This window comes from Kitasatospora sp. NPDC001261 (assembly GCF_042896795.1).
Lineage (GTDB): Bacteria > Actinomycetota > Actinomycetes > Streptomycetales > Streptomycetaceae > Kitasatospora.
On record NZ_JBIAXP010000001.1, the window covers coordinates 504,491 to 547,806 of the forward strand.

A 43,316-nucleotide genomic window follows, 5' to 3' on the forward strand; every position below is an offset into this window, starting at 1 on the left:
CTCGCCGCTGCACGTGGTGCAGGTGACGGCGGTGTCGACCTGGAGCTCCTTGGTGGTGCCGAAAGCGGCCTCCTCCAGGGTGATCTCCAGCCGGATCATGGCGTCCTGGCCCCGGCGGGTGCGCGAGCGCGGGCCTCGCTGGCCGGCCGCGGCGCCGAAGAAGGCGTCCATGATGTCGGAGAAGCCGAAGCCCGCCGCGCCGGCGCCGAAGCCGCCCGCGCCGCCGCCCGGGGACAGCGGGTCCCCGCCGAGGTCGTAGACCTGGCGCTTCTGCGGATCGGAGAGCACCTCGTAAGCGGCGTTGATCTCCTTGAACCGCTCCTGCGTCTTCGGGTCCGGGTTGACGTCCGGGTGCAGTTCGCGCGCCAGGCGCCGGAACGCCTTCTTGATCTCGTCCTGCCCCGCATCCCGTCGGACGCCGAGTACCGCGTAGTAGTCCGTGGCCACCAAATGCTCCGCTTGTTCCGCCTGTAGTAGTGCTGCGACTGGTCACCGCCGCCGGATTTCCGACGGCGGCCTTTGCTAGGACTCGGCCAGGATCTGGCCCACGTACCGCGCCACCGCTCGCACCGCCCCCATTGTGCCCGGGTAGTCCATCCGGGTCGGACCGATCACACCCAGTTTCGCCACGCTCTCGTCGCCCGAACCGTAGCCGACCGAGACGATGGACGTGGAAGTCAGCCCCTCGTAGGTGTTCTCCCGCCCGATCCGGACCGTCATCGCGGCGTCCGCGGTCTCACCCAGGAGGCGGAGCAGGACGACCTGCTCCTCCAGGGCCTCCAGCACCGGCTGGATGCTGAGCGGGAAGTCGTGCCCGAAGCGGGTCAGGTTGGCCGTGCCGGCCAGCATGATCCGCTCCTCGTTCTGCTCGGCGAGCGTCTCGAACAGGGTCGCCAGGACCGTGCTGACGGTCGGCCGCTCGGCCGGTTCGAACTGCGCCGGCAGCTCCTCCAGCAGCCCCGGGACCTCCGGGAGGCGCCGGCCGGCGGCCCTCGCGTTGATCCGGGCCCGCAGGTCCGCCAGCACCGTCTCGCCGACCGGGCCCGGGCAGTCGACCATCCGCTGCTCGACCCGGCCGGTGTTGGTGATCAGCACCAGCATCACCTTGGCCGGGGCCAGCGCCACCAGCTCGATGTGCCGGACGGTGGAGCGCGTCAGCGAGGGGTACTGCACCACCGCGACCTGCCGGGTCAGCTGGGCGAGCAGCCGCACGGTGCGCGCGACCACGTCGTCCAGGTCGACCGCGCCGTCCAGGAAGTGCCGGATGGCCCGGCGCTCGGGGGCGCTCATCGGCTTGATCTCGGCGAGCTTGTCGACGAAGAGGCGGTACCCCTTGTCGGTCGGGATGCGGCCGGCGCTGGTGTGCGGCTGGTGGATGTAGCCCTCCTCCTCCAGCGCCGCCATGTCGTTGCGGACGGTCGCCGGCGAGACCCCGAGGTTGTGCCGTTCCACCAGGGCCTTGGAGCCGACCGGCTCCTCGGTGCCCACGTAGTCCTGCACGATCGCGCGGAGCACGGCGAGCTTGCGTTCGTCCAGCTGGCGGACCTCACCGGCCATGGGGCACGCACCTCCGTCTTCGCACGTTGTCCGACTGTGTCCCTTGCTGCTGCGGGCCGCTCCGAAGACCCTTGCCCTGGCACTCTGAACACGCGAGTGCCAAAACCGTACCTGCCAGTGTAAGGCCCGGGTCCTACGGCAGGAACGGCCGGACCGGGGTGATCCTCCCCGCAGTTCCGCTCACGGCCCGCGGGGCCCCGGCGGTTCGATCCTCCCGGCGCCGGGGTGGTGCCGGGAGGCCGTCCGGGTGGCAGCATCGAAAGCGACGGCGAATGGAGGAGCAAGCGATGTCGAGCTCGGGCCAGCACACCCGTTTCGCGCCGGACCGCGGCCTGACCGGCCGCATGGTCGCGACGATGTTCGTGATCGGGCTGCTGTACGTCGGTTTCACCGGCCTGCTGATCGCGCTGCTGCGCGGCGCCTGGCCACTGATCGTCCTGATCTCAGGCGGGCTGTTCGTGGCCCAGTTCTGGTTCAGCGACAAGATCACCGAACGGGCGATGGGCGCCCGCCAGGTGTCCCCGGAGCAGTTCCCCCAGCTGCACGGCACCATCGACCGGCTCTGCGCCCTGGCCGACATGCCCAAACCCCGCGTGGCGGTCGCCGACAACGACATGCCGAACGCCTTCGCCACCGGCCGCAACCCGCAGAACGCGGTGGTCTGCGTGACCACCGGGCTGCTGCGCCGACTGGAGCCCGAGGAACTGGAGGGCGTCCTCGCCCACGAGCTGTCGCACGTCGCCCACCGGGACGTCGCGGTGATGACGATCGCCGGCTTCCTCGGCGTCCTCGCCGGGGCGATGACCCGGATCGCGATGTACGGCGGGTTCATGGGCGGCGGGCGCAACAACAACGACCAGAACGCGGCCGTCCTGGCGCTGATCATCCCGCTGGTGTCGGTCGTCGTCTACGCGATCAGCTTCCTGCTCACCCGGCTGCTGTCCCGCTACCGCGAACTCGCCGCCGACCGGGCCGCCGCCCAGCTCACCGGGCACCCCAGCGCCCTCGCCTCGGCGCTCACCAAGGTGACCGGGCAGATCGCGGCCATCCCCAGCAAGGACCTGCGCCAGGCCCAGCCGTACAACGCCTTCTACTTCGCCCCCGCGCTGAGCGCCCGGGAGGCCGCCTCGCAGCTGTTCTCCACCCACCCGAGCCTGGAGAAGCGGCTGGAGCAGCTGGCGAAGATCTCCGAGCAGCTCGGCCGCTGAGCCTCAGTTTTCGACCCGAGAGGACCGCCGTGGGAATCCTGGACGCCCTGTTCGGCCGCACCAAGCCCGTCAAGCCCGACCTCGACCAGCTGTTCGGCGTGCCGTCCGCCGCGCTCACCCTGGAGGCCGGGGCCGGGTTCACCCCCACCGGGCTCGGCTCGGTCTGCTTCGCGGCCGTCGAGGGCGCGGCCTTCGTCCAGGTCCAGCAGCAGGTCCGGGCGCTGCTGGACGCCGACACCGAGCGCGGCGGCGTCCCCGTGGAGGCCTCCAAGGACGGCTACGGCTACTCCTGGCTGCTCGCCCGGCACCGCCCCGAGGAACTGCCCGAACTGGTCAACGACCTGCACGCGGTCAACAGCGAACTGGAGGCGAACGGCTTCGGGCCGCAGCTGCTCTGCTCGCTCGTCGGCTTCCGCGACCCGGACGGGCGGTCGCTGGCCCTCGTCTACCTCTACAAGCGGGGGACGTTCTACCCCTTCGCCCCGATGCCCGGCGGCGGGGAGCGGCGCGACAGCCCGCTGGAACTGCAGGTCAACGCGATGCTGGGGAACGACCTGCGGCTGGAGAAGGACCTGAGCCGCTGGTTCCCGGTCTGGGGCGCGCCGGGCCTCTGACGCGCCGTCCGCCCTCCCTATGATCACCCGTATGCGCAGCCGCCAGTACGGACCCGACCTGACCCCGCCGTGGAAGAAGCAGGCCCCCGCCCCGGAGGTGCCCGCCGAGCGGGACCTGGTGGTCGAGGAGGCGGCGACCGGCTACTGCGGGGCCGTGGTGCGCTGCGAGAAGACCGCCGAAGGCTTCACCGTCACCCTGGAGGACCGGTTCGGCAAGCACCGGGTGTTCCCCCTGGTGCCGCGCGGCTTCCTGCTGGAGGGCCGGGTCGTCACCCTGGTCCGCCCGGCCGGCCCGGCCCCCGCCCGCACCCCGGGCCGCACCGCCTCCGGCTCCGTCGCCGTCCCCGGCGCCCGCGCCCGGGTCGCCCGCGAGTCCCGCATCTACGTCGAGGGCCGGCACGACGCGGAGCTGGTCGAACGGGTCTGGGGCGACGACCTGCGGATCGAGGGCGTGGTCGTCGAGTACCTGCGCGGCATCGACGACCTGCCCGCGATCGTCGCCGACTTCGCCCCCGGCCCCGGCCGCCGCCTCGGCGTCCTGGTCGACCACCTGCTCCCGGGCACGAAGGAGCACCGCATCGCCGCCCGGGTCACCGGCGACTCGGTGCTGGTCGTCGGCCACCCCTACATCGACATCTGGCAGGCCGTGAAGCCCTCCTCCGTCGGCATCCCCGCCTGGCCCGCCGTCCCCAGGGGCGAGGACTGGAAGGAGGGCACCTGCCGCCGCCTCGGCTGGCCGGTGGACACCCCCGCGGCCTGGAAGCACATCCTCTCGAAGGTCGACTCCTACAAGGACCTGGAGCCCGAACTCCTGGGCCGGGTCGAGGAACTGATCGACTTCACGGCCCTGCCGGAGTGACGGCGGGGAAAGTCGGCAGTCACCAGACTCACACCCATCGGATCCACAGGAACGGCCTCGCCGAAGAGGCTGGTCCGCTCGGAGAGGTGCGCACACGGTAAGCCCTCGGTCAGTCCACCAGGTCACGTACGACGGCGTCGGCCAGGAGGCGGCCCTGGAGGGTGAGGGTGGCGCGGCCCCGGGCGTAGGGGCCGGGGGCGAGGAGGCCGTCGGCGAGGTGGCGGTCGGCGGCCTCGCGGCCGGTGTCGGTGAGGAGGTCGAGGGGGATGCCGTCGACCAGGCGCAGCTCCAGCAGGATGCGTTCGACGCGGCGGTCCTCGTCGGCCAGCACCTCGCGGGCCAGGGCCGGGGTGCGGTGCTCGGCGAGGGCTTGGGCGTAGGCGGCGGGGTGCTTGGCGTTCCACCAGCGGACGCCGCCGACGTGGCTGTGGGCGCCGGGGCCGGCGCCCCACCAGTCGCCGCCGGTCCAGTAGAGCTCGTTGTGGCGGCAGCGGCCCTCGGGGGTGGTGGCCCAGTTGGAGACCTCGTACCAGGAGTAGCCGGCGGCGGCGAGCGCCTCCTCGGCGATCAGGTAGCGGTCGGCGTGCACGTCGTCGTCGATCATCGGCAGTTCGCCGCGCTTGACGCGGGCGGCGAGCCGGGTGCCCTCCTCGACGATCAGCGAGTACGCGGAGACGTGGTCGGGCCCGGCGCCGATGGCGGCGTCCAGGGAGGCCCGCCAGTCGTCGTCGGACTCGCCCGGGGTGCCGTAGATGAGGTCGAGGTTGACGTGTTCGAAGCCGGCCGCGCGGGCCTCGGCCACGCAGGCCTCGGGGCGGCCCGGGGTGTGGTGGCGGTCGAGCAGCTTCAGGACGTGCGGGCGGGCGCTCTGCATGCCGAAGGAGAGCCGGTTGTAGCCGCCCTCGCGCAGTTCGGCCAGGTACGCCGGGTCGACGGACTCCGGGTTGGCCTCGGTGGTGACCTCGGCGCCGTCGGCGAGCCCGAACTCCTCGCGGATCGCGGCGAGCATCTTGACCAGGTCGCGGGCGGGCAGCAGGGTCGGGGTGCCGCCGCCGAGGAAGACGGTGTGCACCGGCAGGTCGGCGGAGCCCAGCACCTTCCGGGCGTGGCGGATCTCGGCGACCACGTTGTCCGCGTAGGTCTCCTGGGAGGCGACGGCCCCGGAGGAGCGCAGCTCGGTGGCGGTGTAGGTGTTGAAGTCGCAGTAGCCGCAGCGGCTGGCGCAGTACGGCACGTGCAGGTAGAAGCCGAACGGCCGGTCGCCCAGCCCGTCGAGGGCGTGTGCGGGCAGGGAACCGTCGGACGGCACCGGATCGCCGTCGGGGAGTGCGGAGGGCATGAGCCCATTGTCCCGTACGGCCCGACCGAACCCGGCGGGCCGTACGGGGGCGGGGCCGGTCAGGCCTCGTTGGCGCCCGCGTACATGGCGGTGACCGCGTCGGCGTAGGTCCGCTCGACCACCGGGCGCTTGATCTTCAGGCTCGGGGTGAGCTCGCCGTGCTCGATGTCGAGGTCGCGCGGCAGCAGGTGGAACTTCTTGATCGTCTGCCAGCGCTGGAGGTCGCCGTTGACCCGCTTGACGAAGCCCTCGATCAGCTCGTGGACGGCCGGCTCGACGGCCAGCTCGGCGTAGGACTTCCCGGCCAGGCCGTGCTCGGCGGCCCACGGCAGCAGGACGGCCTCGTCCAGGCCGATCAGCGCGGTGCAGTAGTTGCGGCCGTTGCCGATCACCAGGATGTTGCTGACGAACGGGCAGACCGCCTTGAACTTGCCCTCGACCTCGCTGGGCGCCACGTACTTGCCGCCGGAGGTCTTGAACAGGTCCTTCTTGCGGTCGGTGATCCGCAGGAAGCCGTCCGGGCTGAGCTCGCCGATGTCCTCGGTGTGGAACCAGCCGTCCGGCTCCAGCACCTCGGCGGTCTTCTCCGGCAGGTTGTGGTAGCCGCGCATGACGCCGGGGCCGCGCAGCAGGATCTCGCCGTCCTCGGCGATCCGCACCTCGGTGCCGGGCAGCGGGCGGCCCACGGTGCCGATCCGCACGTCCTCGGCCCGGTTGACGCAGGAGCCGGCGCTGGTCTCGCTCAGGCCGTAGCCCTCCAGGATCGGCACCCCGGCGCCGATGAAGAAGTAGCCGATCTCCGGGGCGAGCGCGGCGCTGCCGGAGACCGCGCCGCGCAGCCGGCCGCCGAAGGCCGCCCGGATCTTCGCGTACACCAGTTTGTCGGCCAGCGCGTGCTGCACCCGCAGGCCGAGCGGGGCGCTCTCGGTGCCGGTGGCGATGCGGCTCTGCTGGACCGCCCGGGCGTGCTCGCGGGCGACCTTGGCCGCCCACAGGAAGATCTTGTACTTGGCGCCGCCCTCGGCCCGGGCCCGGCCCGCGATGCCGTTGTAGACCTTCTCGAAGATGCGCGGCGCGGAGGCCATGATGGTCGGCCGGATCGCGGGCAGGTTGTGGATGATCCGGTCCACCCGGCCGTCCACCGCCATCACGTGCCCGGTGGCGATCTGCCCGGAGATCAGCGTCTTGCCGAACACGTGGGACAGCGGCAGCCACATGAACTGCACGTCGTCGGGGCCCAGCAGGCCGCTGGCCTCCTGCGCCCGGCCCTCGTACGCCCAGCAGTCGTGCACCAGGCGCACGCCCTTGGGGCGGCCGGTGGTGCCGGAGGTGTAGATGAGGGTGGCCAGCTGCTCCTTGCCGAGCCCGTCGACGGCCTTCTCCACGGCGTCCGGGTGCTCCGCCAGGTACCGGGTGCCGCGCTCCTCCAGTTCGGTGAGGGTGAGCAGGTCCAGGCCGCCGGTCTCGGGGGCCTCGGCGGGCGCGTCGAAGAGGATCACGGTGCGCAGTTCGGGCAGCTGGTCGAGCTGCCCGACGGCCTTCGCCAGTTGGGCCTCGTTCTCGGCGAACAGCGCCCGGGAGCCGGAGTCGGAGAGGATGAACGCGGTCTCGTCCGCGTTGGTGCTGGGGTAGACGGTGGTGATCGCGGCGCCCGCGCACATGGCGCCGAGGTCGGCGACGATCCACTCCAGGCGGGTCGAGGAGGCCAGGGCCACCCGGTCCTCGGGCCGGATGCCGAGTGCCATCAGGCCTGCGGCCACCGCCTTGACCCGGACCGCGGTCTGCGCCCAGGTGAGCGAGCGCCACTGCTCGGCGCCGGGCGCGCCGTCGGCGGCCTGCTCGTCCACCGGCGAGGGGTAGCGGTAGGCCTCGGCGTTCGGGGTCAGGGCGACCCGCTCCAGGAACAGGTGGGCGACGGAGGCGGGGCGCCCGGCGACGAGGTCGGGCCTGCCGGAGTCGATCAGGGACTGCGCGGAACTCAACGAGGACCTCCGGTGGCGGGTGGCCGTCTGAGGGATTGTCGCGGCGTCCGTGGGGGCGGTCGCCGGGCCCCCGGTTCACCTGAGCGGTACCGGTCAGTAACAAAGGGGCAATCAGCAGCCTAGGGGGAAACCGGTCATTCCGTAAGGGGGCGGCGCCCGACGGCACGGCCCCGCGCGACCGGTGCCGCACCCCGCCGTTCGGCAAAGGCCCGGCAAACCTCCGGCTCCCGGACGCCGAATGACCTGTACGACGCTACAGAACACCGAGAATTGGGGTGCGAACCCGACCGGCGACGACAAGAGTGTGCTAGTGCTGATCAGACTGCTGAGGGCGTACCTGCGCCCGTACTCCCGACCGATCACCCTGCTGGTGCTGCTCCAGCTGGTGTCCACCCTCGCGGCGCTCTACCTGCCGACGCTCAACGCCGACATCATCGACGACGGCGTGGTCAAGGGCGACACCGGCTACATCCTGCGCGTCGGCGGGGTGATGATCGCGGTCACCGTCCTCCAGGCCCTCTGCTCCATCGGCGCGGTCTACTACGGCGCCCGCACCGCGATGGCCTTCGGCCGGGACGTCCGCGCCGCCGTCTTCGACCGGGTGCAGAGCTTCTCCGCCCGCGAGGTCGGCCAGTTCGGCGCCCCCTCGCTGATCACCCGCACCACCAACGACGTCCAGCAGGTCCAGATGCTCGCCCTGATGAGCTTCACGCTCATGGTCGCCGCGCCGATCATGTGCGTCGGCGGCATCATCATGGCGCTCAACCAGGACGTCCCGCTGTCCGGCCTGCTGCTCGCCGTCATCCCCGTGCTCGGCGTCGTCGTGGTCCTGCTGGTCCGCGCGCTGCGCCCCAGGTTCCGCAGCATGCAGGTACGGATCGACACCGTGAACCGGGTCCTGCGCGAGCAGATCACCGGCATCCGGGTCATCCGCGCCTTCGTCAAGGACGACCAGGAGCAGGCCCGCTTCGCCGACGCCAACGAGGACCTCACCCAGGTCTCCCGCCAGGTCGGCCGGCTGATGTCCATCATGTTCCCCGCCGTCATGCTGGTGGTGAACGTCTCCAGCGTCGCCGTGCTCTGGTTCGGCGCCCACCGCATCGACAGCGGCGCCATGCAGATCGGCGCGCTCACCGCGTTCCTCTCCTACCTGATGCAGATCCTGATGAGCGTCATGATGGCCACCTTCATGTTCATGATGGTGCCGCGCGCCGAGGTCTGCGCCGAGCGCATCCAGGAGGTCCTCGGCACCGACAGCAGCGTCGTCCCGCCCGCCGCCCCCGTCACCGAGGTCCCGCACCGCGGCACCCTGGAACTGCGCGGCGTCGACTTCCGCTACCCCGGCGCCGAGGCCTCGGTGCTGCGCGGCATCGACCTCACCGCCGGCCCCGGCCAGACCACCGCCATCATCGGCTCCACCGGCAGCGGCAAGTCCACCCTGCTCGGCCTCGTCCCCCGGCTCTTCGACGTCACCTCCGGCCGGGTCCTGCTCGACGGCGTGGACGTCCGCGAACTCGCCCCCGCCGCGATCGCCGAGAGCGTCGGCATCGTCCCGCAGAAGCCCTACCTCTTCTCCGGGACCGTCGCCAGCAACCTCCGCTACGGCCGGCCCGACGCCACCGACGAGGAGCTCTGGCACGCCCTGGAGATCGCCCAGGCCAAGGAGTTCGTCGAGAAGCTGCCCGAAGGCCTGGACGCCCCCATCGCCCAGGGCGGCGGCAACGTCTCCGGCGGCCAGCGCCAACGCCTGGCCATCGCCCGGACCCTGGTGCGCCGGCCCTCCGTCTACCTCTTCGACGACTCCTTCTCCGCGCTCGACTACGCCACCGACGCCCGGCTCCGCAAGGCCCTCGCCCGCGAGACCTCCGACGCCACCGTCCTGATCGTCGCCCAGCGGGTGTCCACCATCCGCGACGCCGACCGGATCATCGTCCTCGACGAGGGCGCCGTCGTCGGCAGTGGGACCCACCACGAGCTGATGGCCGACAACCCGACGTACCGGGAGATCGTGCTCTCCCAGCTCACCGAGCAGGAGGCGGCGTGACCACGCCCGGCAACAAGCCCGACCTGACCAAGGGGCCCGCCCCGAGAGGCGCCGCTCCCGAGGACGCCCCGGTGGACGGCGCCCCGAAGGACGCCGCCAAGGACGCCGAACTGCCCAGCGACTCCCAGGCCGCCGCCGCCCGCCGCGGCCCGGCCGGCCCCGGCCGCTTCATGGGCGGCCAGGGCACCGAGAAGTCCATGGACTTCAAGGGCTCCGGCAAGCGCGTCCTCGGCCTGCTGCGCCCCGAACGCAACACCCTGATCGGCGTCCTGGTCCTCGGCGTGCTCGGCATCGGCTGCGCCGTCATCGGCCCCAAGATCCTCGGCGACGCCACCGACCTGATCTTCGCCGGTGTCGTCGGCGCCCGCTTCCAGGCCGGCATGTCCAAGGACCAGGTCATCGACGGGCTGCGCGCCCACGGCGAGGGCGGCGTCGCCGACCTGCTCTCCGCCGTCCACTTCACCCCTGGCCAGGGCATGGACTTCGGCGCCATCGGCACCGTCCTGCTCTGGGTGCTCGGCATCTACCTCGCCTCCGCCGTCTTCGGCATCTTCCAGGGCCGGCTCGCCACCCGGGCCATCCAGGCCGCGAGCTACCGGCTGCGCCAGGACGTCGAGGCCAAGCTCGCCCGGCTGCCGCTCAGCTACTTCGACAAGCAGCCGCGCGGCGAGGTGCTCAGCCGGGTCACCAACGACATCGACAACATCGGCCAGTCCATGCAGCAGACCATGGGACAGGTCGTCAACTCGCTGCTCACCGTGGTCGGCGTGCTCGCGATGATGTTCTGGATCTCCCCGCTGCTCGCCGTGATCGCCCTGGTCTCGGTGCCCGTCTCGGTCGTCGTCGCCACCAGGGTCGGCAAGCGGGCCCAGCCGCAGTTCGTCCAGCAGTGGAAGTCCACCGGCCAACTGAACGCCCACATCGAGGAGATGTACACCGGCCACACCCTGGTCAAGGTGTTCGGGCGCCAGCACGAGTCCGCGGAGACCTTCCGCGAGCACAACGAGGCGCTCTACCACGCCAGCTTCAAGGCCCAGTTCATCTCCGGCATCATCCAGCCCGCGATGATGCTGATCGGCAACCTCCAGTACGTGCTGGTCGCCGTCGTCGGCGGTCTGCGGGTCGCCAGCGGCGCGCTGTCCATCGGTGACGTCCAGGCGTTCATCCAGTACTCGCGGCAGTTCAGCCAGCCGCTCACCCAGGTCGCCAGCATGGCCAACCTGGTGCAGTCCGGCGTCGCCTCCGCCGAGCGCGTCTTCGAGCTGCTGGACGCCCCCGAGCAGAGCGCCGAACCGGCCATGCCGGAACGGCCCGACGTGGTGCGCGGCCGGGTCGCCTTCCAGGACGTGTCCTTCCGCTACGACCCCGAGAAGCCGCTCATCGACGACCTCTCGCTCAAGGTCGAGCCCGGCCAGACCGTCGCCATCGTCGGCCCCACCGGCGCCGGCAAGACCACCCTCGTCAACCTGCTGATGCGGTTCTACGAGGTCAGCTCCGGACGGATCACCCTCGACGGCGTGGACATCGCCGCGATGTCCCGCGAGGAACTGCGCTCCGGCATCGGCATGGTGCTCCAGGACACCTGGCTGTTCGGCGGCAGCATCGCCGACAACATCGCCTACGGCGCCGAGTCGGCCACCCGCGACCAGGTCGTCGAGGCCGCCAGGGCCGCCCACGTCGACCGCTTCGTGCGCACCCTGCCGGACGGCTACGACACCGTCATCGACGACGAGGGCACCAACGTCAGCGCCGGCGAGAAGCAGCTGATCACCATCGCCCGGGCGTTCCTCGCCCAGCCGTCCATCCTGGTCCTGGACGAGGCGACCAGCTCCGTCGACACCCGCACCGAGGTGCTGATCCAGCGGGCCATGGCCCGGCTGCGCACCGGCCGCACCAGCTTCGTCATCGCCCACCGGCTCTCCACCATCCGGGACGCCGACGTGATCCTGGTGATGGAGAACGGCTCGATCGTCGAGCAGGGCTCGCACGACCACCTGATCGCCGCCGACGGCGCCTACGCCCGGCTCTACCAGGCGCAGTTCGCCGAGGCCGTGGCCGAGGTGGACTGACACTCCCCCGAAGACCGTCGGAGAACGCGGGAAGGGCCCGGGCTGATGCCCGGGCCCTTCCCGCGTGTCCGAACGCCTGCCGCCGTTACTTCTTCTCCTTCGGCGCCTCGGCGTCGGTGGACAGCGCGGCGATGAAGGCCTCCTGCGGGACCTCCACGCGGCCGACCATCTTCATCCGCTTCTTGCCTTCCTTCTGCTTCTCCAGCAGCTTCCGCTTACGGGAGATGTCACCGCCGTAGCACTTGGCGAGGACGTCCTTGCGGATCGCGCGGACCGTCTCACGGGCGATCACCCGGGAGCCGATGGCCGCCTGGATCGGCACCTCGAACTGCTGGCGGGGGATGAGCTTCTGGAGCTTGCCCGCCATCATCACGCCGTAGCCGTAGGCCTTGTCCTTGTGGACGATCGCGGAGAAGGCGTCCACCGCGTCGCCGTGCAGCAGGATGTCGACCTTCACCAGCTGGGCGGACTGCTCGCCGATGGGCTCGTAGTCCAGCGAGGCGTAGCCGCGGGTCTTGGACTTCAGCTGGTCGAAGAAGTCGAAGACGATCTCCGCGAGCGGCAGGGTGTAGCGCAGCTCGACCCGGTCCTCGGACAGGTAGTCCATGCCCTGGAGGTTGCCGCGGCGGGACTGGCAGAGCTCCATGATCGCGCCGACGAACTCGTTGGGCGCGAGGATGGTGCCGCGCACCACCGGCTCGAACACCTCGGCGATCTTGCCGGTGGGGAACTCGCTCGGGTTGGTGACGGTGTGCTCGGTGCCGTCCTCCATGACCACCCGGTAGACCACGTTCGGGGCGGTGGAGATCAGGTCGAGGTTGAACTCGCGCTCCAGGCGCTCCCGGATGATCTCCAGGTGCAGCAGGCCGAGGAAGCCGCAGCGGTAGCCGAAGCCGAGCGCGACCGAGGTCTCCGGCTCGTACACCAGCGCGGCGTCGTTGAGCCGCAGCTTGTCGAGGGCGTCGCGCAGCAGCGGGTAGTCCGAGCCGTCCAGCGGGTAGAGGCCGGAGAACACCATCGGGCGCGGGTCCTTGTAGCCGCCGAGCGCCTCGGTGGCGCCCTTGTGCATCGAGGTGATCGTGTCACCGACCTTGGACTGCCGGACGTCCTTCACACCGGTGATGATGTAGCCCACCTCGCCGACGCCGAGGCCGTCGGCGACCTTCGGCTCGGGCGAGATGACGCCGATCTCCAGCAGCTCGTGGGTCGCGCCGGTGGACATCATCGAGATCCGCTCGCGCTTGGTGAGCTGCCCGTCCACCACACGGACGTAGGTGACCACGCCGCGGTAGGAGTCGTACACCGAGTCGAAGATCATCGCGCGGGCCGGGGCGTCCTTGACGCCGACCGGGGCCGGGACGGTGTTGACGATGTGGTCCAGCAGGTCCTCGACGCCCAGGCCGGTCTTGGCGCTGACCTGGAGCACGTCGGAGGGGTCGCAGCCGATGATGTGGGCGATCTCGGCCGCGTACTTCTCCGGCTGGGCGGCCGGCAGGTCGATCTTGTTGAGGACCGGGACGATCGTGAGGTCGTTCTCCAGCGCCAGGTACAGGTTGGCGAGGGTCTGCGCCTCGATGCCCTGGGCCGCGTCGACCACCAGGATGGTGCCCTCGCACGCGGCGAGGGAGCGGGACACCTCGTACGTGAAGTCCACGTGGCCGGGGGTGTCGATCATGTTGAGGATGTGCGTCGTCCCGGCGTTCGGACCGGTCTTCGGCGCCCACGGAAGGCGGACCGCCTGCGACTTGATGGTGATGCCGCGCTCACGCTCGATGTCCATGCGGTCGAGGTACTGGGCACGCATCTGCCGGGGGTCGACGACGCCGGTGATCTGCAGCATCCGGTCTGCGAGCGTCGACTTGCCGTGGTCGATGTGGGCGATGATGCAGAAGTTGCGGATCAGCGCCGGGTCGGTACGGCTGGGCTCTGGCACATTGCTGGGGGTCGCGGGCACCTTGGTCCGATTCTCCGTTGGTCCGGGGCCGGGGGTGTCCGGGTCATCGCTGACCGGTTTCCCGGGGACCGGACGGGCTCGTCCGATCGAAATAGTCCCTGCCATCTTCCCACGACCGCGGGGCGGGCCGCCGTTCGGGCACCCGGGGCCGTCCGGCGCCGCCCTCGCGAGCGGTCGGGGGCGGCCCTCGCGGGCGCCCGGGTTTGGGGCGGGCAGCGGGCCCCTGGTAGCGTGGGCTGCTGCACCCGGCCTCGGCATGCCCTCTCAGCTGGTCCGACGGCCACCGGGTGCGAACCCGTTCAAATCCTTAGACAAGACTGAGGCTCCTTCGTGGCGAACATCAAGTCCCAGATCAAGCGCAACAAGACCAACGAGAAGGCGCGCCTGCGCAACAAGGCCGTCAAGTCCTCGCTGAAGACCGCTCTGCGCAAGGCCCGTGAGGCCGCTGCCGCCGGCGAGACCGAGAAGGCCACCGAGCTGGCCCGCGCCGCCTCCAAGGCGCTGGACAAGGCCGTGAGCAAGGGCGTCATCCACGCCAACCAGGCCGCCAACAAGAAGTCGGCCATCACCAAGCGCGTCAACACCGCCGTCCAGGCCTGACGCCCCGGGGTCTTTCGACCCCCACCGCTTCGGAGCGACCCGGCCCTCTACCCGGACCCCCGAGGCGCGCAAGACTCGCACCGCACGCGGCCTGCGTTCGCCACGCGGGTGCGGTGCACAGAAGCAGTGCGACAGGCGTCGCAGCCGGCCTCTCCCCGAGGCCGCTGCGGCGCCTGTCGCGTTCCGCGGCCCGGCGGCTATCGTCGGTCGGGTCCGACCGGGGTGCGGGGAGCACCTCGGCGCCAGGTCCAGGGGGGAACTTCCATGACGACGCCACCGCCGCCGCAGCCACCGAACGGACCGGGATACGGCTTCCCGCAGCCGCCGAACGGACCGGGGTACGGCTTCCCGCAGCAGCAGCCGGGCGGGGGCGCGCAGCCCGTACCGGGCGCTCCCGGCCCCGCGGGCGCCGGCGGCTTCGGACCGCCGCCGGGGCTGCCCACCGCGCCCGGCCTGCCCGCCGCCCCCGCCCCCGGGCGGAGCGGGAACCTGCGGCGCAACGCCGTCTGGGCGTTCGTCGGCGCGGTGACCGTCTCGATCGGCTGGGCCGCCGCCGTGACGGCCGTCCCCGGCCTGGTCAGCAGCGACTCCTCGCCGCGCGACCTGCGCGGCTACCACCTCTCCGACGACTTCTGCGCCACCGGGAAGCCCACGAAGCTCCTGCAGACCTACTCCGTCTCGGACACCTCCAAGCCGACCCACCACACCGACCGGCACCCGGCGCTGGACAGCATGAACTGCTCGATGTCGCTCAAGCGCACCGGCGGCACCAGCGACAGCGAGTCCGCCACCCTCTACATGCGCGTCGACCTGCACAAGGCGGTCAACCCGGCGCCCGAGCTGGAGGCCAACAAGGAGCTCTACCGGGCCCGCGGCTACCAGGTCACCGACATCGCGGGGCTCGGCGAGGAGGCGTACTTCCTGTACAAGGACGACGGCTCGGACCAGTACCACAGCGTCTACGCCGAACTGGACATCCGCGACGGCGGGATGACGTACTACGTCACCTACTCGGCCGGCTACACCGAGGGCAAGGGCAAGCCGCCGACCAAGGAGGAGCTGCGCACCGCCCTCCAGTCCGACGGGCAGGACACCGTGCGGGCCATGAAGAAGTAGCGCCGGGGCCCGCGGCGCCGGGCCGTCAGTAGGCGGGCCGGGAACCGGCCCGGGAGGCCCGGGCGACGGCGACCACCGCGCGCTCCAGGGCGTACGCCGGGTCGTCCGAGCCGCCCTTGACGGCGGCGTCGGCCTGGGCGATCGCGGTCAGCGCGGTGGCCACCCCGTCGCCCGTCCAGCCGCGCATCTGCTGGCGGACCCGGTCGACCTTCCACGGCGGCATGCCCAGCTCGCGGGCCAGGTCACCCGGGCGCATGTTCCGCCCGGCGCTCGCCAGCCGGCCGATGCTGCGCACGCCGGAGGCCAGCGCGTAGGTGATGCCGGTCGGCGGCTGGCCGACGGCCAGCGCCCAGCGCAGCCGCTCCAGCGCCTCCGCGGCCCGGCCGGTGACCGCCAGGTCGGCGACCTCGAAGCCGGTCGCCTCGGCCCGGCCGCTGTAGTAGCGGGCCACCACCGTCTCGTCGATCGTGCCCTCGACGTCGGAGGTCAGCTGGTTGCAGGCGGCCGCCAGCTCGCGCAGGTCGCTGCCGAGCGCGTCCAGCAGCGCCTGGCAGGCCTCCGGGGTCGCGGAGCGGCCCAGGGTGCGGAACTCGCCCTTGACGAAGGCCAGCCGCTCGCTCGCCTTGGCCAGCTTGGGGCAGGCCACCTCGCGCCCGCCGGCCTTGCGCCCGGCGTCCAGCAGGCCCTTGCCCTTGGCGCCGCCGGCGTGCACCAGCACCATGATCACTTCTTCGGCCGGGGCCTCGATGTACGCCTTGACCTCCTTCACGGAGTCGGCGGAGAGGTCCTGCGCGGCCCGGACCACGATCACCTTGCGCTCGGCGAACAGCGACGGCGTGGTCAGCTCGGCCAGGCTGCCGGGCTGCAGGCCGCCGGGCGGCAGGTCCCGTACGTCGGTGTCCGGGTCCGCCGCCTTCGCCGCCGCCACCACCTGGGCGACCGCGCGGTCCAGCAGCAGCTCCTCCTGGCCGACCGCGAGGGTCAGCGGGGCGAGCAGGTCGTCGGGTGCACTCTTCCTGGCCATCGCCTACCAGCATCCCACGGGCCGCGGACACTCCCGCCCGACGGAGCGGGCGGCCCGACCTGGACAATGTCCGGGTGAGCGAGAACCACACCACCGACCTCCCGGCCGTCGACGACCCGTACGCCCGGCAGCTGCTCGTCCTGCCCGACCGCGACACCGCCGAGGAGGCCGCCGAGGAGCTCGGCGCCGCCCAGCCCGACCTCGGCGAGCTCGAAGTCGTCCGCGACGCGCTCGCGGGCGAGGACGACGCCGAGGACGCCCAGTGGCTGGTCGTGGCCGAGGCCCCGGAGAGCGGCTGGACCCCGGCGCTGCTGCACGCCCTCGACCGCCTCGCGGCCGGCTACGAGGGCTGGCGCGAGGAGGCGTGACGGCCTGAGGGCCCCTGATCAGAGGTGCGGGGACTCGGGCGCGCCCCCGAGCCGCAGCTCGCCGACACCGTCCAGGACCTTCTCCGCCGAGGCGACGTGGCGGCCCGCCGTGACGACGTCGCGCAGGCAGCGGTCGAGCGGGGTGCGCTCGGTGTAGACCGCGGCCGATCCCACGGCGTCGTACAGGAGTTGGACCGCCTCCCGGCAGGCCCGGTGGGCGAACCGGCGGGCCAGCGCCGCCGTGCCGCGCTCCGCCGCCAGGCCCGCCGCCTGGGCCGCCCAGGCCTGCTCCAGCGTGCGGTACACGTAGGCGTCCGCCGCGCCGATCAGCGACTCGGCGTGCGCGAGGTCGGCCCGGACCCCCGGGTAGGGCAGCGCGGTGCGCCGGGCGGAGAGCAGCTCCCGGGCGCCGGCCAGCGCGGCCCGGCCGATCCCCAGCGGCACGCCCGCCATCTTGAGGGCGAGGTTGTCGGCGCGCAGGTGGAGCGGCTCCGCCCGGGTGCCGGACGGCGCCAGGGCGAAGGTGTGCCGCTCCGGGACGAACAGGTCGGCGACCTCGATGTCGTGCGAACCGGTGCCGCGCAGCCCGGTGGTGTGCCAGGTGTCCAGCACCCGGACCTGCGCGGCGTCCAGGACGGCGACCCTCGGGGTGCCCTCCGGGGTCAGGAACCCGGCCAGCACCCGGTCGGCGTGGGTGATCCCGCTGGCGTGGGTCCAGCGGCCGGTCAGCAGGTGGCCGCCGCCGTGCCGGACCGACCGACCGGCCGGCGGCAGCACCGTCGCGGTGATCAGGTCCGGGTCCGGGAACAGCTCGGCGAAGACGTCCTCGGGCAGCGAGACCACGGCCAGCGAGGCGTTCAGCGCGACGGACGCGCACCAGGCGACCGAGGCGTCGCCCTCGGCCAGCAGGTCGATCGCCCGGGTGGTCTCCGGCACGGTCAGCTCGACCCCGCCCAGCCGCGGCGGCAGGGCGGCCCGCAGCAGCCCGGTGGCCTTCAGGCCCGCCAGGACGTCACCGGGGATCCGGCCCAGCCGTTCGGTCTCCGGCGCGGTGGCCGGCAGGCCGGCGGCGTAGCTCCGTACCCGGTCCAGGACCGAGGCGGCGGTGCGGGCCGTCCCGGTGCGGGGCGTACCGGTCCGGGCCGTCCCGGTCCGGGGCGGCAGTTCGAGGGTGGTCATCCGGTCCTCCTGGTTCGGCGGGTGCGGTGGGGTTCTCCGGGGCGGCGGGTCACAGGTCGTTCAACGCCTTGTCGAGCTCGGCCGCCAGGGTCGGGAGGTACGGGGCGCGCATGACGCTGTAGTGGTCGCCGGGCACGTCGACGCTCTCCGCCCGGTCGCCGAGCAGCTCCAGCCACCGCCGGGTGGTGGCCGTGCTGGCCCCGTCCATCGCCCGCAGCAGCCGGACCCGGCCCCGGTACGGGACGGGCCGGTGCTCGGCCAGCGCCCGGCTGAGGCGCAGGAACCGGCCCGCGAGCCGCTCCAGGGTGGCGCCGTCGATCTCCTCCGGCAGGACGCCGGCCCGCCGGGCCCGGGTCAGCAGCTCCTCGACCGGGGAGCCGCCGTCGACCGGCTCGAACTCCTCCGGCCCGGGGTTCCAGTCGTGGCCGGCCAGCCCGGCCAGGTCGCGGGCGAACCGGGCCAGCAGCGCCGGCTCGGCGGCGGGCTCGGTGCGGCCGGGCGGTTCGAGCAGGTCCACGGCCGCGACCAGCTCGACCGCCGCGCCCCGGTCGGTGAGCAGCCGGGCGGTCTCCAGGGCGATCACCCCGCCCATCGACCAGCCGCCGAGCCGGTACGGGCCGTCCGGGAACCGCGCGGTGATCGCGTCGGCGTAGTGCGCGGCCAGTTCGGCCACGGTCCTCGGGGCGGGCTGCGCCCCGGGGTCCGCTTCGGCGTCCGCTTCGGGGTACTGGAGGGCGTGGACCGGCTGGTCCCCGTCCAGCAGGGCGGCGAGCCCGGCGTAGCAGAGCACGTCGCCGCCGACCGGGTGGACCAGGAACAGCGGCGGCCGGGCCCCGGTGCCCCGGACGGTGACCAGGGCCGCCCGGCCCTCGTCCTCGGCCCGCTCGCGCAGCACCCCGGCGAGCGCCTCGACGGTCGGCCGGGCGAGCAGCGTGGCCACCGGCAGCGAGCGGCCGGTGCACTGCCTGATCCGGGCCATCATCCGCACCGCGAGCATGGAGTCGCCGCCGAGGTCGAAGAAGTTCGCCGTGACGTCGAAACCGGCGGGGTCCGGGGCGGCGTCGGCGGGGTCCGGGGCGGCGTCGGAGGGGTCCGGGGCGGTGTCGGCGGTCGCCGCGGGAGTGCCGAAGAACTCGGCCCAGATCCCGGCGAGCAGCCGCTCGGCCGCGTCGCGCGGGGCGACCGCCCCGCCGGGGCGCGGGGCCGCGAGCCCGGGCGAGGGAAGCCGCCGGCGGTCCACCTTGCCGTTGTCGGTCAGCGGCAGCTCCGGCAGCAGGACGATCCGGGCGGGCACCAGGTACCCCGGCAGTTCCCGGCCGAGCGCCGCGCGCAGCTCCTCCTCGGAGGCGTCCGCCACCGCGTAGCCGACGAGCCGTCGCGGGCCGCCGCGCTCGCCCTCGGCCACCACGGCCGCCGCCCGGACGTCCGGCCGGCGCAGCAGCGCCGCCTCGACCTCGCCGAGCTCGATCCGGTGGCCCTGGATCTTCACCTGGAAGTCCGCACGCCCGAGGAACTCGATGTCGCCGTCCGGCAGGTAGCGGCCGAGGTCGCCGGTGCGGTAGAGCCGCTCCCCCGTCACCGGGTGGCGCGGGAAGGCCGCGCGGGTCTTCTCCTCGTCGCCGAGGTAGCCGCGGGCCAGGCCGGTGCCCGCGATGTACAGGTCGCCGGGGACCCAGGCCGGGCGCGGCCGCAGCGCCTCGTCCAGCACATGGAAGCGCTGGTTCCGCATCGGCCGGCCGTACGGGATGCTCGTCCGCTCCGGGTCCACCTCGGTGATCGGGTGCAGGATCGACCAGATCGAGGCCTCGGTCGCACCGCCCAGGCCGACGACCCGCGCGTCCGGCAGGACCGCGGCGACGGCGCCGGGGAGGGTGACGGGGATCCAGTCGCCGCTCATCATCACCAGCCGCAGCGGGAACGGGCCGCCGAGTGCCCGCACGTGCTCGACGAACATCTCCATCAGCGCGGGGACGCTGTTCCAGACCGTCACCCGGTGCCGGGTCACCAGGTCCAGCCAGGCGGCCGGCTCGCGCTGCGCCGGGGCGTCGGGCAGGACCACGGCGCCGCCGACCGCGAGCAGGCCGAACACGTCGTAGACCGAGAGGTCGAAGTTGAACGCCGACAGCGCCAGCACCCGGTCGTCCCCGGTCACGCCGAACCGGTCGTTGACGTCCCGGATCGTGTTGACCGCGCCGGTGTGCTCGATCATCACGCCCTTCGGCACCCCGGTGGAGCCCGAGGTGAAGATGACGTACGCGAGGTCCTCGGGCCGGGCCGGGGAGGGCGGCAGCGGGCCGTCCGCGCCGGTGTCCTCCGGCTCGGTGTCGACGTGCAGCGCGCGGGTGCCGTCCGGCAGGTCGAGCCCGGCCGCGACCGCCGAGCGGGTCAGCACCAGGCCGATCCCGGCGGTCTCCACGATCATCCGCAGGCGGGGGCCGGGCACGGCGGCGTCGACCGGCACGTAGGCGGCCCCGGTCTTGAGGACGGCCAGCGCCGCGACGACCTGCTCCCAGCCCTTGTCCAGCACGATGCCGACCAGCGCGCCCGGGCCGGCGCCGTCGTCGATCAGCCGACGGGCGATCCGGTCGGACCGGCGGTCCACCTCGCGGTAGCTGAGGGTCCGGGCGGCGGTGATGACGGCGGGCGCGTCCGGCCGGGCCGCGGCCTGCCGCAGGAACGCGTCGTGCAGCAGCTCGGCGGGGACGGGGCCGTCGGTGGCGTTGACGGCCCGGCGGACCGCCAGGTCGGCCTCCGGCGCGAGCACGGCCGGCGGGCGGCGCCACGCGCCCTCCTCGCACAGGCCGCGCACCAGGTCCCGGTAGGCCTCCCACATCCCGTCGACGACGCCCTCGGGGAACACCTCCTCCACCACGTCCCAGTTCAGGACCAGCTCCCCGGCCTCCTCCAGGGCCTGGTGGTCGAGCCACACCTGCGGGGTGCGCACCGAGCTGGAGGCCAGCTCGCCGGCGGTGCCGAGCGCGGTCAGCGCGGTGAGCGCCCCGCGCTGCTCCGGGCCGCCGTCGGCGCCGTCGGCGGTGTGGTCGCCGTCATCGCCGTCGCTCCGGGCGGAGAAGCCGATCGTGCTGGTGAAGACCACCGGCATGCCCGCCAGGCCCGTCCCGCCGCGGGTGCGGTTGAGTTCGCGCAGCACCTCGACGCCGCTGACGTGGCCGTGTTCGAGGTCGGCCAGCAGCTGCTCCTGGAGGCGCGCGGCGCCCGCGGCGAAGGCCTCGCCGGGGGCGGCGTCGACCTCCAGCAGGGTGGTGGCGCTGAGGTTGCCGACCACCCGGCCGGCGTCCTCGTGCAGCGGCCGCCGGTGGAACGCCAGCAGGTTGAGCGTGAAGCGCGGCGAGGCGCTCCAGGCGCCCAGCACCTGCGCGTACGCGGCGCACAGCGCGGCCGAGGGCGAGAGGCCCGCCGCCGCGGCGTGCTCCTTGAAGCGTCGCCACGCCCCGGCCCCGACCCGGGCCGTGCGGTGGACGAACTCCGGCCGCCGGGGCGCCGGGCCCGGGCGCAGCGGCAGGGCGGGCGCGGGCGGCAGCGAGTCGACGCGGGCCCGCCAGTAGGCGAGCGACCGCTCGCGCCCCTCGGCGTCCGCCCCGGCGGCGGCGAGCACGTAGTCGCGGTAGGTGACGGCCGGGGCGGGGGTCGCGGGCGCCCCGTGGCGGTAGGCCTGCGCCCACTCCCGGAACAGCAGCCCGGAGCTGCGGCCGTCGATGATCAGCGCGTCGAAGTTGAGGTGCAGCCGGGTGGTGCGGGCGTCGAGCAGGGTGGCCCGGACGTCGAACAGCGGCCAGGCCTCGGTGTCGAAGACCTGGTCCCGCATCTCCCGGTGGATCGCGGCCAGCCGGCGCTCCCGCTCGGCCTGGTCGCAGGCCCGCAGGTCGACGGTGGCGATCCGGTACTCGGGGACCTCGGCGAGCACCCGCTGGTGCCCGTCTCGGGAGACGACCGCGCGGAGCATGTCGTGCCGGTCGACGAGCTGCCGGAAGGAGGCGGCCAGCCGGTCCGGGTCGGTGTCGGTCAGGTCCACCTCGACCAGGAAGGAGGTGGAGACGTTGCCGAGCTCGAAGGCGTCGGTCCGGCCGACCAGGTAGGCCTGCTGGAGGTCGGTGAGCGGGAACGGCTCGTGGCGGGCCGCCGGGTCGGCGACCAGCGCCGTCCCGGGTCGTCGGGCGTCAGCGCCGCTACCGCTGCCGTCGGTGTCGCCGCGTGCGGCCCGGACGGCGTCGGCGATCGCGGTGACGCCGCGGCCGTCCAGCAGGTCGCGCAGCGGCAGGTCCACGCCGAGCCGCCGGGCGAGGGTCTGCCGGATGTCCATCGCGATCAGCGAGTCGACGGCCAGGCGCCGCAGCGGCAGCTCCCGGTCGTCGCCGGTGACGGCCGCGCCGCGCGCCCGGCCGACGATGCCGGCCACCAGCTCGACGACGTCCTCGACGGGTCCCTGCGTCGCGGGCGGCTCCGTCGCGGGCGTCTCCGTCGCGGGCGCGGTGGGCGGCAGGGCGTCCGGCACCGCCTCCAGGCGCACGCCGTCGGCGAGCGCCACCGGCGTACCGTCGGGGCCGACCAGCCGTACCTGCGCGACCAGCGACCCCTCCGGTGCCGGTGCCCCGGCGCGGCGCGGGGCGCCGGTCCAGAGCCAGTAGCGCTCGCGCTGGAACGGGTACCCGGGCAGGCGCACCGGCGGCCCGGCGGGCTCGCCGTGCACGCGCGCCCAGTCGATCCGCGCGCCCCTGGTGTAGAGCGCGCCGAGGCTGTCGAGGAGGGTGCGCCGGGCGTCCTCCCCCGGGCGCAGCGACGGCAGGACCACGGCGTGCCCGGCCGCCCGGACCTCGTCGAGCAGCGGCGAGGCGGGCCCGAGCTCGACGAAGGTGCGGTGGCCGTCCCGCAGCAGCGCGGCGAGGCCGGCGGCGAACCGCTCCGACCCGGCGGCGTCCGGCCCGGCCGTCTCCGGCGCGGCCGCGTTCCGGACCGTACGGGCCGCCACCAGCGCGTCCTCCGGGCTCATCGTGCCCGTCACACACGCGGCCACCAGCTCGCCGGTGCCGTGGCCGAGGACGGCGGCGGGCCGCACGCCCCACGAGCGCCACAGCTCGGCGAGCGCGTAGCCGACCGCGAACGGAGAGAGCCGGCCGCCGGGCGCCTCGGCGCACTGGTCCAGGGCGCGGCGGAAGACCGGCTCGGCCTCGGCCAGGACGGCGACCGCCTCGGCGTCCGGCCCGGCCAGGGGGCCGGTGGCGCCGGTGAGGAGGAACACCGGGCCCCGGCCGCCCTCCGGGGTCCGGGTGCCGACCCGGACGCCGGCCGGCGGCTCCTCCTCCCGGCGGGTCCGCAGGAGGAGGTCCCGCAGCTCGGCGGCCGAGGAGGCGACGGCCGTCAGCCGGTGCGGGAAGTGCGCCCGGCCGAGGCCGGTGGCCCGGCAGACCGCCGCCAAGCCGGACCCGCCGGCCGCGCCCGGCCCGCCATCCGCGCCCGGCCCGTCGCCCGCGAGCAACTCGGTGTAGCGGTCGGTGAGTTCGGCGAGCGCGGCCGGCGACTTGGCGGACAGGGTCAGCAGCCGCGGCCCGCCTGGACCGGCCTCCCCGTCCCCGGTCTCCCCCGCCTCCAAGGCGGCCGGGGCCTCCTCGATGATCACGTGGGCGTTGGTGCCGCTGATGCCCTGCGAGGACACCCCGGCCCGCCTGGGCCCGGCCGTCCCCGGCCAGGCGGCCCGCTCGGCGACCAGCTCGACCGCGCCCGCCGACCAGTCGACGTGCGGGGTGGGCTCGTCCGCGTACAGGGTGGCGGGGAGCGTGCCGTGACGCATCGACAGCACCGTCTTGATCACCCCGGCGACGCCCGCCGCCGCCTGGGAGTGCCCGATGTTGGGCTTCAGCGAGCCCAGCCGCAGCGGCCGGTCCCGGTCCTGCCCGTAGGCGGCCAGCAGGGCGCGCGCCTCGATCGGGTCGCCGAGCTCCGTGCCGGTGCTGCTCGCCTCCACCACCTGGACGTCGCCGGGCGACAGCCGGGCGTCCGCCAGCGCCTGCCGGATGACCCGCTGCTGCGCCGACCCGCTCGGCGCGGTGAAGCCGTTGCTGGCGCCGTCCTGGTTCACCGCGCTGCCGCGCACCACGGCCAGCACCGGGTGGCCGCGCCGCCGCGCGTCCGACAGCCGTTCCAGCAGCAGCACGCCCACGCCCTCGGAGAGCCCGCTGCCGCCGGCCCCGGCCGAGAACGGGCGGCACCGGCCGTCCGGCGCCACGCCCTGCATCCTGGTGAACTCGGTGAACAGCTGCGGGGTGGACATGACCGTCGCCCCGCCCGCCAGCGCCATCGCGCACTCGCCGCCGCGCAGCGACCGGACGGCCAGGTGCAGCGCGACCAGCGAGGACGAACAGGCCGTCTCCACGGTGATCGCCGGACCGCGCAGGCCGAGCGTGTACGAGATCCGGCCGGACGCCGCGCCGCCCACCGCCCCGGTGGTCAGGAAGCCCTCGGCCTCCTCGGGCACCTCGCCGCGCCCCAGCCCGTAATCGAGGTTCGACAGGCCCGCGAATACGCCGGTCTCGGTGTCGCGCACCGACTCCGGGTCGATCCCGGCGTCCTCGAAGGCCCGCCAGGCGGTCTCCAGCAGCAGCCGCTGCTGCGGGTCCATGGCCAGCGCCTCACGCGGGCTGATCCCGAAGAAGCCGGCGTCGAACTCGGCCGCGTCGTACAGGAATCCGCCGGAACCGGTCAGGCTCCGACCGCCGCCCTCGGGGTCGTACAGCCCCTCCTCCCAGCCCCGGTCACGGGGGAACGCGCCGACGCTCTCCCCGCCCTCGGCCAGCAGCCGCCACAGCGCGTCGGGCGAGTCGACCCCGCCCGGGTACCGGCACGCCATGCCGACGATCGCGATCGGCTCCCGCTCCCCCTCCTCCAGCTCGCGCAGGCGCCCGCGCGCCTCGTGCAGGTCGAGGGTGAGGCGCTTGAGGTATCCGAGCAGCTTCTCGTCCGATGCTGATGCCATGACGGATCGGTCCTCCGTGGGGATCTGGTGGGCTCGTGGTCGTAGGGGGTGGGGGGTGGGGCGGCGGACCGGGTCAGATGAGCTCGCGGTCGATGAAGTCGAGGAGCTCCTCGGCGGTCGCGGCCTCGACGAGGGCCGCCACGTCCTCGTCGAGGGCCGTCGCGTCCTCGCCGCACTCCCCGGCGGCCGGCTCGGGCTCGGTTCCCTGAGCCGGCCCGGTCTCGTGGACGGGCGGGGCGATCCCGGCGTCCAGGACGGCGACCAGCTCGGGCAGCGTCGGCGCCTCGAACAGCAGGGTGAGCGGGAGCTTCAGCCCCGTCGCCGTGCCGAGGCGGTTGCGGAACTCGACCGAGGTGAGCGAGTCGAAGCCGAGCTCGCCGAACGGCCGGTCGTCCGGGATCGCCTCGGGCCGGGAGCCCAGGACGGCGGCCATGTGGGTCCGGACCAGGTCGGCCAGGGCGTCGGCGCGTTCACCGGCGGTCAGGCCGCCCAGCTCCTCGCGCAGCGGGCGGTGCCGCCGTGGCGTCGGGCCGTTCCCGCCCCGCCCCGCTCCGGCGGCCGCCACCACCTCGCGCAGCACCGGCGGGAGGTCCGGTCCGAGGTCGCGCAGGACCTCGCGGTCGAGCCGGGCGGGCACCAGGACGGCGTGCGGTGACGGCAGCGCCGCGTCCAGCAGGGCCAGGCCGTGCCCGGGGTCGATCTCCACCAGCCCGGCCCGGGCGAAGCGGGCGCGGTCGGCGTCGCCGAGGGCGCCCAGCATGCCGTCCGGGTCGCCCCACAGGCCCCAGGCCAGCGCGAGGGCGGGCAGGCCCTGGGCGCGGCGGTGCCGGGCGAGCCCGTCGAGGAAGGCGTTGGCGGCGGTGTAGCCGCCCTGGCCGGCGCCGCCGAGCGTCCCCATCACCGAGGAGACCAGGACGAAGGCGGTGAGCGGGTGACCGGCGGTCAGCTCGTGCAGGTGCCAGGCGCCGTCGGCCTTGACCCGCATCACCCGGTCGATCCGCGCGGGGGTGAGCGAGGCGACGGGCGCGTCGTCCACCACGCCGGCGGCGTGGATCACGGCGGTCAGCGGGTGCCGGGCGGGGACCGCCGCGATCATCGCGGCGACGGCGGCCCGGTCGGCGACGTCCACGGCCGCGAACGCCACCTCGGCGCCGAGCGCGGTCAGTTCGGCCGCCAGCTCGGCGGCTCCCGGCGCATCGCCTCCCCGGCGGCCGGCCAGCAGCAGCCGCCGGGCGCCGTGCCCGGTGACCAGGTGCCGCGCCACGGCCCGGCCGATGGCGCCCGTCCCGCCGGTGATCAGGACGGTTCCGTCCGGGTCGAGGACCGGCGGGACGGTGAGCACGACCTTGCCGACGTGGGTGCCCTGGCGCAGCAGCCCGAAGGCCTCGGGCGCCCGCCGGACGTCCAGGTCGGTGACGGCGGGCCAGCCGAACGCGCCCCGGGCGAACAGCTCGACCGTCCGCTCCAGCAGGCGGGCGAGGTGCTCGGGCGGCAGCTGGAGCAGGTTGAACGCCCGGTAGCGCACGCCGGGGTGCGCGGCGGCCACCTCGGCGGGGTCGCGCTGTTCGGTCCGGCCGAGCTCGACCAGGAGCCCGCCGGGACGCAGCAGCCGGAGCGACTCGTCGACGAGCTCGCCGGTCAGCGAGTTCAGGACGAGCGCCATCCGCCGGTCGCCCGCGTCGGGGCCGGCACCCGGGCCGGCACTCGGGCCGGCACTCGGGCCGGCACCGAAGCGGGCGCCGAAGCCGGGCTCGCGGGAGGAGGCGAGGTGGTCGTCGTCGAGGCCGAGGGCGCGCAGCGCGGGCCACTTGGCGGGGCTCGCGGTCGCGAAGACCTCCGCGCCCAGGTGCCGGGCCAGCTGGACGGCGGCCAGGCCGACGCCGCCCGCCCCGGCGTGGACCAGCACCCGGTCCCCCTCACCCACGCCGCCCAGTTCGACCAGGGCGTGCAGGGCGGTCAGGTGGGCGACCGGCACGGCGGCGGCCCGGGTGAAGGACCAGTCGTCCGGGATCCTGACCAGGGTGCGCTGGTCGGCCTGGGCCACCGTGCCGAACGCGGCCGGGAACAGGCCCGTCACCCGGTCGCCGACGGCCAGGCCGGTGACCCCGGGCCCGGTCGCGGTGACCACGCCCGCGCCCTCCAGACCGAGCGGGCCCGGATCGCCGGGGTGCATGTCGAGCGCGCCCAGGATGTCGTGGAAGTTCAGCCCGGCGGCGCGGACCGCGACCCGGACCCGGCCGGGGCCGGGCTCGGCGGCGGCCTCGGGGCAGGGGCGCAGCTCCAGGCCGGTGAGGGTGCCGCGCTCGGGGATGTCCAGGTGCCAGGCCGCCGCGTCCTCGGGGGGCCGCAGCGCGGGATCGCCCACGGCGGACACCAGCCGGGGCACCAGGACGGCGCCGTCGCGGACGGCCAGCTGGTTCTCCTCCGGGGTCAGTACGGCGGCCGGGACCTCGGGGGCGCCTTCAGTCGCGGGAGTGCCTTCGGTCGCGGGAGTGCCTTCGGGCACGGTGGTGCCGGGGGCCAGGTCGACCAGGGTGAACCGGCCCGGGTGCTCGACCTGGGCGGTGCGCACCAGGCCCCAGACCGCCGCCTGGGCGAGGTCCCGGACGGTCTCGCCGGGCCGCACGGCGACCGCGCCCCTGGTGACCAGCACCAGGCGGGACCCGGCGAGCCGGTCCTCGGCGAGCCACCGGGCGAGCAGGTCCCGGGTGCGGTGGACGGCGGTCCTGGCCGCCGTCGCCGGGTCGGTGGCGTCCTGCTGTCCGTACGGTCCGTGCGCTCCGGTCGGGCAGTCCACCACGGTGGGCGTGTCCGGGTCGGCCGCCGCGAGCAGTGCGTCCGGGTCGAGGGCGTCCCACGGGACGACCGGCACCGGGCCGGCCGGCGACGTCACCGGCTCCGACTCCCGCAGCGGTTCCCAGCCGAGGGCGAACAGAGAGTCGCGCGCGGCGGCGGCCGGGTCGGCGGGGCGTCCCGCCGCGACCGGGCGCAGCTCCACCGCCTCGACCAGCCCCACCGGCTCCCCCGAGGCGTCGAGCAGGGCCAGCGGGAGCCCACCGTCCGAGGCGGGCCCGGCCTGCACCCGCAGGGACGTCCGGCCGCCGGCCGGAGCGGCCGTCAGGGACACTCCGCGCCAGCGCACCGGCTGTACGGGCCGCCCCTCGTGGCCCGGGGCGGCGGCGATCAGACCGTGCAGGGAGGCGTCGAGCAGGGCGGGGTGCAGCCGGTAGGACCCGGCGTCGGCCTCCGCCGGCTCGGGCAGGACGGCCTCGGCGTACTGCTCGCCGCCGACGCCCCGCCAGGCGGCCCGCAGGCCCTGGAAGGCCGGCCCGGGCTGGTGGCCGCGCAGGGCGAGGTCCTCGTACATCCGGGTCGACGGCACCGGCGTCGCGCCGGTCGGCGGCCAATCGGTGGCGGCCCGGTTCCGGAGCGGGGCCGGGGCCTGGGCAGGGATGTGGTCGGCGCTCAGGGTGCCGGTGGCGTGCTCGATCCACTCGCCGCCGCCGGTCGCCCGGCCCGAGATCCGGCAGGTCCGCAGCCCGTCGCCGTCCGCGCCGGACACCCGTACGCGCAGGTCGACGGCGCCGTCCGCGGGCAGTTCCATCGGGGTGGCGACGGTCAGTTCCTCGATCCGCGCCGTCCCGGCCTTCGCTCCCGCGTGCAGGGCCAGCTCCAGGAACGCGGTGCCCGGCACGACGACCGTCCCGGCGAGGACGTGGTCGGCCAGCCAGGGGTGGCTGCGGGCCGACAGCCGTCCGGTGAACACCGTCTCGCCGTCGCCGAGTTCGACGGCCGCGCCGAGCAGGGGGTGCTCGGCCGGCGCCTGGCCGAGGTCGGCCGTGCCGGTCGGCCCGGCCGCTCCGGTGAGCCAGTAGCGGCGGCCCTGGAAGGGGTAGGTGGGCAGGTCGACGTGGCCGGCCGCCGCACCGGTGAGGCGCTCCCAGGCGACGGGCAGACCGCGGACGTGGGCCTCGGCGGCGGAGGTGAGGAAGCGGCGCAGGCCGCCGTCGTCGCGGCGCAGCGAGCCGGTGACGATCCCGTCGACACCGGCCTCCTCCAGGATCTGGCCGATGCTGCCGCCCAGCACCGGGTGCGGGCCGACCTCGACGAAGGTGGTGTGGCCGGAGGCGACGAGCGCCTCGACGGCCTCCTGGAAGCGCACGGTGTGCCGCAGGTTCCGGTACCAGTAGGCCGCGTCCAGCCCGGCGCCGTCCTGCCAGTCGGCGGTGACCGAGGACATCAGCGCGATCCCGCCGCCGCGCGGCGTCAGCGGCGCCAGCCCGGCCAGGAGCTCCGCCCGGATCGGTTCGACCGCCGGGCAGTGCGAGGCGAAGGCCGCCGGGATCACCCGGGCGTTGACGCCCTCGGCCCGGTACCCGTCGACCAGGGCGGCGATCGCGTCCGTGGCGCCGGCCACGGCGGTGACGGCCGGTCCGTTGACCGCGGCGATGCTCAGCGCGCCGAGGCGCTCCCGCACCCGCGCGGCGGGCAGCGGGACGACGGCCATCGCCCCCCGGCCCATCAGGTCGACGGCCAGGCGGCTGCGCAGCGCGATGGCGCGGGCGCCGTCTTCCAGGGAGAGCGCCCCGGCCACCACGGCGGCGGCGAGCTCGCCCTGGGAGTGGCCGACCACGGCGTCCGGGACGACCCCGGCCTCCCGCCACAGCTCGGCCAGCGACACCATCACCGCCCACAGCGCGGGCTGCACGACGTCGATCCGGTCGAGCGGGGACGCGCCGGTCGGCGCGCCGGTCCGGGCGTCGGACGCGGCGTCCGTCCGGGCCTCGGCCGGGGCGTCCGTCCGGGTTTCGGCCCGGCCATCGGCCAGGACGTCGGCCAACGACCAGTCGACGTACGGCGCGAGCGCCCGCTCGCACTCGGCCAGGCGGGCCGCGAACACCGGGCTCTCGGCGGCGAGTCGCGCCGCCATCCCGCGCCACTGGCCGCCCTGGCCGGGGAAGACCAGGACGGTCCGGCCGGGCTCGCCGGCCCGGCCGGTGACCAGGCCGGGAGCCTCCTCGGCGCGGGCCAGCGCCGCCAGCGCCCGCTCGGCCTCCGGCCGGTCGGCGGCGACCACCACGGCACGCTCGTCCCAGGAGGTCCGGGCGGTCAGGGCCGGCGCGGCGGCGACCGGGTCGAGCGGCCCGTCGGCCAGCCCGCGGGCCCGCTCCCGCAGCGCCTCCGGGGTGCGGGCCGACAGCACGACCGGCACCACGGGCGGTGCCGCCGGTCCCCCCGCCGCCCCGGGCCCAGTCGGCTGCCCGGGCTGCTGCCCGGCCGGCGGCTCGGTCAGGATCACGTGCGCGTTGGTGCCGCTGATCCCGAACGAGGAGACGCCGCCGCGCCGGGGCTCCCCGGTCTCCGGCCAGGGCCGGGCCTGGTCGAGCAGGGCCACCGAGCCGGCCGTCCAGTCCACGTGCGGGGACGGCTCGTCGGCGTGCAGCGTGGCGGGCAGCGCGCCCCGCCGGAGCGCCTGGACCATCTTGATCACGCCGCCGACGCCCGCCGCGGCCTGGGCGTGCCCGATGTTGGACTTGAGGGACCCGAGCCACAGCGGCCGCTCCCGGCCCTGCCCGTACGCGGCCAGCAGGGCGTTGGCCTCGATCGGGTCGCCCAGGGCGGTGCCGGTCCCGTGCGCCTCCACGGCGTCGACCTGCCGCGGCGCGAGCCCGGCGTCGGCGAGCGCGTCCTCGATCACGCGCTGCTGGGCGACCCCGCTGGGCGCGGACAGCCCGTTGGAGGCGCCGTCGGAGTTGACGGCGCTGCCGGCCACGACCGCCAGCACCGGGTGGCCGTGGCGGCGGGCGTCCGAGAGCCGCTCGACCACGACCATGCCCGCGCCCTCGCCCCAGCCGGTGCCGTCCGCCCCGGCGGAGAACGCCTTGCAGCGGCCGTCGGCGGCCAGCACCCGCTGGCGGGACAGCTCCACGAACATGCCGGGCGTCGCCATGACGGTGACCCCGCCGGCCAGGGCGAGCGAGCACTCCCCGGCCCGGACCGACCGCACCGCCTGGTGCAGCGCGACCAGCGACGCCGAGCACGCGGTGTCCACCGTCAGCGCGGGCCCGTTCAGGCCGAGGACGTACGCGATCCGCCCGGAGACCACGCTCACGCTGGTGCCGGTCAGCAGGTGCCCCGCGACGCCGGGCCCGGCCGTCTCCATGCTCGGCCCGTAGCCGGAGTGCATCGCCCCGGCGAACACGCCGGTCCGGCTGCCCTTCAGCGCGGTGGGGTCGATCCCGGCCCGCTCCAGCGCCTCCCAGGCGACCTCCAACAGGAGCCGCTGCTGCGGGTCCATGGCGAGGGCCTCGCGCGGGCTGATCCCGAAGAACTCCGCGTCGAAGTCCGGGACGTCCCGGACGAAGCCGCCCCGGCGGACGTAGGAGGTGCCGGCCCGGTCCGGGTCCGGGTGGTGGAGCGCCGCCAGGTCCCAGCCCCGGTCGTCGGGGAAGTCGCCGATGGCATCGGTGCCGGCGTCGACCAGGTCCCACAGGTCCTCGGGCGAGCGCACCCCGCCGGGGAAGCGGCAGGCCATGCCGACGATGACCACGGGGTCGTCGGCCTCGTCGGCCTCGTCGTCGTTTTCGGTCTTGCCGTCGCTTTCGGCCTCCGGCTCGGCCTCGTCGTTCGCCTTCAGCGCGCCGATCGCGGCGGCGAGGGCGGCCGGGCTCGGGTGGTCGTACAGGACGGTGCTCTCCAGGTTCAGCCCCGTCGCGGCCGCCAGCCGGTCGCGCAGTTCGAGCGTCATGGCCGAGTCCAGGCCCATCTCGCGGAACGTCCGCCCGGGCCGGACGTCGGCGGCCGAGCCCGTGCCCAGCACGACGGCGGTCAGGCTCCGGACCAGCTCCAGGACCGACCGCCCGTCCAGGGTCGGAACCGGCGCCGGGGTCGACGCCGGCGTCTGCGTCCCCTCGTCCGCCCGCTCGCTCCCGGTGGCCCCCGGCATCCCGGACGGCCAGTAGGAGCGGCGCTGGAACGGGTACGTCGGCAGGTCGGCGAGCGGCGCCGAGGCGGGCAGCAGCGCGGACCAGTCGACCGGGACGCCCCGGACGAAGGCCTCGGCCGCCGCCGTGAGGAACCGCCGGCGGCCGCCGTGGCCGCGCCGGAGCGTGCTCAGCGCGGCGCCGTCCCCGCCGTGCAGGTCGATCGCCTGCCGGACGCCCATCGCCAGCACCGGGTGCGGGCTGATTTCCAGGAAGGTCGAGTGGCCCGCGTCCAGCAGGCGTTCGACGACCGGCCCGAACCGCACCGGCTCGCGCAGGTTGCGGAACCAGTACCCGGGGCCCAGCTCGGCGGTGTCGACCGGTCCGGCGGTGACGGTCGAATGGAACGGCACGTCGGTGGAGCGCGGGGCGATCCCGGCGAACGCGGCGAGCAGGCCGTCCCGCAGCTCCTCGACGGCCGCGCTGTGCGAGGCGTAGTCGATCGGGATCCGCCGGGTGCGCACCCGCTGCCCGTAGTGGGCGGCCAGTGCGTCGAGCGCGGCCGCCGGCCCCGCCACCACCGTGTGCGCCGGGCCGTTGACCGCCGCGACCGACAGCCCGGGGCCGCCGGCCGCCGCGCGGTCGACTCCCGCGGGCTCGAGCGCCACGAGGTCCCGCTCCACCCGCTCGGCCGGGAGGTCCACCGACAACAGGCCGCCACCGCCCGCGATCCGGTTCAGCACCCGGCTGCGCAGGGCCACGATCCGCGCACCGTCCCGGAGCGACAGGGCGCCCACGGCGGTGGCGGCGGCGATCTCGCCCTGCGAGTGCCCCACCACGGCGGCCGGCTCCACCCCGGCCGAGCGCCACAGCGCGGCCAGCGACACCATCACCGCCCACAGCGCGGGCTGGACCACCTCGTCGCCCTCCAGCGGCGGCGCGCCGGGGACCCCGCGCAGGACATCGGCCAACGACCAGTCCATGTACGGGCGGAGGGCCTCGGCGCACTCGTCGATCCGCTCGGCGAAGAACGGGGAGGTCTCGATCAGCTCCGCCGCCATTCCCGTCCACTGCGAGCCCTGGCCGGGGAAGACGAAGACCGGCCGCACCGGCGGCCCCTCGTGCCGGCCCTCCACCACGGCCGCCGACGGCCGCCCGGCCGCCCGGTCCGCGAGTTCGGCGAGGAAGCCGTCCCGGTCGTCCGCGACGACCACGCAGCGGTGCTCGAACGCGGTGCGGGTGACGGCCAGCGACCGGCCCACCGAGTCCGCCCCGAGCGCCGGACGCGCCGCCACACGGGCGCGCAGCCGTTCGGCCTGGTCGCGCAGCGCGGGCTCGTCCCGCCCGGACAGGACCCAGGGCAGCGCCCCGGCCTCCTCCTTCTCCTCGGGCGCTGCTTCCACGCCCGGCCAATCCGACAGGATCACATGACAGTTGGTGCCGCCGATCCCGAACGAACTGACTCCGGCGACCAGTTGACCATGCGGCGAGGGCCAGGCCCCGGCCTCGGTGTTCACCCGCAGCCGCAGCTCGTCGAGCGGAACCCGCTCGCCGGGCCCGACGTGGTTCAGGCTGGGCACGAGCTCGCGCTCGGCGAGGCACAGGACGGTCTTGATGAACCCGGCGATCCCGGCCGCGCCCTCCAGGTGGCCGATGTTCGTCTTCACCGACCCGACCAGCAGCGGATCGCCCTCGCCGCGCACCGAGCCCAGCGCCGCACCGAGCGCCGCGGCCTCGACCGGGTCACCGGCCCGCGTCCCCGAACCGTGCAGCTCGACGTACTGGACCTCGCCCGGCTCGACGCCCGCGTCGACGCAGGCCTCCAGGAGCACCCGCTCCTGCGACGCCCGGCCCGGGGTCGGCAGCGTCTGCGTCGCGCCGTCGTTGTTCAGCGCGCTGCCGCGGATGACGGCGTGGATGCGGTCGCCGTCCCGGACGGCGGCCTCCAGCAGCTTGAGCACCACCACCCCGCCGCCCTCACCGCGGACGTAGCCGTTGGCGCGGGCGTCGAAGGTGAAGCAGCGCCCGTCCGGCGACAGCGTTCCGGCCCGCTCCAGCGCCCGGGTGCTCTCCGGCGCGAGGACCAGGCTCACCCCGCCGGCCAGCGCCAGCTCGGACTCGCCGCTGCGCAGGCTCGCGCACGCCAGGTGCACGGCGGCCAGCGAGGACGACTGGCCGGTGTCCACCACCAGGCTCGGACCGTGCAGGCCCAGCGTGTACGAGATCCGGTTGGCGGTCACCCCGCGCTGCAGCCCGGTCAGGGTGTGCCCGGTCACCGCGTCGGGGCCCAGCCCGTGCAGCAGCGTCGCGTAGTCGTCCGCGATCACCCCCAGGAACACGCCCGTCCGGCTGCCCTCCAGGGCGCCCGGCAGGGTCCTGGCGTCCTCCAGCGCCTCCCACGCCAGTTCGAGGGCCAGTCGCTGCTGCGGGTCCATCGCCACGGCCTCACGCCGTGAGATGCCGAAGAACTCGGGGTCGAACCCGTCCACCCCGTCCAGGAACCCCCCGCGCGCCGGGCCCCGGCCGCCCCGCCGCCCGACCACCGCGTCACCACCGCCGCGCAGCAGCCGCCAGAACGCCTCCGGCCCGTCCGCCTGCGGGAAGCGGCAGCCGACCCCGACCACCGCGACCGCACGCGCCGGGAGCTCACGCCCGCCACGACAACCAGCACTGTCCATCATCGATGCCCCCCGCAGTGAGAATCAGACGGCCGACCGCCGGAAGGCCCCGACGGACCACCGGGTCGTCGCCCCGGGGCCGCCCTTGAACCGGCGGGTTCGGTCGCGGGAGATCCCGGCCGCCACCTCGACGCCGATGCCCGCCCCACGAGGATGCGCCCGCCCGCACACCACCGGAACCCGTCCCGGGGGTTCATGATCGTGCGTTGCTGAACCCCGAAGGGGCCCGCACATACCCGGCATACCGGGCACCTTGCGGCGGGCCGCCCGGAGGACCGTCCGAAGCCTCCGGGCCGCGACCATCCAGGGGCGGACACCCGCGGACCACCACTCCGGCACGCTCCGGGTCGGGCCCGGACCGTGCCGCAACAGCGCCGGGGGCGGCGACCCGACGACCGCGCAGGGCCGGGTCACGGCCTCGCAGGAGGCCACAACGGCCAAGTACTGCACAGGGGTTGAGGAACATCCAGGCCGGATCGCGACTGGTGCGCGGCCGACAGGCCGTCGCCGAGGCGACCGGCCCGCTCGCGCCGGGGGGCGCGCGGCACACCCGGCGGTTCAGTCCTGGAGGGAGGCGAGCCAGGCGGTCAGCAGACGGTTGACCTCCTCGGGGCGCTCCTGCTGGATCCAGTGCCCGCAGCCGTCCAGGATGTGGGCGGAGGCCAGGCCGGGGAGAGTGGTCGGGTAGGCCTCGATCGCGTCGGCCATCCAGGTCGTGGAAGCGTCCAGGGCGCCGCCGATGAACAGGGACGGCTGCCTGATCGGGGCTCCGGCGTACTGGGCGAGGTCCTCCCAGTCGCGGTCCATGGTGCGGTAGCGGTTGAGGGCCCCGGTCATGCCGGTGCGCTCGAACTCCCCGGCGTACACGTCGAGATCGTCCTCGGTCAGCCAGGCGGGCAGCCTGCCGCCGGGGAAGCGGTCGCGCAGCCGGCCGCCGGCGCGGGCCACGAAGTGCGGGTCGGGCTCGCCCCGGGCGGGCATGGTGTCGGCGGACATGGCCGCATAGAAGCCCGCGAGCCAGCCCCGGAGGTCGGGCTCCATCTCCGCCTCGGCCCGGCCGGGCTCCTGGAAGTACGAGACGTAGAACTCCTGGTCGCCGCCCATCCGCGCGAAGACGTCGGTGGGGCGGGGGCCGCCGGGCGGCGCGTAGGGGACGCTCAGCAGTGCGACGGCGCGGAAGACCTCGGGGTGGAGCAGGGCGGAGGCCGCCGCGATGTTGGAGCCCCAGTCGTGCCCGACGACCACCGCCCTCTCCTCGCCCAGGGCGCGCACCAGGGCGACGTTGTCCTCCACCAGGTCGAGCATCCGGTAGGCGTCCGTCGCGGCCGGCTTGGAGGAGCGGCCGTAGCCGCGTACGTCGAGCGCCACGGCCCGGTACCCCGCCGCCGCGAGGGCCGGGAGTTGGCGGCGCCAGGAGTACCAGGACTCGGGGAAGCCGTGGACGAGCAGGAGCAGTGGTCCGGTGCCCTGCTCGACCAGGTGCAGGCGCCCGGCGGGTGCCTCGATGGTGCGGTGGCGCAGGTCGGTGGACGGCGCGGGCTGGTGCATCGCTTCTCCTCGGTTCACGGGCGGCCGCGGGTACCCGCCGATCATGCGGCGCGGCGGCCGCGCGACACGAAAACCCTTGCCATCGTGGCAAACTGGCAGGACAGGGCGGTGAAGGCGGCACGGCCGCAGGGAGCGGGGCGACGGTGACGGACGACGGCACAGCCGACACGCTGGCGGCCATGGGCCCCCGGCTGCGGACCGCGCGCGAGCGGCACGGCGCCACACTCACCGGCGTCAGCCGCGCGACCGGCATCTCGCTGAGCACGCTGTCGCGGATCGAGACCGGCCGGCGCAAGCCGACCCTGGAGGTGCTGCTGCAACTCGCGAAGGCGTACGGCGTCTCCCTGGACGAGCTGGCCGGCACCGCACCCGCCGCGGCGACCGGACCGCGCGCCCCGGTGCCGCCTCGCTCCGGCAACGACAAGGCGGTGCTACCGCTGACCCGCTACGTCGGGGGCCTGCACGCCCACAAGCACGTCCTCCCCGCCGTCGACGCACCCCCGGCGCGGCCGCGGCAGGTCTCCCACGACGGATACGAATGGCTGTGCGTCCTGTACGGACGGCTGTGGCTGGCACTCGGCGAGCAGGACCTCGTCCTGAGCGCCGGGGACGTGGCCGAGTTCGACACCCGCACCGCCCACGGAGTCGCGAACGCCGGCCCCGGCGGACCGGTCGAATACCTGATCATGTTCGGGCCACAGGGAGAGCGCCTACGACCGCGCACCCCAACCCCCGACCGCGGCGCCCGGTAATCCGGAGCACAGCGCCCGGACCCCGCAACGGCGCCTGCGGCTTCACGCCCCGGTAGCGTCCGGACCACGCAGTGGCCGCAGGCCGCCGGGCCGGTCGGGGAGCCGGAAGGAGCACCGGCCGAGCAGGTTGATGCGGTTCCGCACGAACGGTGAGAGGCGAGCCACGTCCTCGTCACGGACGTCGAAAGCACGCCCTCCCAGGGCCGCCCGAGCCGGCCCAGGTCGATCCGGCCGGCAACGGAGTCCTTGCGGCGACCCTGTTGATCGCAGGCCTTCAGACCGAACGCCCTGCGAGGAACAAGGCGGCCCGCTCGTCCAGTTCCGTAGCGCCGTGGACGGTCCGAATGCGCGCAAGGCGGGCGCGCATGTCCGTCACGGCGTCGTCCACCTTCACCGATCGGAGGCCTTCGGCCAGCACGAGGAACTCACACCACGTCGACAGGGCGGCTCCGTAGTTCTCCTGGCGGACCTGCACCGCCCCCAGGTCGGCCAGAACGATCGCATGGCTACGGCGCCGGTCGAGACCGTGAACGTCCAGGGCGACTTGGAGATGCTCCTGGGCCGCTTCGTAGTCGCCGAGTTGGGCGAGGATCATCCCCGAATGGTGAGCCCAGCGACCGATGCTGAAGTGGCTCGCCCAGGAGTCGCCGGGCGTCGGCGAGGATCGCTCGATGTGCCGCTGGGACGTGCCGAGGAAACGGGTGGCCGTGATCCGATCACCGTCCTGGGCCGCGGCGTCAGCGAGGGTGGTCTCGTAGTAGGCGAGGGCTTTCGGGTCGTCCAGGCGTTTCGCCTGGTCGACGCACTCCTCCGCGATCCGCACAGCGGCGGCCCGGTAGCCGAGAGCGATGGCCTGCACGGCGAGGCCGCGGAGCGCGGTGGCCGCGAGTTCCGCGTCGCCGGCCTCGGCGGCCAGCCGGTACGAATGCGCGTAGTACTTCTGGGCGACGCCATGGTTGCCCTCGTCCTGAGCCATCCATCCGATGAGGTGGGTCAACTGGGCGGCCCCGGCGAAGAGTCCGCGCCCGACGGACTCGGACCAGGCGCCGTCCAGCCATGGACTGACGTTCTCCACGAGGTACTGGACGGCAAGGTGCCGCGCATGACCGCCGCCGAGTTCCGCCGCCGCGTCACCGAGCGACTTGACCATCTGCCGGACAGCAAGGACTTCACCCTGGCCGACCCGGACCGTCGCACCGGAGTTGGCCGTCACCCTGCGGGTGATGCTGTCCAGATCGGGCAGGCCAAGGGCCGCGAGCGCATAGCCGCTGGAGGAGGCCATGAATTCCCGGCGAAGCACTTCGCTCCTTCCCAGCGCGAGGACTGAGCTCACGGTATCGCCCACACCACCCTCGGGCACGTCAACCTGCGCCGCAGGCGCATCATCAGATGATCCGAACCCAAGTACCTCACAGAGAAACGGCCACCAGTACTTCGGTGCCCGCCCCTGCTTCTCCCATCGGTAAACCTGTCCGCGTCCCGGCCCCTTCCCTCCTCTGCCCTCGACCTTTCCCAGTTCGATGGCGAGACGCTCCTGCGACCAGCCCCTTGCGCTACGTGCCCTTTTGATCATCTCGCCAGTGGAGACATCTTCCGACACGGCGCCCCTTCCCTGGACTACAAGTCGGCCTACAACTGGCTCACAAGCGGCATACAGGCTGGCACCTATTCGCGGACGGTGACGCGGCATTGACTGTACGTCAGCCGTCCAGGGCCGAAAGCCCTGGCTGGGTGGCTCTTCCCAGGTTCAAACACGGCCATGCCATCGATCCCCGCCCGAGGTGTTGCGTCATGAGCGTGCGTTTCCGCCGATTCGCCCTGCCCCGTGTCAACGAGTCGGTTCCCAAGAGCAGGGACCTGGTCGGCCACACGATCCGGGCCTGGATCTCCATGAGCGAAGAGGCGCACGACAACTTGAACCTGATCACCTCCGAGTTGGTTACGAACGCCGTCGCGCACACCACCGCGGACACCATCGTGCTCACCCTCCAGCTGAACACCCGGACCCGGATGGTGACCGTCGGGGTCCAGGACAGCAGCGCGGCCCTGCCGTCCGGCCGTCACGCGGCGCCCGACGACCAGTCCGGACGCGGCCTGTGGCTCATCGCCGCACTGGCGAACCGGCACGGAGCCCAGCTCACCTCAACCGGCAAGTGGGTCTGGGCCGAGGTCGCCCTCCAGCCCCTGGCCCGCGAACAGGCCCGCCGCAACGTGCTGCGGCAGATCATCTCGGTCAACAAGGTCCGCCCGCTCATCCGGGCGCGGATCCTCTCGGCCGCCTAACCCCCCTCCTTCTCAACCCGCACGGAACATCCCCGTGCCGGGCCGATCCGTCACGCCTCCGTGACCCTCATCCCGCCGACTCCGGAGAGAGACACCAGTGACCACCCGCGTCGAACGCACGACACGCCCTCAGATCGATCGCCTGCGCGAAGCCCTGCAGCTCGCCGCGCCCGAGGCCCCGACTGTCTCGGCGACCGAGACCGACCGGCTTCTCGTGAACCCCGTCGAGCTCCGCGACCACCTCACCCAACACCTCGGCGACCACGCCAGCCGGGTCCTCGTGGCCGGGACTCTCGACAGGCGGCTCGTGCTGATCGAACAGCCGGACGCCCGCTGGGTCGTCGCCGACCTCTCGGGCCATAACCACGACACCCGCTACTGGCCGACCTGGATCACCGGGCACATCGAGATGGACACGCCGGACTCCTGGCTGTCCCTGGTCAACCTCGACGACGCCGCGGTCCATCGCTTCACCAAGCCGACCGTCCTGCTCGCCGCGCTCTACCACCCCGAGCACTTCCCGCTGCCCCGCTTCCCTCTCGGTGTCAGCGACGTGGCCAGGGCCGCCCGGTCCACGCTCACCGGGGAGGTCTCCCTCCTCGACATGCAGCTCGGCACCACGCTGAGCGGCCTCATCATGGCGGTGGCCGAGAACCGGCCGGACATCCTGGGGATCAGCGCGACCTTCGGCCAGCACGACCTCATGACCGAGCTGCTGGACGCCGCCTACTCCCTCGAATCCCAGCCGATGGTGATCGCCGGGGGCAGCCTCACCGCCCGCAACGAAGCCCTCCTCCTGGAGCGCTACCCCAAGCTCCTGGTCGCCCGGGGAGCCGGCGAGCCCACGATCAAAGACCTCCTCGCCCACTGGCACGGTGACATCCCGCTGAACAAGGTCCACGGCATCGGTTACAACGGAGCCGCACGCGGCGAGGGCACTCTGATCATCAGCCGCCGCCGCACCGCCAAACCGGTCAGCAACTCGCAGGACGACATCTTCCCCGAGCTGGACCTCCTGCCAGCCACTTTCGAGCACAAGGGCGTTGCCCAGGCCGAGGGCTCTCGCGGCTGCACCAACTACTGCTCGTTCTGTCCGCGCGGCCACAAGGGAACCTGGTTCGGAAGCCACCCGGAAGCCTTCCCGTGGCTCCTCGAGGAGATGGGGCACATCTTCGACAGGTACCCGCACGCCTCCCGGACGCTCTACCTGGTGGACGAGGAGTTCATCGGCCGCGACGATGGCGCGGTGCCCCGCGCCCTGAACATGGGCTCCACCCTCCACGACGCGGGCTTCACATGGGAGACCAGCTGCCGCGTCGACCAGGTCGTCCGCCTCGACCAGGACACCGCCTGGCACCGCGAGCGCGCCGACATGTGGCGCCGGCTCGTGCAACACGGCCTTCGACGCTGCCTGTTCGGCGTCGAGTCCGGAGTCGACTCGATCCTGGAGCGGTTCAACAAGGAGACCACCGGCGAGCAGAATGCCGTCGCCATCCGCACTCTGTCGGCGCTCGGTGTCCCCACCAGGTTCACGTACATCAGCTTCGACCAGCTCATGACGTTCGAGGAGCTGAAAGCCACCTACGCCTACCAGGGTCGGACCGACCTCCTCCTACGACCGATGCCCAACCTGCCGATCCGGGAGATCGTCGAAGGCGTCCAGGACCCGGAGTGGGTGGCCTGGGCATCCTCCGGCAGGCCCCTGCACAGCGGCATCTCCTACATGCTCGTCAGCATGGAGTGCCTGGTCGGGGCCGCCTACACCAAGCGGGCCCAGGCTGCCGGGCTCACCGGCGAGGTTCGGCCGTCCATGGGCCGGGTCGACTCCCGGTTCGCCGACTGGCGGATCGGCGTCGCCAGCCAGTGGGCCCAGCTCTGGGTCGACAGGAACTTCGCTTTGGACTACACCTTCAAGTCGCTGGAGAAGATGCTCGACGGCGACCCCCGCAGCATCGTCCGAGCCGCCCGGATCGTCCTCAAGTACGCCGCCTACCAGGTCTTCGGCCGCATGATCGACGCGATCGAGCAGACCCCGCCAGTGCCCGGCGAGAAAGGTGCGGAAGCGGCCCTCGGCGCCCGTGTGCGCACCGAACTGGAAGACGAGTTCAAGGCCCTCTCGAAGAAGATGGCCGGCGGCGTCGAGCACGTCCTGCGCAACATCCCCAAGGACTTCGCCGCCATCCTCGACAAGGAGTACCTGCGCTGGGAGCAGACCTCCGAGTGGCGCTCCATCAACGCCTCGGACCCCTGCGGAACCTGAGGAGACGACCATGGAGAAGCGCTACGTGCCCGGCCTCGGCCATGTCTCGGCGATCGGCGCCGGATGCTGGACCATCGGCGGCCTCGCTACCAACGACGGCGTCCCGGTCGGCTGGACCGGAGTGGACGAGGACGAGGCGCACAGTGCCCTCGTCCGCGCCCACGACCTCGGCATCACCCTCTACGACACCGCCGACGCCTATGGCCTCGGCCAGTCCGAGCGCCTGGTCGGCAGGCTCCTGACTACTGCCAACCGCGACCGGCTCACCGTCTCCAGCAAGGTGGGCTATGTCCGCGGAAATGCCGCTCACCCGTACGAGCGAGACCAGATCCTCCGGCAGTTCGACGCCACCCTGGACAACCTCGGCACCGACTACCTCGACCTGTACTCCCTCCACAGCTCCGACTTCGGCCCCGACCATCGCTACCTCGGCGAGGCCGCCAAGACCCTCCGGGAACTGCGCGATCAGGGCCTGATCAAGGCCATCGGCATGCGAGCCCCGCACGAGTTCTGCCTGGCATGGGCCGAGGACGTCAGCCACCCACGCTGTGCGGAGGCATCCGCGTTCATGCTGAGGTTCGCCGTCGTCCAGCCCGACGTGCTGACCGTCCGCTACAACATGCTCAGTCCCCTGTACGAGCCCATGGACGCCGACATCTTCGACCTCGCCAACGAGTGCGGCGTCGGCGTTCTCATCAAGCAGGCACTCGGGCAGGGGCTGTTGGTCGGCGCCCACCGCACGGATCTCCCGCGCACCTTCCCACTGGGCGACCACCGCCGAGGCGACCCGAAGTTCAGCCCGGCAGCCGTGGGGGCTGTGCGGCACGGTCTGAGGCAACTCGGAGCGGACTTCGGCTACACCCGGGCCGACCTGACCCGCATGGCTCTCCAATACGCCCTCCAGCGATCCGAAAACGCCGCCTTGCTCGTCGGTTTCCGCACCGCCCAGCAGATCAGCGTCAACGTCGCCGCAGTCGGCGATCCGCTCACAGCCCCCGAGATCGACCAGATCCAATCCGTCATGGCCCCCGTCCGCGAGACCATCGCCTCGCTGACCGACACTCAGGAGAAAAGTCCGTGAAGTACACCGAAGTCGAACAGAAGTTCAAGCTCCTCAGCGACCCCCAGGAGCTGAAGGACCAGCTCACCGCCCGGGGCAGCAAAGCCGGCCGACCGACCCGCCAGGTCGACCACTACTACAACGCCCCCCACAAGGACTTCCTCTCCGGAGACGTGATCTCCGAGTGGCTCCGGATCCGTATCGAGGACGGCATCTCCTCCCTGAACTTCAAGCGGTGGTACCCGCTGGAGCGGAAGATCAAGACCCACTGCGACGAGTTCGAGAGCACCGTCTCCGACGCCACCGCTGTCCAGCACATCCTGGACTCCCTCGACTTCACCAAGCTCACCACGGTCGACAAGACTCGCGAAGAGTGGTTCATCGACAGCATCGCCGTCGCCTTTGACAGTGTGAGCGACCTCGGAGACTTCATCGAGTTCGAGTACAAGGGTGAGGCCGAAACCGTTGAGGAGGCCACCGAGAAGATCGAATCCTTCATCGCCGGCCTCGACATCAAGCTCGGCGACCGCATCCACGCCGGCTACCCCCATCTCACCCTCGGGCTGGCCTGACGAACGGGCGCACGACCGTACCGATATACCTGCACCGGACCCTTTGGCGCCGTGCGGATGTTGCGGTGTTCCGCTCTTTACCTCCGAGTGGTGAGGCTTTTTTCGCGGCGTGCTCCAGGCCTGCCTGGAGCACGCCGCAACCGCATTTCCAGGCCTTTGCACGCTCCTGCGGCACCTCTCTGCGGGCCACGTTGCCTCCGTGCTTGCGGCATTTCTCCGGCGCGGGGGGGGGGGGGGGCGGGGGGGGGCCCGGGGGTGGTGGGGGGGGTTGGGCGCACCGGCACCCCACCACCCCCCAGTAACTTAAAATCCCCCCCCGCTTGGTGTTGGTGGGGTGGT

The 43,316-nt window shown here is 73.7% G+C and carries 24 protein-coding genes (1 of these 24 cut by a window edge); 13 read left to right on the forward strand and 11 right to left on the reverse strand.

Features of this window, described 5'->3' with window-relative positions:
- Together dnaJ and hrcA are read right to left on the reverse strand one after the other, a co-directional pair.
- Nucleotides 1-447, reverse strand: the 5' portion of a protein-coding gene (gene dnaJ / locus ACFY4B_RS02340) for a molecular chaperone DnaJ (RefSeq protein ID WP_049651911.1). It extends 690 nt beyond the left edge of the window; only the first 447 of its 1,137 coding nucleotides appear in the window; the start codon lies at nt 445-447; its stop codon lies beyond the left edge, outside the window.
- A 75-nt stretch (nt 448-522) separates the two neighbouring features.
- Nucleotides 523-1,557, reverse strand: coding sequence for a heat-inducible transcriptional repressor HrcA (gene hrcA / locus ACFY4B_RS02345; RefSeq protein ID WP_049651912.1), 1,035 nt, complete (start codon nt 1,555-1,557; stop codon nt 523-525).
- Nucleotides 1,558-1,844: 287 nt separating this feature from the next.
- Here hrcA and htpX point away from each other — a divergent pair, with 287 nt between their 5' ends.
- The 3 genes from htpX to ACFY4B_RS02360 are packed head-to-tail and all read left to right on the forward strand — an operon-like array spanning nt 1,845 to nt 4,238.
- Complete coding sequence (gene htpX, locus ACFY4B_RS02350) at nt 1,845-2,765, forward strand: zinc metalloprotease HtpX (protein ID WP_049651913.1); 921 nt, start codon at nt 1,845-1,847, stop codon at nt 2,763-2,765.
- 29 nt (nt 2,766-2,794) lie between these two features.
- On the forward strand, nt 2,795-3,379 hold the full coding sequence (locus ACFY4B_RS02355) for a hypothetical protein (RefSeq protein ID WP_049651914.1): 585 nt from the start codon (nt 2,795-2,797) through the stop codon (nt 3,377-3,379).
- Nucleotides 3,380-3,410: 31 nt separating this feature from the next.
- Nucleotides 3,411-4,238 carry a DUF3097 domain-containing protein gene (locus tag ACFY4B_RS02360; RefSeq protein WP_387966258.1) on the forward strand — a complete coding sequence of 276 codons (828 nt, stop codon included), beginning with the start codon at nt 3,411-3,413 and terminating at the stop codon, nt 4,236-4,238.
- 109 nt (nt 4,239-4,347) lie between these two features.
- Here the strand turns inward: ACFY4B_RS02360 and hemW are convergent, their stop codons facing one another.
- Nucleotides 4,348-5,577, reverse strand: coding sequence for a radical SAM family heme chaperone HemW (gene hemW, locus ACFY4B_RS02365; protein WP_049651917.1), 1,230 nt, complete (start codon nt 5,575-5,577; stop codon nt 4,348-4,350).
- 59 nt (nt 5,578-5,636) lie between these two features.
- On the reverse strand, nt 5,637-7,559 hold the full coding sequence (locus ACFY4B_RS02370) for an AMP-dependent synthetase/ligase (RefSeq protein WP_387966259.1): 1,923 nt from the start codon (nt 7,557-7,559) through the stop codon (nt 5,637-5,639).
- Between the two features lie 310 nt (nt 7,560-7,869).
- Between ACFY4B_RS02370 and ACFY4B_RS02375 the strand changes: the two genes are divergently transcribed.
- Both ACFY4B_RS02375 and ACFY4B_RS02380 read left to right on the forward strand, forming a co-directional pair.
- Nucleotides 7,870-9,603, forward strand: a complete 1,734-nt coding sequence (locus tag ACFY4B_RS02375) for an ABC transporter ATP-binding protein (RefSeq protein WP_049651919.1) — start codon at nt 7,870-7,872, stop codon at nt 9,601-9,603.
- A 170-nt stretch (nt 9,604-9,773) separates the two neighbouring features.
- Entirely contained in the window at nt 9,774-11,672 is a 1,899-nt protein-coding gene (locus tag ACFY4B_RS02380) for an ABC transporter ATP-binding protein (protein ID WP_074001145.1), read from the forward strand.
- Between the two features lie 85 nt (nt 11,673-11,757).
- Here ACFY4B_RS02380 and lepA read toward each other — a convergent pair whose 3' ends face one another.
- Nucleotides 11,758-13,626: a translation elongation factor 4 gene (gene lepA / locus ACFY4B_RS02385; RefSeq protein WP_063780165.1), complete on the reverse strand. Its 1,869-nt coding sequence runs from the start codon at nt 13,624-13,626 to the stop codon at nt 11,758-11,760.
- Nucleotides 13,627-13,956: 330 nt separating this feature from the next.
- Here lepA and rpsT point away from each other — a divergent pair, with 330 nt between their 5' ends.
- Nucleotides 13,957-14,226 carry a 30S ribosomal protein S20 gene (rpsT, locus tag ACFY4B_RS02390; protein ID WP_030309778.1) on the forward strand — a complete coding sequence of 90 codons (270 nt, stop codon included), beginning with the start codon at nt 13,957-13,959 and terminating at the stop codon, nt 14,224-14,226.
- A gap of 264 nt (nt 14,227-14,490) precedes the next feature.
- Nucleotides 14,491-15,342 (forward strand): hypothetical protein, encoded by an 852-nt coding sequence (locus ACFY4B_RS02395; protein WP_181970581.1) that lies wholly within the window; start codon nt 14,491-14,493, stop codon nt 15,340-15,342.
- A gap of 25 nt (nt 15,343-15,367) precedes the next feature.
- On the opposite strand, the gene holA is transcribed toward ACFY4B_RS02395, so the two are convergent.
- Complete coding sequence (gene holA / locus ACFY4B_RS02400) at nt 15,368-16,366, reverse strand: DNA polymerase III subunit delta (protein ID WP_375877524.1); 999 nt, start codon at nt 16,364-16,366, stop codon at nt 15,368-15,370.
- 74 nt (nt 16,367-16,440) lie between these two features.
- On the opposite strand from holA, the gene ACFY4B_RS02405 reads away from it, so the two are divergent.
- Nucleotides 16,441-16,734: a hypothetical protein gene (locus tag ACFY4B_RS02405; protein WP_049657893.1), complete on the forward strand. Its 294-nt coding sequence runs from the start codon at nt 16,441-16,443 to the stop codon at nt 16,732-16,734.
- A gap of 18 nt (nt 16,735-16,752) precedes the next feature.
- On the opposite strand, the gene ACFY4B_RS02410 is transcribed toward ACFY4B_RS02405, so the two are convergent.
- From ACFY4B_RS02410 to ACFY4B_RS02425, 4 genes are all read right to left on the reverse strand, one after another.
- Nucleotides 16,753-17,913: an acyl-CoA dehydrogenase family protein gene (locus ACFY4B_RS02410; protein WP_387966260.1), complete on the reverse strand. Its 1,161-nt coding sequence runs from the start codon at nt 17,911-17,913 to the stop codon at nt 16,753-16,755.
- Nucleotides 17,914-17,962: 49 nt separating this feature from the next.
- Nucleotides 17,963-24,901, reverse strand: coding sequence for an amino acid adenylation domain-containing protein (locus ACFY4B_RS02415; RefSeq protein WP_387966261.1), 6,939 nt, complete (start codon nt 24,899-24,901; stop codon nt 17,963-17,965).
- A gap of 73 nt (nt 24,902-24,974) precedes the next feature.
- On the reverse strand, nt 24,975-34,505 hold the full coding sequence (locus ACFY4B_RS02420) for a type I polyketide synthase (protein ID WP_387966262.1): 9,531 nt from the start codon (nt 34,503-34,505) through the stop codon (nt 24,975-24,977).
- 555 nt (nt 34,506-35,060) lie between these two features.
- Entirely contained in the window at nt 35,061-36,050 is a 990-nt protein-coding gene (locus tag ACFY4B_RS02425; protein ID WP_387966263.1) for an alpha/beta fold hydrolase, read from the reverse strand.
- 179 nt (nt 36,051-36,229) lie between these two features.
- Here ACFY4B_RS02425 and ACFY4B_RS02430 point away from each other — a divergent pair, with 179 nt between their 5' ends.
- Nucleotides 36,230-36,802, forward strand: a complete 573-nt coding sequence (locus ACFY4B_RS02430) for a helix-turn-helix domain-containing protein (protein WP_387966302.1) — start codon at nt 36,230-36,232, stop codon at nt 36,800-36,802.
- A gap of 274 nt (nt 36,803-37,076) precedes the next feature.
- Here ACFY4B_RS02430 and ACFY4B_RS02435 read toward each other — a convergent pair whose 3' ends face one another.
- Nucleotides 37,077-38,402: a tetratricopeptide repeat protein gene (locus ACFY4B_RS02435; RefSeq protein ID WP_375877519.1), complete on the reverse strand. Its 1,326-nt coding sequence runs from the start codon at nt 38,400-38,402 to the stop codon at nt 37,077-37,079.
- Between the two features lie 191 nt (nt 38,403-38,593).
- Between ACFY4B_RS02435 and ACFY4B_RS02440 the strand changes: the two genes are divergently transcribed.
- From ACFY4B_RS02440 to cyaB, 4 genes are all read left to right on the forward strand, one after another.
- Nucleotides 38,594-39,085: an ATP-binding protein gene (locus ACFY4B_RS02440; RefSeq protein ID WP_387966264.1), complete on the forward strand. Its 492-nt coding sequence runs from the start codon at nt 38,594-38,596 to the stop codon at nt 39,083-39,085.
- A 97-nt stretch (nt 39,086-39,182) separates the two neighbouring features.
- Entirely contained in the window at nt 39,183-41,345 is a 2,163-nt protein-coding gene (locus ACFY4B_RS02445) for a B12-binding domain-containing radical SAM protein (protein WP_387966265.1), read from the forward strand.
- Between the two features lie 10 nt (nt 41,346-41,355).
- Nucleotides 41,356-42,426 (forward strand): aldo/keto reductase, encoded by a 1,071-nt coding sequence (locus ACFY4B_RS02450; RefSeq protein ID WP_387966266.1) that lies wholly within the window; start codon nt 41,356-41,358, stop codon nt 42,424-42,426.
- Nucleotides 42,423-42,977: a class IV adenylate cyclase gene (cyaB, locus tag ACFY4B_RS02455; protein ID WP_387966267.1), complete on the forward strand. Its 555-nt coding sequence runs from the start codon at nt 42,423-42,425 to the stop codon at nt 42,975-42,977. The genes ACFY4B_RS02450 and cyaB overlap by 4 nt, the downstream gene beginning before the upstream one ends.
- Nucleotides 42,978-43,316 lie beyond the last annotated feature (339 nt).

Excerpts from the sequence above, each read along its gene's own strand:
- hrcA (WP_049651912.1), bottom strand. The coding sequence starts at position 1,557 with ATGGCCGGTGAGGTCCGCCAGCTGGACGAACGCAAGCTCGCCGTGCTC.
- htpX (WP_049651913.1), top strand. The coding sequence starts at position 1,845 with ATGTCGAGCTCGGGCCAGCACACCCGTTTCGCGCCGGACCGCGGCCTG.
- ACFY4B_RS02360 (WP_387966258.1), top strand. The coding sequence starts at position 3,411 with ATGCGCAGCCGCCAGTACGGACCCGACCTGACCCCGCCGTGGAAGAAG.
- hemW (WP_049651917.1), bottom strand. The coding sequence starts at position 5,577 with ATGCCCTCCGCACTCCCCGACGGCGATCCGGTGCCGTCCGACGGTTCC.
- ACFY4B_RS02380 (WP_074001145.1), top strand. The coding sequence starts at position 9,774 with ATGGGCGGCCAGGGCACCGAGAAGTCCATGGACTTCAAGGGCTCCGGC.
- ACFY4B_RS02395 (WP_181970581.1), top strand. The coding sequence starts at position 14,491 with ATGACGACGCCACCGCCGCCGCAGCCACCGAACGGACCGGGATACGGC.
- holA (WP_375877524.1), bottom strand. The coding sequence starts at position 16,366 with ATGGCCAGGAAGAGTGCACCCGACGACCTGCTCGCCCCGCTGACCCTC.
- ACFY4B_RS02410 (WP_387966260.1), bottom strand. The coding sequence starts at position 17,913 with ATGACCACCCTCGAACTGCCGCCCCGGACCGGGACGGCCCGGACCGGT.
- ACFY4B_RS02415 (WP_387966261.1), bottom strand. The coding sequence starts at position 24,901 with ATGGCATCAGCATCGGACGAGAAGCTGCTCGGATACCTCAAGCGCCTC.
- ACFY4B_RS02420 (WP_387966262.1), bottom strand. The coding sequence starts at position 34,505 with ATGATGGACAGTGCTGGTTGTCGTGGCGGGCGTGAGCTCCCGGCGCGT.
- ACFY4B_RS02425 (WP_387966263.1), bottom strand. The coding sequence starts at position 36,050 with ATGCACCAGCCCGCGCCGTCCACCGACCTGCGCCACCGCACCATCGAG.
- ACFY4B_RS02430 (WP_387966302.1), top strand. The coding sequence starts at position 36,230 with ATGGGCCCCCGGCTGCGGACCGCGCGCGAGCGGCACGGCGCCACACTC.
- ACFY4B_RS02440 (WP_387966264.1), top strand. The coding sequence starts at position 38,594 with ATGAGCGTGCGTTTCCGCCGATTCGCCCTGCCCCGTGTCAACGAGTCG.
- ACFY4B_RS02450 (WP_387966266.1), top strand. The coding sequence starts at position 41,356 with ATGGAGAAGCGCTACGTGCCCGGCCTCGGCCATGTCTCGGCGATCGGC.